This is a genomic window from Phycicoccus avicenniae, from assembly GCF_050496545.1.
GTDB lineage: Bacteria > Actinomycetota > Actinomycetes > Actinomycetales > Dermatophilaceae > Phycicoccus > Phycicoccus avicenniae_A.
This window is the reverse complement of the sequence record NZ_JBNVZV010000003.1, coordinates 1-55,139: the sequence shown is the minus strand read 5'-3', so window position 1 is coordinate 55,139 and position 55,139 is coordinate 1. Positions and strand designations below refer to the sequence as shown.

Annotated in this window: 55 protein-coding genes, 2 tRNA genes, 1 other RNA gene and 1 pseudogene (1 of these 59 running past the window's edge); 30 read left to right on the top strand and 29 right to left on the bottom strand. The window is 74.1% G+C overall.

Annotated elements, in window-relative coordinates; translation table 11 throughout:
• Window positions 1–273, bottom strand: the 5' portion of a protein-coding gene (locus ACQZ2A_RS03445; protein ID WP_430207172.1) for a MarR family winged helix-turn-helix transcriptional regulator. Its footprint begins 183 nt before the window's first position; the window shows 273 of its 456 coding nt (coding positions 1–273); its start codon is at window positions 271–273; the stop codon falls past the left edge of the window.
• 68 nt (window positions 274–341) lie between these two features.
• On the opposite strand from ACQZ2A_RS03445, the gene ACQZ2A_RS03440 reads away from it, so the two are divergent.
• Window positions 342–1,253 carry a phosphoribosylaminoimidazolesuccinocarboxamide synthase gene (locus ACQZ2A_RS03440; RefSeq protein WP_430207171.1) on the top strand — a complete coding sequence of 304 codons (912 nt, stop codon included), beginning with the start codon at window positions 342–344 and terminating at the stop codon, window positions 1,251–1,253.
• On the opposite strand, the gene ACQZ2A_RS03435 is transcribed toward ACQZ2A_RS03440, so the two are convergent.
• The 4 genes from ACQZ2A_RS03435 to ACQZ2A_RS03420 form a co-directional block, all read right to left on the bottom strand.
• Window positions 1,234–2,004 (bottom strand): NAD(P)H-binding protein, encoded by a 771-nt coding sequence (locus tag ACQZ2A_RS03435; protein WP_430207169.1) that lies wholly within the window; start codon window positions 2,002–2,004, stop codon window positions 1,234–1,236. The two genes, ACQZ2A_RS03440 and ACQZ2A_RS03435, sit on opposite strands and share 20 nt — an antisense overlap.
• On the bottom strand, window positions 2,001–2,561 hold the full coding sequence (locus ACQZ2A_RS03430; RefSeq protein ID WP_430207167.1) for a TetR/AcrR family transcriptional regulator: 561 nt from the start codon (window positions 2,559–2,561) through the stop codon (window positions 2,001–2,003). The genes ACQZ2A_RS03435 and ACQZ2A_RS03430 overlap by 4 nt, the downstream gene beginning before the upstream one ends.
• The gene (locus tag ACQZ2A_RS03425; protein ID WP_430207166.1) at window positions 2,558–2,986 is read right to left on the bottom strand and encodes an SRPBCC family protein; all 429 of its coding nucleotides are present in this window, start codon (window positions 2,984–2,986) and stop codon (window positions 2,558–2,560) included. Before ACQZ2A_RS03425 ends, ACQZ2A_RS03430 begins: the two co-directional genes overlap by 4 nt.
• A gap of 114 nt (window positions 2,987–3,100) precedes the next feature.
• Window positions 3,101–3,484 (bottom strand): VOC family protein, encoded by a 384-nt coding sequence (locus tag ACQZ2A_RS03420; RefSeq protein WP_430207164.1) that lies wholly within the window; start codon window positions 3,482–3,484, stop codon window positions 3,101–3,103.
• A gap of 82 nt (window positions 3,485–3,566) precedes the next feature.
• Here ACQZ2A_RS03420 and ACQZ2A_RS03415 point away from each other — a divergent pair, with 82 nt between their 5' ends.
• From ACQZ2A_RS03415 to ACQZ2A_RS03400, 4 genes are all read left to right on the top strand, one after another.
• Complete coding sequence (locus ACQZ2A_RS03415) at window positions 3,567–4,214, top strand: TetR/AcrR family transcriptional regulator (RefSeq protein WP_430207163.1); 648 nt, start codon at window positions 3,567–3,569, stop codon at window positions 4,212–4,214.
• Between the two features lie 99 nt (window positions 4,215–4,313).
• On the top strand, window positions 4,314–8,219 hold the full coding sequence (purL, locus tag ACQZ2A_RS03410) for a phosphoribosylformylglycinamidine synthase (RefSeq protein ID WP_430207161.1): 3,906 nt from the start codon (window positions 4,314–4,316) through the stop codon (window positions 8,217–8,219).
• Between the two features lie 16 nt (window positions 8,220–8,235).
• Window positions 8,236–8,649 carry a DivIVA domain-containing protein gene (locus ACQZ2A_RS03405; protein ID WP_430207159.1) on the top strand — a complete coding sequence of 138 codons (414 nt, stop codon included), beginning with the start codon at window positions 8,236–8,238 and terminating at the stop codon, window positions 8,647–8,649.
• Window positions 8,646–9,758, top strand: a complete 1,113-nt coding sequence (locus ACQZ2A_RS03400; protein ID WP_430207157.1) for a winged helix DNA-binding domain-containing protein — start codon at window positions 8,646–8,648, stop codon at window positions 9,756–9,758. The genes ACQZ2A_RS03405 and ACQZ2A_RS03400 overlap by 4 nt, the downstream gene beginning before the upstream one ends.
• A 2-nt stretch (window positions 9,759–9,760) precedes the next feature.
• Here ACQZ2A_RS03400 and ACQZ2A_RS03395 read toward each other — a convergent pair whose 3' ends face one another.
• Complete coding sequence (locus ACQZ2A_RS03395) at window positions 9,761–10,564, bottom strand: spermidine synthase (RefSeq protein WP_430207155.1); 804 nt, start codon at window positions 10,562–10,564, stop codon at window positions 9,761–9,763.
• A gap of 52 nt (window positions 10,565–10,616) precedes the next feature.
• Here ACQZ2A_RS03395 and ACQZ2A_RS03390 point away from each other — a divergent pair, with 52 nt between their 5' ends.
• Both ACQZ2A_RS03390 and ACQZ2A_RS03385 read left to right on the top strand, forming a co-directional pair.
• On the top strand, window positions 10,617–10,994 hold the full coding sequence (locus ACQZ2A_RS03390) for a sterol carrier family protein (protein WP_430207154.1): 378 nt from the start codon (window positions 10,617–10,619) through the stop codon (window positions 10,992–10,994).
• Window positions 10,991–11,863 carry an LLM class flavin-dependent oxidoreductase gene (locus ACQZ2A_RS03385; protein ID WP_430207152.1) on the top strand — a complete coding sequence of 291 codons (873 nt, stop codon included), beginning with the start codon at window positions 10,991–10,993 and terminating at the stop codon, window positions 11,861–11,863. Before ACQZ2A_RS03390 ends, ACQZ2A_RS03385 begins: the two co-directional genes overlap by 4 nt.
• A 21-nt stretch (window positions 11,864–11,884) precedes the next feature.
• On the opposite strand, the gene ACQZ2A_RS03380 is transcribed toward ACQZ2A_RS03385, so the two are convergent.
• The 4 genes from ACQZ2A_RS03380 to ACQZ2A_RS03365 form a co-directional block, all read right to left on the bottom strand.
• A complete protein-coding gene (locus ACQZ2A_RS03380) occupies window positions 11,885–12,670 on the bottom strand; it encodes an anti-sigma factor (RefSeq protein ID WP_430207151.1) in 786 nt (261 codons plus the stop codon).
• On the bottom strand, window positions 12,667–13,278 hold the full coding sequence (sigK, locus tag ACQZ2A_RS03375) for an ECF RNA polymerase sigma factor SigK (protein WP_430207149.1): 612 nt from the start codon (window positions 13,276–13,278) through the stop codon (window positions 12,667–12,669). The genes ACQZ2A_RS03380 and sigK overlap by 4 nt, the downstream gene beginning before the upstream one ends.
• Window positions 13,279–13,291: 13 nt before the next feature.
• Window positions 13,292–13,933 (bottom strand): fasciclin domain-containing protein, encoded by a 642-nt coding sequence (locus ACQZ2A_RS03370; protein ID WP_430207147.1) that lies wholly within the window; start codon window positions 13,931–13,933, stop codon window positions 13,292–13,294.
• Window positions 13,934–14,132: 199 nt separating this feature from the next.
• Window positions 14,133–15,713, bottom strand: a complete 1,581-nt coding sequence (locus tag ACQZ2A_RS03365; protein ID WP_430207145.1) for a molybdopterin-dependent oxidoreductase — start codon at window positions 15,711–15,713, stop codon at window positions 14,133–14,135.
• A gap of 122 nt (window positions 15,714–15,835) precedes the next feature.
• On the opposite strand from ACQZ2A_RS03365, the gene ACQZ2A_RS03360 reads away from it, so the two are divergent.
• Window positions 15,836–16,078 carry a hypothetical protein gene (locus ACQZ2A_RS03360; RefSeq protein WP_430207144.1) on the top strand — a complete coding sequence of 81 codons (243 nt, stop codon included), beginning with the start codon at window positions 15,836–15,838 and terminating at the stop codon, window positions 16,076–16,078.
• 25 nt (window positions 16,079–16,103) lie between these two features.
• The gene (gene purF / locus ACQZ2A_RS03355) at window positions 16,104–17,720 is read left to right on the top strand and encodes an amidophosphoribosyltransferase (RefSeq protein ID WP_430207143.1); all 1,617 of its coding nucleotides are present in this window, start codon (window positions 16,104–16,106) and stop codon (window positions 17,718–17,720) included.
• Window positions 17,721–17,932: 212 nt separating this feature from the next.
• On the opposite strand, the gene ACQZ2A_RS03350 is transcribed toward purF, so the two are convergent.
• The 5 genes from ACQZ2A_RS03350 to upp form a co-directional block, all read right to left on the bottom strand.
• Window positions 17,933–18,169 (bottom strand): hypothetical protein, encoded by a 237-nt coding sequence (locus ACQZ2A_RS03350; protein WP_430207141.1) that lies wholly within the window; start codon window positions 18,167–18,169, stop codon window positions 17,933–17,935.
• A gap of 701 nt (window positions 18,170–18,870) precedes the next feature.
• A complete protein-coding gene (locus tag ACQZ2A_RS03345; protein ID WP_430207140.1) occupies window positions 18,871–20,385 on the bottom strand; it encodes an amino acid permease in 1,515 nt (504 codons plus the stop codon).
• A gap of 119 nt (window positions 20,386–20,504) precedes the next feature.
• A complete protein-coding gene (locus tag ACQZ2A_RS03340; RefSeq protein WP_430207139.1) occupies window positions 20,505–21,422 on the bottom strand; it encodes a PH domain-containing protein in 918 nt (305 codons plus the stop codon).
• 3 nt (window positions 21,423–21,425) lie between these two features.
• A complete protein-coding gene (locus tag ACQZ2A_RS03335; RefSeq protein WP_430207137.1) occupies window positions 21,426–21,635 on the bottom strand; it encodes a hypothetical protein in 210 nt (69 codons plus the stop codon).
• Window positions 21,636–21,725: 90 nt separating this feature from the next.
• Window positions 21,726–22,367, bottom strand: a complete 642-nt coding sequence (gene upp / locus ACQZ2A_RS03330; protein WP_430207135.1) for a uracil phosphoribosyltransferase — start codon at window positions 22,365–22,367, stop codon at window positions 21,726–21,728.
• Between the two features lie 52 nt (window positions 22,368–22,419).
• On the opposite strand from upp, the gene ACQZ2A_RS03325 reads away from it, so the two are divergent.
• From ACQZ2A_RS03325 to ACQZ2A_RS03310, 4 genes are all read left to right on the top strand, one after another.
• A complete protein-coding gene (locus ACQZ2A_RS03325; protein WP_430207526.1) occupies window positions 22,420–22,851 on the top strand; it encodes a nucleoside deaminase in 432 nt (143 codons plus the stop codon).
• A gap of 126 nt (window positions 22,852–22,977) precedes the next feature.
• The gene (locus tag ACQZ2A_RS03320; protein ID WP_430207133.1) at window positions 22,978–23,232 is read left to right on the top strand and encodes a GlsB/YeaQ/YmgE family stress response membrane protein; all 255 of its coding nucleotides are present in this window, start codon (window positions 22,978–22,980) and stop codon (window positions 23,230–23,232) included.
• Window positions 23,233–23,365: 133 nt separating this feature from the next.
• Window positions 23,366–23,455 (top strand) — tRNA-Ser (locus ACQZ2A_RS03315).
• A gap of 349 nt (window positions 23,456–23,804) precedes the next feature.
• Window positions 23,805–24,422, top strand: coding sequence for a DedA family protein (locus ACQZ2A_RS03310; protein WP_430207131.1), 618 nt, complete (start codon window positions 23,805–23,807; stop codon window positions 24,420–24,422).
• Window positions 24,423–24,426: 4 nt separating this feature from the next.
• On the opposite strand, the gene ACQZ2A_RS03305 is transcribed toward ACQZ2A_RS03310, so the two are convergent.
• Together ACQZ2A_RS03305 and ACQZ2A_RS03300 are read right to left on the bottom strand one after the other, a co-directional pair.
• Window positions 24,427–24,978, bottom strand: a complete 552-nt coding sequence (locus ACQZ2A_RS03305) for a LytR C-terminal domain-containing protein (RefSeq protein WP_430207129.1) — start codon at window positions 24,976–24,978, stop codon at window positions 24,427–24,429.
• Window positions 24,979–24,985: 7 nt separating this feature from the next.
• Entirely contained in the window at window positions 24,986–25,276 is a 291-nt protein-coding gene (locus ACQZ2A_RS03300; RefSeq protein ID WP_430207127.1) for a type II toxin-antitoxin system VapB family antitoxin, read from the bottom strand.
• A 71-nt stretch (window positions 25,277–25,347) separates the two neighbouring features.
• On the opposite strand from ACQZ2A_RS03300, the gene ACQZ2A_RS03295 reads away from it, so the two are divergent.
• On the top strand, window positions 25,348–26,991 hold the full coding sequence (locus ACQZ2A_RS03295) for a helicase HerA-like domain-containing protein (RefSeq protein ID WP_430207126.1): 1,644 nt from the start codon (window positions 25,348–25,350) through the stop codon (window positions 26,989–26,991).
• A gap of 107 nt (window positions 26,992–27,098) precedes the next feature.
• Here the strand turns inward: ACQZ2A_RS03295 and ACQZ2A_RS03290 are convergent, their stop codons facing one another.
• From ACQZ2A_RS03290 to ACQZ2A_RS03270, 5 genes are all read right to left on the bottom strand, one after another.
• Window positions 27,099–27,983 (bottom strand): type IV toxin-antitoxin system AbiEi family antitoxin domain-containing protein, encoded by an 885-nt coding sequence (locus ACQZ2A_RS03290; RefSeq protein WP_430207124.1) that lies wholly within the window; start codon window positions 27,981–27,983, stop codon window positions 27,099–27,101.
• Between the two features lie 161 nt (window positions 27,984–28,144).
• Window positions 28,145–28,549, bottom strand: a complete 405-nt coding sequence (locus ACQZ2A_RS03285) for a hypothetical protein (protein ID WP_430207122.1) — start codon at window positions 28,547–28,549, stop codon at window positions 28,145–28,147.
• A gap of 36 nt (window positions 28,550–28,585) precedes the next feature.
• A complete protein-coding gene (locus ACQZ2A_RS03280; RefSeq protein ID WP_430207121.1) occupies window positions 28,586–29,509 on the bottom strand; it encodes an AEC family transporter in 924 nt (307 codons plus the stop codon).
• A 52-nt stretch (window positions 29,510–29,561) separates the two neighbouring features.
• Window positions 29,562–31,469: a propionyl-CoA synthetase gene (locus tag ACQZ2A_RS03275; RefSeq protein ID WP_430207119.1), complete on the bottom strand. Its 1,908-nt coding sequence runs from the start codon at window positions 31,467–31,469 to the stop codon at window positions 29,562–29,564.
• A 100-nt stretch (window positions 31,470–31,569) separates the two neighbouring features.
• Window positions 31,570–31,941, bottom strand: a complete 372-nt coding sequence (locus ACQZ2A_RS03270; protein ID WP_430207117.1) for a VOC family protein — start codon at window positions 31,939–31,941, stop codon at window positions 31,570–31,572.
• Window positions 31,942–31,995: 54 nt separating this feature from the next.
• Here ACQZ2A_RS03270 and ACQZ2A_RS03265 point away from each other — a divergent pair, with 54 nt between their 5' ends.
• The 12 genes and pseudogenes from ACQZ2A_RS03265 to ACQZ2A_RS03210 all read left to right on the top strand — a co-directional run bounded on the left by ACQZ2A_RS03265 (window position 31,996) and on the right by ACQZ2A_RS03210 (window position 45,080).
• Window positions 31,996–32,835: a helix-turn-helix domain-containing protein gene (locus ACQZ2A_RS03265; protein WP_430207115.1), complete on the top strand. Its 840-nt coding sequence runs from the start codon at window positions 31,996–31,998 to the stop codon at window positions 32,833–32,835.
• A gap of 116 nt (window positions 32,836–32,951) precedes the next feature.
• A pseudogene (locus ACQZ2A_RS03260) lies at window positions 32,952–34,108 on the top strand (glycoside hydrolase family 3 protein); the annotation flags it as partial.
• Window positions 34,109–34,315: 207 nt separating this feature from the next.
• Window positions 34,316–34,807: a glycoside hydrolase family 3 protein gene (locus ACQZ2A_RS03255; RefSeq protein ID WP_430207523.1), complete on the top strand. Its 492-nt coding sequence runs from the start codon at window positions 34,316–34,318 to the stop codon at window positions 34,805–34,807.
• A 31-nt stretch (window positions 34,808–34,838) separates the two neighbouring features.
• Window positions 34,839–36,146: an exo-beta-N-acetylmuramidase NamZ family protein gene (locus ACQZ2A_RS03250; RefSeq protein ID WP_430207113.1), complete on the top strand. Its 1,308-nt coding sequence runs from the start codon at window positions 34,839–34,841 to the stop codon at window positions 36,144–36,146.
• Window positions 36,143–37,891 (top strand): serine hydrolase, encoded by a 1,749-nt coding sequence (locus ACQZ2A_RS03245; protein ID WP_430207111.1) that lies wholly within the window; start codon window positions 36,143–36,145, stop codon window positions 37,889–37,891. The genes ACQZ2A_RS03250 and ACQZ2A_RS03245 overlap by 4 nt, the downstream gene beginning before the upstream one ends.
• 9 nt (window positions 37,892–37,900) lie before the next feature.
• The gene (locus ACQZ2A_RS03240) at window positions 37,901–38,779 is read left to right on the top strand and encodes a MurR/RpiR family transcriptional regulator (RefSeq protein ID WP_430207109.1); all 879 of its coding nucleotides are present in this window, start codon (window positions 37,901–37,903) and stop codon (window positions 38,777–38,779) included.
• Window positions 38,780–38,824: 45 nt separating this feature from the next.
• Window positions 38,825–39,823 carry an N-acetylmuramic acid 6-phosphate etherase gene (locus ACQZ2A_RS03235; protein ID WP_430207107.1) on the top strand — a complete coding sequence of 333 codons (999 nt, stop codon included), beginning with the start codon at window positions 38,825–38,827 and terminating at the stop codon, window positions 39,821–39,823.
• Window positions 39,820–41,109 (top strand): ABC transporter substrate-binding protein, encoded by a 1,290-nt coding sequence (locus ACQZ2A_RS03230; RefSeq protein WP_430207106.1) that lies wholly within the window; start codon window positions 39,820–39,822, stop codon window positions 41,107–41,109. Before ACQZ2A_RS03235 ends, ACQZ2A_RS03230 begins: the two co-directional genes overlap by 4 nt.
• 92 nt (window positions 41,110–41,201) lie before the next feature.
• Complete coding sequence (locus ACQZ2A_RS03225) at window positions 41,202–42,101, top strand: carbohydrate ABC transporter permease (RefSeq protein ID WP_430207104.1); 900 nt, start codon at window positions 41,202–41,204, stop codon at window positions 42,099–42,101.
• Window positions 42,098–43,045 carry a carbohydrate ABC transporter permease gene (locus ACQZ2A_RS03220; protein WP_430207103.1) on the top strand — a complete coding sequence of 316 codons (948 nt, stop codon included), beginning with the start codon at window positions 42,098–42,100 and terminating at the stop codon, window positions 43,043–43,045. The genes ACQZ2A_RS03225 and ACQZ2A_RS03220 overlap by 4 nt, the downstream gene beginning before the upstream one ends.
• Before the next feature lie 13 nt (window positions 43,046–43,058).
• Window positions 43,059–43,997, top strand: a complete 939-nt coding sequence (locus ACQZ2A_RS03215) for a BadF/BadG/BcrA/BcrD ATPase family protein (RefSeq protein ID WP_430207101.1) — start codon at window positions 43,059–43,061, stop codon at window positions 43,995–43,997.
• Between the two features lie 12 nt (window positions 43,998–44,009).
• Window positions 44,010–45,080, top strand: a complete 1,071-nt coding sequence (locus ACQZ2A_RS03210; protein ID WP_430207100.1) for a hypothetical protein — start codon at window positions 44,010–44,012, stop codon at window positions 45,078–45,080.
• Between the two features lie 262 nt (window positions 45,081–45,342).
• Here ACQZ2A_RS03210 and ACQZ2A_RS03205 read toward each other — a convergent pair.
• Window positions 45,343–45,430, bottom strand: a tRNA-Ser gene (locus tag ACQZ2A_RS03205).
• Between the two features lie 114 nt (window positions 45,431–45,544).
• Here ACQZ2A_RS03205 and ACQZ2A_RS03200 point away from each other — a divergent pair.
• A complete protein-coding gene (locus tag ACQZ2A_RS03200) occupies window positions 45,545–46,348 on the top strand; it encodes a hypothetical protein (protein WP_430207098.1) in 804 nt (267 codons plus the stop codon).
• Entirely contained in the window at window positions 46,345–47,163 is an 819-nt protein-coding gene (locus ACQZ2A_RS03195; protein ID WP_430207096.1) for a hypothetical protein, read from the top strand. The genes ACQZ2A_RS03200 and ACQZ2A_RS03195 overlap by 4 nt, the downstream gene beginning before the upstream one ends.
• A 22-nt stretch (window positions 47,164–47,185) precedes the next feature.
• Here the strand turns inward: ACQZ2A_RS03195 and ACQZ2A_RS03190 are convergent, their stop codons facing one another.
• From ACQZ2A_RS03190 to ACQZ2A_RS03180, 3 genes are all read right to left on the bottom strand, one after another.
• Window positions 47,186–47,653: a DUF3817 domain-containing protein gene (locus ACQZ2A_RS03190; protein WP_430207094.1), complete on the bottom strand. Its 468-nt coding sequence runs from the start codon at window positions 47,651–47,653 to the stop codon at window positions 47,186–47,188.
• A gap of 121 nt (window positions 47,654–47,774) precedes the next feature.
• Window positions 47,775–48,908 (bottom strand): ScyD/ScyE family protein, encoded by a 1,134-nt coding sequence (locus ACQZ2A_RS03185; protein WP_430207092.1) that lies wholly within the window; start codon window positions 48,906–48,908, stop codon window positions 47,775–47,777.
• Between the two features lie 258 nt (window positions 48,909–49,166).
• Entirely contained in the window at window positions 49,167–50,531 is a 1,365-nt protein-coding gene (locus tag ACQZ2A_RS03180) for an MFS transporter (RefSeq protein ID WP_430207090.1), read from the bottom strand.
• A gap of 242 nt (window positions 50,532–50,773) precedes the next feature.
• On the opposite strand from ACQZ2A_RS03180, the gene ffs reads away from it, so the two are divergent.
• Window positions 50,774–50,870: signal recognition particle sRNA small type (ffs, locus tag ACQZ2A_RS03175), an RNA gene on the top strand.
• 14 nt (window positions 50,871–50,884) lie between these two features.
• On the opposite strand, the gene ACQZ2A_RS03170 is transcribed toward ffs, so the two are convergent.
• From ACQZ2A_RS03170 to ACQZ2A_RS03160, 3 genes are read right to left on the bottom strand one after another with little or no spacing between them, the layout of a single operon-like run.
• Entirely contained in the window at window positions 50,885–51,727 is an 843-nt protein-coding gene (locus ACQZ2A_RS03170) for a DsbA family oxidoreductase (protein WP_430207088.1), read from the bottom strand.
• A 54-nt stretch (window positions 51,728–51,781) separates the two neighbouring features.
• Window positions 51,782–53,218 (bottom strand): hypothetical protein, encoded by a 1,437-nt coding sequence (locus ACQZ2A_RS03165; protein WP_430207087.1) that lies wholly within the window; start codon window positions 53,216–53,218, stop codon window positions 51,782–51,784.
• Window positions 53,215–53,856: an ABC transporter ATP-binding protein gene (locus tag ACQZ2A_RS03160; RefSeq protein WP_430207086.1), complete on the bottom strand. Its 642-nt coding sequence runs from the start codon at window positions 53,854–53,856 to the stop codon at window positions 53,215–53,217. Before ACQZ2A_RS03160 ends, ACQZ2A_RS03165 begins: the two co-directional genes overlap by 4 nt.
• 85 nt (window positions 53,857–53,941) lie before the next feature.
• On the opposite strand from ACQZ2A_RS03160, the gene ACQZ2A_RS03155 reads away from it, so the two are divergent.
• Window positions 53,942–55,139 (top strand): DNA polymerase III subunit gamma and tau (locus ACQZ2A_RS03155; protein ID WP_430207084.1); only part of this gene is annotated, 1,198 nt, incomplete at its 3' end.

Here is a 55,139-nt window from a genome sequence, read left to right as displayed (position 1 = left end):
CAGCGAGACCAGGCTCGCCCGGCCGTCGGCGGGGTCGGGGGTGCGGGTGACCAGGCCCTCGGCCTCGAGCCGCTGCACCTGGGTGGTCATCGTCGGCTGGCTCGTGTCGTCCGCGGCGGCCAGCGCCGTGATGCGGGCGGGGGCGAGCTCCTCGACGAGGGAGAGGACGCGGGCCTGGGCCCACGGCAGCTCCAGGGCCGCGTGCCGGCTCGCCCAGCGGGAGAGGCGGGCGGCCGAGCGCAGCAGGTCGTCGGCGAGGTCGTCGGTGCGCATCCCTCCACTATATATAGATAGCCTATCTATATCAAACCCGGACCCGTCGGACTGGTTGGATGGGTCGCATGGCCGATGCCTCGCCGCCCTCGCCCGACGCCGCCCTCGTCCTGGACGGCTACGCGCACGTCTACTCGGGCAAGGTCCGCGACCTCTACGCCCCGCTCGACGCCGCCGGCGCCCCGTGCGAGGACCTGCTGCTGCTCGTCGCCTCGGACCGCATCTCCGCCTTCGACTTCGTCCTCGAGACGCCCGTGCCCGACAAGGGCGAGGTGCTGACGCAGATGTCGCTCTGGTGGTTCGAGCAGCTCGCCGACCTCGTGCCGAACCACGTCGTCTCCACCGACGTCCCGGATGCCGTGCGCGGCCGGGCGGTGCTCGTGCGCCGGCTCTCGATGCTGCCCGTCGAGTGCGTGGCCCGCGCCTACCTGACCGGCGGTGGCCTGCGGGAGTACCGCACCGACGGCACCGTGAGCGGGCTGCGCCTGCCCGAGGGGCTCACCGACGGGTCGCGCTTCCCCGAGCCGCTCTTCACCCCGTCGACCAAGGCCCCCGAGGGGCAGCACGACGAGCCGATGTCCTACGCGGAGGTCGAGGCCCTCGTCGGCCCCGACCTCGCCGCGCGCGCCCGCGACCTCACCACTCGGATCCTGGCCCGCGGCAACGAGATCGCGCAGGAGCGCGGCATCATCGTGGCCGACACCAAGGTGGAGTACGGCGTCGTCGACGGCGACCTGGTCCTCGCCGACGAGGTGCTCACCCCCGACTCCTCGCGCTTCTGGCCGGCCGACCAGTGGGAGCCCGGCCACCCGCAGCCGAGCTTCGACAAGGAGTTCGTCCGGGAGTGGCTGCTCTCGCCGGCCAGCGGCTGGGATAAGGCGTCCGGTGAGGCGCCGCCGCCGTTGCCGGACGACGTGCTCGAGCGCACCCGCGCCAAGTACGTCGAGGCCTACGAGCGGCTCACCGGCCGGAGTCTCTGAGCCAGTCCGCGAACCGGCGGTCGTCCCGCGGCACGTCGCCGGCGGGGAGCAGACCGGTGCGGATGCCCGGCACCGGCACCGGGGGCCCGACCACCCGTACCCGACCGCCGTCCCGCCGCGCAACGGCCCGGGCCATCGCGGCGGAGCCCAGCTCCTCGGGCCCGGCGAGCGAGCGCACGGCCACCCCGTCGGTCGCGGCCGGCCCGGACGTGGGGCCCGCCTCGACGACGTCGGTCACCAGCTCGGCCACGGCGTCCGGGTGCACCGGCCGCAGCCGGACACCGGGCACGAGCGCGAACCGGCCGACGCGCAGCTGGGCGAGGAAGGTCTCGGCGAGCGTGAACCAGGCGGTGGTGCGCACGACCGTCACGGGCACGCGCGCCGCCGCGTACTCCGCCTCCTGCGCGGCCTTGCCCGCGTAGTAGCCGGTGGAGCGGGACACCTCCGGCGCGGTGGCGTTGACGATCGACACCACCACCACGTGCGCCACCCCGGCGGCCGCGGCGCCGGCCGACACCGCGCGGGCCGCCCCTCCGAAGAAGGCGACGGCCCGGCGCCGGGACGTGGTGGTGAGGTTGAGGCAGTCCACGACGCAGTCGGCGCCGCGCAGCACCTCGACGAGGCGGCCGGGCTCGGTGACGTCGACCCCGGTCGACCGGGCGGCCCGCACCACCTCGTGACCGTCGCCCTCGAGCCGCGTCGCGACGCGCGCGCCCATCCCTCCGGTCCCTCCGAGCACCACGACCTTCACGACGCCTCCTCGAGCTCGCGCCGGACCATCGCCGTCCAGCCGTCCATCGCCGCGTCCGCGGCCGCGCGGTCGCCCGTGACGGCGACCTCGAAGAGGAGGCCCCGGGCCATCGCGAGCGACTGGAGCGCGAGGGTAGCGGCGCGGTCGCCGTCCACCCCCAGCCGACGGTAGGCGTCCGAGAGTGCGTCGGACCAGCCCTCGGCGAACCATGCGCGCAGCGGCTCCGCGTGCGGCTCGGCGCGCATCGCGTGGGTCGCGAGCTCGAAGAAGAGCGGGGCGAACACGGCGGCCCGGTCGGCGACGTGCTGCCAGAACAGCGCTCCGGCCTCGAACGGGTCGGCGTGGGTGGCGGCCAGCCCGAGGAGGGTCTCGCGCTCGGCTCGTTCGACGGCCTCGACGACCGCACCGAGCAGCCCTGCACGAGAACCGAAGTGGTAGTTGAGCATCCGGTGGCTCGTGCCGATGCCGGCCGCCAGGGTGCGCAGGCTGGTGTCGCCCACGCCGTGCTCGGTGAACCAGACCACGGCGCGGCCCAGCAGGTCCTCGCGCGGTGTCACCGGGCGGCGCGCTCGCGGGCGGTGGCCTCGAGCGCCTCGGCCTCGCGGGTGACGTACGCGAGGCCGCGCCGCCCGTAGACCGCCCGCACGAGGCCGGCGAGCGGGCCGGACCACGTGATGCCGAGCCGGATGCTCGCGCCGTCCGGTCCGGGGACCAGCTCGTGGGTGCCGGTGGTCCGCACGCCCGGGCCGCGGGACTCCCACGTGAAGGAGGTGCCGGGCCGCCAGTCGGTGACCGTCCAGGTGGCCTTCGGGAGCCCCGGCTGGACCACGACGTACGAGGCCCCCACCTCGTCCGGCCGGTCCGGCTCGGTCGGGGTGACGGAGTCCACCGTCGGCAGCCAGGACCCCCAGTCGCGGACGGCCGACATCACCGGCCACAGGGCCTCGGCGGGCAGAGCGGTGGAGCGGCTCACGTCGATCATGTACCAAATGGTACATCCGAGGTCGGGGACGGGGAAGGGGCCGCGACACCAGGTGATCTGCGGGCGGTCGGGCGGGACCCCTGCGGGTCACCTGATGTCGGGGCTGGAGGCGGATCAGCCGCGGCGGATCTCCTGGAGGGACCAGCCGTTGCCGTCGGGGTCCTCGAAGAAGGCGAAGCGGCTGCCCGGCTGGCCCTCGGGCCCGAGCTGCTGCACCGGGCTGATCTCCACGCCGCGGCCGGCCAGCTCGGCCCGCGCGGTGTCGATGTCCTCGACGACGAGCTGCATCCCGCGGGTGGACCCGGGCTCGCCGAGCGGCAGGCCCCTGCCGAAGACCACCGACGCGGGCGACCCCGGGGGCGTCAGCTGGACGACCCGCATGCCCGGTCCGGGCGCGATGTCGTGGTCGAGGTGGAAGCCGACCCGCTCGGTGTAGAAGGCGAGGGAGGCGTCGACGTCCGAGACGCTCAGCCCGACGACCTCGAGGCGCATGTCCATGGTGTCTCCTTGAGTAGCGGAATGTTCCGTTCCGTCAATGTAGCAGAACGGAACGATTCGTTCCAGGGGTAGGCTGGTCGGCGTGAGCGAGCATCCTGCGACCGACCCGCCGCGGACCGACGGCCGTCGCCGGGAGGCGGCCCGCAACGACGACCGCATCCTCGAGGCGGCCCGCGCGGTCTTCCTCGCCGACCCGTCCGCCCCCATCGCCGACGTCGCCCGCCGGGCCGGCGTCGGCATCAGCGCGCTCTACCGCCGTCATCCCAGCAAGGAGGCGCTGCTGCGGGAGCTCACCCGCGACGGCCTCGAGCGGTTCGCCGCCGCGCTGGAGGCCGGGCTCGCCGACGAGGGCGACCCGTGGACCGCCTACGCCGCCGCGCTCGCGGCCGTGGTCGAGGGCGGCAGCCAGGCGCTGGCCCAGCGGCTGGCCGGCAGCTTCGCCCCCGATGACGCGCTGACCGCGCTCGCGGGCCGTGCCGACGACCTCTACCGAGCCCTCGACCGGCGGGCCCGGGAGGCCGGCGTCCTGCGCGAGGACGTCAGCGCGGCCGACGTCATCCTCCTGCTCGAGGTCGTCATGCTCGTCGACCTGCCCGACCCGGCCCGCATCGGCGAGCTCCGGCAGCGCTACCTGGCCCTCGTCCTGCAGTCGCTCCGGGCACCGGCCGCCGGGCCGCTGCCCGGGGCGCCGGCCGACGGTGCCGAGCTCGCAGCCCGGTGGCGGGGCTGAGGCCGCCGCCCGGACGCGGCCGTCGCCCGGCCGCGCCGCGCCGGTAGCCTGAGCACCGGCACCACGCCCCTCGCGCCGCACCCCTCGGGAGACCGCACCATGGCCTCGTCGCACGACCTCGTGCTGACCACCGTCCCCGGGGGCGCCGCCCTCTCGTCCTTCCGTGCGGTGGGGGTCCTCGCTCGGCTCCGGGTGATCGCGCCGTCGGTCACGGCCGTCGCCGCGCAGCACGTCCACTGGGTCGCGAGCGCCGGGGCCCTGGACGACGCCACCACCGGGACCGTGGGCCGGCTGCTCACCTACGGCGACCCGTTCGTGCCGGCCGAGCCCTCCGGGCCGCACGCCGCGCTCGTCGTCGTGGCCCCGCGCCTCGGTACCCTCTCGCCGTGGGCCTCCAAGGCCACCGACATCGCGCACAGCTGCGGGGTCGCCGTGCGTCGCGTCGAGCGGGTCACCGAGTACCACGTCGTCTCCGACGAGCCGCTCACCGACGAGCAGTGGGCCGCCTGCGCCGACCTCCTCCACGACCGGATGACCGAGTCGGCGCTGCCCACCCACGAGGCCGCCGCCCACCTCTTCGACGCGCGCGAGGCCGAGCCGATGGCCCACGTCGACGTCCTCGGTCGGGGACGGGAGGCGATCGAGGAGGCCGACCGCACCTTCGGACTGGCCCTCTCGGACGACGAGGTCGACTACCTCGCCGAAGCCTTCACCGGGTTGCGTCGCAACCCCACCGACGTCGAGCTGATGATGTTCGCGCAGGCCAACTCCGAGCACTGCCGGCACAAGATCTTCAACGCCGACTTCGTCGTCGACGGCGAGGCGATGCCCCACTCCCTCTTCGGGATGATCCGGCACACCGAGGAGGTCGCGGGGGCCGGCACGGTCGTCGCCTACTCCGACAACGCCTCCGTCATGGAGGGCGGCCGCCGGGTGCGCTGGCTCCCGGAGGAGGCCGACGGGCCGAGCGCGTACCGGGGGCGTGAGGACGACGTCCACGTCCTCATGAAGGTCGAGACCCACAACCACCCGACCGCCATCAGCCCGTTCCCGGGTGCGGCCACGGGTGCGGGCGGCGAGATCCGGGACGAGGGCGCGACCGGCCGCGGGTCGCAGCCGAAGGCCGGGCTCACCGGCTTCGCGGTCTCCAACCTCCACCTGCCGGGTCTCGAGGAGGCCTGGGAGAGTGAGGAGTACGGCGCACCGAAGCACATCGCGAGCCCGCTGGAGATCATGCTCGACGGCCCGATCGGCGCCGCCGCGTTCAACAACGAGTTCGGCCGGCCGGGTCTCGGCGGCTTCTTCCGCGTCTACGAGCAGACCGTCGACGCGGTCCGCCGCGGCTTCCACAAGCCGATCATGTCGGCGGGCGGCCTCGGCACGATCAGCGCCGACCTGACGCAGAAGGTCGTCTTCCCCGCCGGCACCCTCCTCGTGCAGCTCGGCGGGCCGGGCATGCGCATCGGGATGGGTGGGGGCGCGGCCTCCTCGATGGCCGCCGGCGCCAACGCCGCCGACCTCGACTTCGACTCCGTCCAGCGCGGCAACCCCGAGATCGAGCGACGCGCGCAGGAGGTCATCAACCACTGCTGGAGCCTCGGCCCGGAGGAGAACCCGGTCCTCGCGATCCACGACGTCGGTGCCGGCGGTCTGTCCAACGCCTTCCCCGAGCTCGTCGACGGCGCCGGGCTGGGTGCCCGCTTCGACCTCTCGGCGGTGCCGCTCGAGGAGTCGGGCCTGGCGCCGAAGGAGGCCTGGTGCAACGAGTCCCAGGAGCGCTACGTCGTGGCCATCGCCCCCGAGTCGCTGCCGCGCTTCGCCGCGCTCTGCGAGCGCGAGCGGTGCCCGTACGCGGTGGTCGGGGTGGCGCGCGACGACGGGCAGCTCGTCCTCGCCGACGGCCCGGACGACGCCCCGGGGGAGGACCGGCCCATCGACATGCCGATGGAGACCCTGCTCGGCAAGCCTCCCCGGATGACGCGGGACGTGAGCCGGGTCGAGCGCCACGGTGACGACCTCGACCCCGACGCGCTCGACCTGCGCGCGGCCGCCTACGCGGTGCTGCGCCACCCGACGGTCGCCAGCAAGCGGTTCCTCGTGACCATCGCCGACCGCACCGTCGGCGGTCTCACCCACCGCGACCAGATGGTCGGGCCGTGGCAGGTGCCCGTCGCCGACGTCGCCGTCACCCTCGCCGACCACGTCGGGTTCGCCGGTGAGGCGATGGCGAGCGGTGAGCGCATGCCGCTGGCGTCGGTCGACGCGCCGGCCTCCGGGCGGATGGCGGTCGGCGAGGCGCTGACCAACCTGCTCGCGGCGCCGGTGGCCGACCTGTCGCGGGTCAAGCTGTCCTGCAACTGGATGGCCGCCTGCGGCGAGGACGGCGAGGACGCCGCGCTCTACGACACCGTGCACGCCGTCGGCATGGAGCTGTGCCCCGCCCTCGGTATCTCGGTCCCGGTCGGCAAGGACTCCCTCTCGATGCGCACCCGCTGGGCCGACCCGGTCACCGGCGACCCGAAGCAGGTCACCTCGCCGGTGTCGCTCGTCGTCACGGCCTTCGCCTCGTTGCCCGACGTGCGCGGCACCTGGACCCCGCAGCTGCGCGCGGGCGACCAGCTGCTCCTCGTCGACCTCGGTGCGGGCCGCGACCGGCTCGGCGGGTCGATGCTGGCCCAGGTCTCCGGCGCCTTCGGCCGCGACGTCCCCGACCTCGACGACCCGCAGCGGCTCGTGTCGCTCGCCGCGGCCCTGCGCGAGGTCCGTTCGCGCGGAGTCGAGCTCGCGTACCACGACCGCTCCGACGGGGGCCTCTGGGCAGCCGTGTGCGAGATGGCCTTCGCCGGTGGCACGGGCCTCGACGTCGAGGTCCCGTCGGTCGCCGCCCTCTTCGCCGAGGAGCTCGGCGCCGTCCTCGGTGTCGCGCGGGCGGACGTGCCGGCCGTCCGGGAGGTGCTCGCGGCGCACGGCCTCGACGACCTCGTGTCGGAGGTCGGCCGCACGGCCGGGGGCCGCCGCGTGCAGGTGTCCGTGGCCGGGGTGGCCGTCCTCGACGAGACCGTCCGCGACCTCGCCCAGGCCTGGGACGAGGTCTCGTGGCGGATCAGCGTGCTGCGCGACAACCCCGGCAGCGCCGACGAGGAGCACGCGGCCGTCGGGTCGGACGACGACCCCGGGCTCACCGTCGCGCCGTCCTTCGACCCCACCGACGACGTCGCCCTGCCGTACATCGCGACCGGGGTGCGGCCGCGGGTGGCCGTGCTCCGTGAGCAGGGCGTCAACAGCCACGTGGAGACCGCGTTCATGCTCGACCGGGCCGGGTTCGACGCCTGGGACGTGCACATGACCGACCTGCAGTCCGGCCGGGTCGACCTCGCCGACGTCCAGGGGCTCGTCGCGGCCGGTGGCTTCTCCTACGGCGACACCCTGGGTGCCGGAGAGGGATGGGCACGGTCGGTCCTGTTCTCGGACAGGCTGACCGAGCAGTTCCACGACTTCTTCCACCGCGACGGCACCTTCGGCCTCGGCATCTGCAACGGGTGCCAGATGTTCGCCGCCCTCGCCGACCTGCTCCCCGGTGCAGAGGCCTGGCCGCGCTTCGCGCGCAACCGGTCCGAGCAGTACGAGGCCCGGCTCACGCTCGTCGAGGTCCTCGAGTCGCCCTCGGTGCTCACCACCGGGATGGCCGGCAGCCGGCTGCCGATCGCGGTCGCGCACGGCGAGGGCCGCGCCGACTTCTCGGCACGCGGGGACCGTGCGGCGGTCGCCGCGGTGGCCCGCTACGTCGACCACCACGGGGTGCCGGCGACGTCGCACCCGTTCAACCCCAACGGCTCGCCGGGCGGTCTCACCGCCGTCACGACCACCGACGGCCGGTTCACCGCGATGATGCCCCACCCGGAGCGGGTGTCCCGTAACGTCCAGATGTCGTGGACCTCGGGCGACGTCGAGGACGAGAGCCCCTGGCTGCGGATGTTCCGCAACGCCCGCGTCTTCGTGGGCTGACCGAAGGGGGAGAGCCGTGCTGCGTGCCGACGAGGTGCTGGACGCGAAGTTCACGCAGACCCAGTTCGCCGAGGGCTACGACGAGCGCGAGGTCGACGGCCTCCTCGATGCCGTCGTCACCGCCCTGCGCCACCACGAGAGCGGTTCGGGCGCAGATGGGGTCCTGACGTCTGCTGCCGTCCGTGGCGCGACGTTCACCCCGACCCGGATGCGCCGTGGGTACGCCGCCGCCGACGTCGACGCGCTCCTCGAGCGGGCCGCCGACGCGCTCGCCGCCCATGAGGGTGCAGGCGGCGAGGCCGCCGAGCCGGCACCGGCGCGGGTGGACGCCGGTGGCCCGGGCCCGGAGCGCGTCCCCGCCGCCGGTGGCTCCCGCGAGGGGGTCGGGGCCCGCCTGCTCCGGCTCCTGCGGGGCGAGACGGGGCGATGAGCGGCCGCGGGGTCGACGACCGCGCGATCGCGCGCTGGCGCTTCCGCACCCTGCTCCTCGACGGCGCGTCCGCACCGGACGCCCCCGCAGCGGTCCGCTCGCTGCTCGCCGTCCAGGCCGAGAACCTCGACCAGACCGGATGGGCGCTGGCCTCCCGCTCCGCCGTCGGCCTCGCCCTCGCCGAGCTCGTCGGGTTGCTCGCCGACGGGATGCTCGTGCGCACGCACGTCCTGCGGCCGACGTGGCACCTCGTGCACCGGGAGGACCTGCGCTGGCTGCTCGAGCTGACCGGGCCGCGGGTCCGCGCCCAGGTGGCCCGACAGCTCGAGCGGGACCTCGGTCTCGACGCCGCGGCGGTGGCCGCCTGCACGGACGTCGTCCTCGGGACGCTGGCCGAGCGCCCCGACCGCACCCGCGAGGAGCTCGGTGAGGCTCTCGTGGCCGCCGGGCACGTCCTGGACGGGATGCGGCTCATGGTGGTGCTCGCGCACGCCGAGATGGGCCTGCTCCTCGGCAGCGGAGCGCCGCGCCCGGACGGCGGCACCGGCACCCAGACCTACCGGCTGCTCGAGGACCTGCCGCCGGACCCCCATGCGGACCGTGACGAGGCGCTCGGTGCCCTGGTGCGCCGGTACGTGCTCGGGCACGGCCCGGCGACCGAGCGCGACCTCGCGTACTGGGCGACCCTGACGCTGACCGACGTGCGGCGCGGCTTCTCCACCGCCGCAGCCGATCTCGAGTCCTTTGAGCACGACGGGCGGACCTTCTGGCACGCGCCGGGGGAGTCGCCCCCTCCCCGGTCGCGCACCCCGCGCGTCCACCTCATCCACCTGCTCGACGAGTGGTACCGCGGGTACCAGGACTCCCGCCGGGTCGTCGACGCCGCCGGGCTGCACCCCGTCGGCCGCGAGCCCTCCATCGGGTTGCTCGTGGTCGACGGCCAGATCGCCGGCGCCGTCCGCCGCACGGTGCGCCCGTCGGTGGTGACCTTCGAGGTCACGCACTACCGCCCCCTCACCGCGGCCGAGCGGCGCGCCCTCGATGCCGAGGCCCGGGCCTACGGCGCCCACCTCGACCGCGAGGCCCGGGTCACCCTCGCCGGTCCCTGAGGTCAGCGCCGGCGCCACGTCCCCGGGTCGGGTGGCTCCGGGGACTCCGCCTCGTCGCTGCCGGCCGGGAAGGGGCGGGCGGCGGGCACCTTGCGCAGCACGTCGGCCCCGGGCAGCACACCGGTGGGCAGTGCGGCCGATGCCGCCGCCCGCCGCAGGGTGTAGAGGTCGAGCGGTGACCCCGAGGCGACGAGGACCAGGTTCCCGAAGCGGCGGCCCTTGAGGACCTCGTGCAGGCCCACGAGGGCGGTGTGCCCGAACGCTTCCCGTGCCCCGGCGAGCACGCGCGCGACGTATCGCATCCCCCGTTCGTCGGTGACGTTGGCGAGGAGCAGACCCCGGTCACCGAGGACCCGCCGGACGTCGAGCAGCCACTCCAGCGTCGTCAGCCCGGCCGGCACCCGGCCGGCGGCGAAGGCATCCAGGACGACGACGTCCGCGCTCGCGTCGGCCAGCGCGCCGACCCCCTCCTCGCCCCGGACCGGTCGGACCCGGATGCGGTGGCCGCGCGGCAGCGGCAGCTCGCGCCGCACGGCGTCGGTGAGCGCGACGTCCGGCTCCATGACCACCTGCGGCGAGCCCGGCCGCGTGTGGTGGACCCACCGCGGCAGGGTCAGCGCGCCACCCCCGACGTGGGTGACGCGCAGCCGCCCGGCGGGCGCGAGGGCATCGACCGCGAGCGCGAGGTGCTGCACGTACTCGAAGTGCAGGACACCGGGGTCGGCGAGGTCCACCGCGGACTGCGGGAACCCGTCGAGCAGCACGGTGACGGCACCCCCGTCCTCCTCGAAGCGCACGTCGACCACGGTCAGGAGGCTACGGGCAGCACCGTCGGCCCCCGCGGGTAGCGTCGGCGCCATGCCTCCCCGTCGCCGCACCGATCCCGCCGCGGGCAGCGCCGCCCTGCGCGCCTGGCACGCCGACCCCGAGGGCACCGACCGCGCCACCCGCGCCACCGCCGTCCGGCACACCCTCGACGAGCTGGCGGCCCGCGCCCCGGGCAACAGTGTCGAGGTGCGGGTGCCGCCCTTCGGGGTCGTCCAGTGCGTCGAGGGTCCCCGTCACACACGCGGCACCCCGCCGAACGTCGTCGAGACCGACGCCGAGACGTGGCTGCGGCTCGCGTGCGGCACCGCCACCTGGGCCGAGGCCCTCGCCGAGGGCGTCCTGCGCGTCAGCGGCACCCGCGCCGACCTGTCCCCCCTGCTGCCGCTGACCCGTGAGGACGTCCGATGAGCACCGAGACCGCCCGCGTGCGCCACGGCGTCGTCCTGCTCACCGACGAGCCCTGGCGCGACATGGCTCCCCGGTGGCGGGCCGCCGAGGAGATGGGCTTCGACCACGCCTGGACCTACGACCACCTGGTCTGGGGCGGCCTGCCCGACAGCCCGTGGTTCAGCGCCCTGCCCACGCTGGCCGCGGCGGCCGGCGTCACCGAGCGCATCGGCCTCGGCACCTTCGTCTCCTCGCCGAACCAGCACCACCCCTACACCTACGCCCGCGACGTCATCACCCTCGACGACCTCACCGGCGGGCGGTTCCTCTGCGGCCTCGGCACCGGCGGCGACCTGGACTCCCGCCTGCTCGGCGCCGACCTCGCGCTCCGCGAGCGGGTGCAGCGCTTCCACGAGTTCGTGCCGCTCGTGGACCGGTTGCTGCGCGAGGACCACGTCAGCCACGACGGCGAGTGGTTCACCACCCGTGACGCCCGCACCCTCCCCGGCCCGGTCCGGCACCGGGTGCCGCTCCTCGTCGCCGCGAACGGCCCCCGCTCGATCCGGCTGGCCGCCGAGCACGCCGACGGCTGGATCACCTACGGGGGCAAGGGCGACACCCTCGACGAGTGGTTCGCCCACCTCCGTGACCTCGTCGCCCGGTTCGACGACGCCGTCGCGGAGGCCGGTCGCGGCCCCCTCGACCGCTACCTCTCCCTCGACTCCTCGCCCCGGTTCTCCCTCGAGTCCGCCGCCCTCCACGCCGAGATGACCGGCCGCGCCGTCGAGCTGGGCTTCACCGACGTCGTCGTGCACTGGCCGCGCGCCGAGGGCCCGTACGCGGGCGACCCCGCCGTCCTCGAGGAGGTGGCGGGGTCGCTCGGCGGCTGATGCCGGGTCGGTGGGAGGTCGTCAGGCGACGGCCATCACCATGATCGGTGCGCTCGTCGGGGCGGAGGAGCCTCCGCTCGGCTCGACCGTGACGCCGACGGCGGCGGCACCGTCGATCGCTCCCTCGAGCACCGCCTCGCCGTGGCCGTCCTGGCCGGCCGTGAGGAACCCGGCGGAGCGGGCGACCTCGTCCGAGCCCACGTACCAGAGCTGGTAGGTCTTGCCGTCCGGCGCGGGCGGCAGGCCCGTGACGGTGATGGCCGAGCGGCCCATGTCCCGGCTGTAGGCGAGCGTGGCGGTGGTGCTGCCCTTGTGGCTCGTCACCGTCGCGGCGTCCTGGGCCCGCTCGACCTGCTGGACGGCGCTCAGCGTCGGCTGGTCCGCGGCCCAGGGGCTCCAGACGATGCCGGCCCCGGCGAGGACCACGGCGGCCGCGGCGGCGGCCAGCCAGGTGCTCGTGCGGCGGAACAGCGGGATGACGCGGGCGCCCTGCGTGGCGGCGGCGGCCTCCCCGGCTCCCGGCGTGATCGCGCCCGAGAGCACCGGCTCGCCGGGCGCGGCGTCGGTGACGACGAGCGGCGGGAGGGGACGGACCTGCGCGATGCCGGCGAGGACGGAGGCGCGCAGCGAGTCGGGGGGCGTCATCTCGCTGAGGGTGCCGAGCGAGTGGGCGGCGTCCGACAGCTCGGACACCTCCGCGCGGCAGGACCCGCAGGCCGCGAGGTGCTGCTCGAAGGCCGATCGCTCAGCGGGGTCGAGGGCGTCGACCGCGTATGCACCGCTGAGGTGGTGCAGATCGGGGCTCATGCCGGTACTCCCAACGTGTCCCGGAGACGGATGAGTCCGTCCCGGATCCTGGTCTTTGCGGTGCCGAGGGGCAGTCCGAGGAGCTTCGCGACCTCGGTGTGCGTGTAGCCGCCGAGGTAGGCGAGCTCCACGGCGCTGCGCTGGGCCTCGGTGAGGGTGAGCAGGGCCTTGCGGACCCGCTGTGCCTCGAGCGAGCTCTGGACCGCCTCGGCGGTCTCGTCGAACTCGACGGCCTGGGTGGCCGCGGCGTGGGCGTCGTCGCGGCGGCGGGAGGCCTCGCTCGAACGGACCCGGTCGACGGCCGCCCGGTGGGCGATGGTCATCAGCCACGAGAGGGCGCTGCCCCGCGCGGCGTCGAAGCGTGCGCTCGTCCGCCAGACGTCGAGGTAGACCTCCTGCGTGACCTCCTCGGACATCGCGTGGTCCCTGACGATCCGCACGACCAGTCCGAAGATGCGGCGCGAGGTGGCGTCGTACAGCTCGGCGAACGCCGCCTCGTCGCCGCGGGCCGACCGGCGGAGGAGCTCCGCGAGGTCGGCCGGGGAGGCAGCCGCCCCCCCGGAGACGGAGGTCCGTGGTCCGGGGGAGGCGGCTGTCATGTCATCCATCATCGCTGATCGGTCACATCGCCGGGACGAGAACCTTGTCGATGATGTAGACGGTGGCGTTCGCGGTCTGCACGTTGCCGCAGACGACGGTGGCGTCACCGGGGGTCACGGTGAAGTCCTCGCCGGAGCCGGCGACCGTGATCGACTTGCCCGAGAGGGTCTTGTGCTCACCGGCGAGCTGGTCCGGGGAGAGCCGGCCCTCGACCACGTGGTTCGTGAGGACGGTGGTCAGCAGGCCCTTCGGGTCCTTCATCGCGGCGTCGAGCGTGGCCTTCGGGAGGGCCGCGAACGCGTCGTCGGTCGGCGCGAAGACGGTGATGTCCTTGGCCGAGTTGAGCGTGTCGCCGAGGCCGGCCTCGCCGACAGCGGTGACGAGGGTCTTCAGGGCCGGGTTGTTGCTCGCCGCGGTGGCGACCGGGTCCTTGGCCATGCCGTCGAACGAACCGGCGCCGTCGGCCGGGACGCCGGCGCAGGCCGGGCCGAAGGGCTTGTCCATGGACGAGCTCATCGACTCGGACGGGCTGGCCGAGGGGGCGGCCGAGGTCGTGGTGTCGCTCGAACCCGAGGCCGACGTGGTGTCGTCGGAACCGCAGGCGGCGAGGGTCAGGGGGAGGGCCAGCGCCAGGGCGGCGACCGTCAGGCGGGTGGAACGCATGTGAGGTGCTCCTCGGTGATTGTTGTGCTGCTTCGTACACGTGTGGTTCGGGACTGCTCGGCACCCGGATTGGGTCCTGCTGCACCTTTTTTCACCGAGTCCGGTCACGGTTCGGTCACGGCCCGGCTGTTCGGCCGGTCCACGACGACGACGCGCCCCGGCAGCGGGGCTGCCGGGGCGCGTCAGGAGCAGGGGCACCTCACTCGACGGTGACGACCACCGAGTGCCAGCCCGTGGCGCCCTTGGGGAAGGGCGTCTGCCGCTTGTCGGTCTGGACCTCGCCGGTCTCGTCGGTCGCCCGGACCTCCAGGGTGTGGCGCCCCGGCAGGGCATCCCAGGGCAGGTACCACTGGCGCCAGTAGTCGATGCCGCCGTCCGGGCCGAGCTTGGTCTCCATCCAGCGGCCGCCGTCGACGCGCACCTCGACCTTGGCGATGCCGCGCTGCTGCGCCCAGGCCACGCCGCCGATGGTCACCCGGCCGGTCTTCACGGTGGAGAGCGGCTTCGGGGTGTCGATGCGGCTCTCGGTGTAGATCGGTCCCTCGGTCGCCCACTCGCGCTCGGTCCAGTAGGCGACGTCCTTGGCGTAGGTGGTCGCGGTGAGCTGGGTCAGCCACTTGGTGCACCCGACGAACCCGTAGAGGCCGGGGGTGACCAGCCGCGCCGGGAAGCCGTGCGTGGCCGGCAGGGGCTCGCCGTTCATCCCGACGGCGACCATCGCGTCGCGGTCGTCGAGCATCGCCTGGAGGGGGGTGGAGATGGTCATGCCGTCGGTGGAGCGGCTGAAGATCTGGTCCACACCGCCCTGCACGCCGGCCCGCTCGAGGAGGTCACGCACCCGGACACCGAGCCAGCGCGCGCCGCCGACGTAGGCACCGCCGACCTCGTTGGAGACGCACGTGAGCGTGACGTCCTTCTCGATCATCGGGAGCTTGAGCAGCTCGTCGTAGGTGAGGGTGAAGGGGTTGTCGACCTGGCCGTCGACCGTCAGCTCCCAGGAGGAGGCGTTGACCCGGGGGACGACGAGGGCGGTGTCGATCCGGTAGAAGTCGGTGTTCGGCGTGCGAAACGAGGACACACCACGCACCATCTCCTCCAGCCCCTGGGGGAGCGGCTCGATGGGGGTGGCGGGCGAGGGGAGCACGACGTCGGCGGAGGAGCCGCGGCCGGCGAGGGCCTGGCCGACGCCACCACCGGTGGCCGCGACGGCACCGAGGCCGGCGGCCGCGACGAGCACCGTGCGGCGCCCGCTCGTGCCGTCTCCGGCCGCGGTGCGGTCGGGACCGGCGCCGGAGGCCGGGTCCGCATCGGCGGCGCCCCATCGGTCGAGCGCGCCGAGGAGCCAGGAGGCCCCGAGCACGCCCGTCACGGCGGTGAGCAGGCCGGGCAGCAGGTCGACGGGCTGGGCGGTGGGGCGCAGGACGGCGGCGGCCACCGCGAGGAGGGCCAGGACGCCGAGCAGGGCCAGGCCCAGGGTGCGGCGGCGGCGGGCCACGAGCCCGATCGCGCCGGCCACGAGCAGGGTGACGACCGTGACCGACCCGATGAGGATCGGCTTGTCGTTGGTGCCGAAGGTCGAGACCGCCCACTCCTTGACGGGGGTCGGGGTCGCGTCGATGACGGTCGACCCGACCGCCAGCACGGGGGAGGCCTCGGGCGAGACGAGCCCGGCGACGAGGTGGCCGACGCCCGCGCCCGCCGCGGTGGCCAGCAGGGCGCCGGCTGCGTACCAGCCCCTGCGGGGTCGGCGGCCCGGTGCGGTCGGCGTCGTGGAAGTCATGCCCGGTGTTCGGAACGGCGGCCCGTGCCGGATGGTGCCGGGCGGGCGGAGAGAGGAGTCACCCGTCCAGTGTCGACCGGCCGGGGCCCGCACGGGAGGGCCCGGCCCGTACCGTAAGGAGCGTGAAACCTGTCCGGCGTCCCCGCTTCCTGCCCTTCATCCTCACCGGTGCGGTCATCGGGTTCGTGGTCGGCGCGGCGATCGCCGACTTCGGCTGGCTCGAGGACACGAGCTCGGCGCTGGCGCAGAACCAGTACTCGCCCACGGCGGCCATCGGCTACCTCGGCCTCCTGGGTGCGGGGCTGTTCGCGCTGCTCGCCGCCGTGGTGGCGCTGCTCGTCGAGCGGTCGTCCCGCCGGTCCTGACCGGCACCGTGAGAGGATGGGGCACGTGCCACGCGGAGACGGACGCCTCAGCCACGACCTGATTCCCGGTGAGAAGGGCCCGCAGGACGCCTGCGGGGTCTTCGGGGTCTGGGCCCCCGGCGAGGACGTCGCCAAGCTCACCTACTACGGCCTCTACGCCCTCCAGCACCGCGGCCAGGAGTCGGCGGGCATCGCCACCTCCGACGGCAAGCGCCTCCTCGTCTACAAGGACATGGGCCTGGTCTCGCAGGTCTTCGACGAGCGCTCGCTGGCCTCGCTGCGCGGGCACCTGGCCGTCGGGCACTGCCGCTACTCCACCACCGGCGGCTCGACGTGGGAGAACGCGCAGCCGACGCTCGACGGGCACGCCGGCTCGACCGTCGCCCTGGCCCACAACGGCAACCTCACGAACTCCGCCGAGCTGCGCGACCTCGTGATGGGCCGGCGGGTCGAGGGCCACCGCGGCGAGATGGCGCGCGGCAACACCACCGACACCGCCCTGGTCACCGCCCTGCTCGCCGACGACCCCGACCGCACCGTCGAGGCCGCCGCCCTCGAGGTGCTGCCGCTGCTGCGCGGCGCCTTCTGCTTCGTCTTCATGGACGAGCACACGCTGTACGCCGCGCGGGACCCCCAGGGCATCCGGCCGCTCGTCATCGGGCGGCTGGAGCGGGGGTGGGTCGTCGCCTCCGAGACGGCGGCCCTCGACATCGTCGGTGCCTCGTTCGTGCGCGAGGTCGAGCCCGGCGAGATGGTGGCCATCGACGAGGACGGCCTGCGCTCGCAGCGCTTCGCCGAGGCCTCGCCGAAGGGCTGCGTGTTCGAGTACGTGTACCTCGCGCGGCCGGACACCACCATCGCCGGGCGCGTGGTGCACGAGTCGCGGGTCGAGATGGGGCGGGCGCTCGCGCGCGAGCACCCCGTCGAGGCCGACCTCGTCATGCCGACGCCCGAGTCGGGGACGCCGGCCGCCATCGGGTACGCGCAGGAGTCGGGCATCCCGTACGGACAGGGGCTCGTCAAGAACTCGTACGTGGGGCGGACGTTCATCGCGCCCTCGCAGACCATCCGCCAGCTCGGTATCCGGTTGAAGCTCAACCCTCTTCGCGACGTCATCAAGGGCAAGCGGCTCGTGGTCGTCGACGACTCCATCGTGCGCGGGAACACCCAGCGGGCGTTGGTGCGGATGCTCCGCGAGGCCGGGGCCGCCGAGGTGCACGTGCGGATCTCGTCGCCGCCGGTGCGCTGGCCGTGCTTCTACGGCATCGACTTCGCGACGCGCGCCGAGCTCATCGCCACCGGGCTCGGGGTCGACGAGGTGTGCAACTCGATCGGCGCCGACTCGCTGGGGTACATCTCCGAGGAGGGGATGATCGCCGCCACCGACCAGCCCCGCGAGCGGCTGTGCACGGCGTGCTTCACCGGTGTCTACCCGGTGGCGCTGCCCGAGGACGGGCGCATCGGCAAGGGCGTGCTCGAGCTCGAGCTGCCGCTCGACGACGGTGCGCGCGGCGAGGAGCGGGTCACCGGCCAGCGCCACCCGCAGCGCCAGACGCCGCTCGTGGACGTGCCGGTGCTCGACGTCGACGGTGTGCCGACCTCCGCCGGCGGCGGCGCCTCCGAGGCGGTCCTCCGCCCCTGACCCCCAGCCGGGTCGAGTCGGACTCGTTCGAGGTATTCGACTGACGCCTGGGAGTGGCCGGACACCTCGAACCACTGCCGCGGTCGTCCACAGATCGGCTCCGCCCCCTGGTCGTCGCGGCGGCCAGGCCCGACGCTGGCGGGATGGGGGAGGGCACAGCATCCCGGCGTCGGCGAGCGGAGGGCGCCGCCGTCGAGTACGGCGGCGTGCTCTCACGCGCCCTGCTGCGGGGCTTCGGGGTCGACGACGCGATGGTCCGGCGCGAGGTGGCAGCCGACCGATGGGCGCTGCACGGTGCGCGGACGGTCGCGATGACGCGGGGAGACCTGGTGCCCCTGGCTCGACGGTGGCGGGCCGTGTGGGAGGTCGGCACGCGGATCGCGGTCGTCGACGGGGTCTCCGCCCTCCAGCACGCCGGCCTGACGGGGTTCGACGAGGAGGGCGTGCACGTGTCCATCCCTCACACGGCGTCCGCGCGCCGGCACGACGGCGTCACCCTGCACAAGGTCGGCCGCCGCCGGTCCTCGGACGTGGTGGGTGCCGGCCTGCCGCGGGCCCGGGTGCCGGTGGCCGCCCTGCGGTCAGCCCACTGGGCCGTCAGCGACCGCCAGGCGGCGCTCGTCCTCTGCCTCGTCGCCCAGCAACGGCTCTGCACCGGAGGTCAGCTGTCCGCGGCGGCGGTCCTCGTCCGCGGCCGGACCCGCAGAGCGTTCGTCGAGTCGGTCGTCCGCGACATCGCGGCCGGGGCGCAGTCGCTCGGCGAGCTGGACGTCGTCGCCGCGTGCCGGCGACGAGGCCTGCCGGCACCCGACCTGCAGGAGACCCGTCGGCTGCCGTCGGGACGTGTGTACCTCGACCTCCGGTGGCGCAGAGCGCGGCTCGTCGTGGAGGTCGACGGGATCGGGCACTCCTGGGGACTGGCCCCGGTGGACGACGCGCTGCGCCAGAACCGGGGTGGTCCTCGGCGACGACCTGGTCCCGCGGGTGCCCGTCCTCGGGTGGCGCCTGACGCCGGATGCCTACCTCGACCAGATCGTCACCGCGTACGCCCAGCGCTCCGCCTGAGCCCTGCGGTTCGAGGTATCCGGGCGCCGTGGGGCGACGGCCGGATACCTCGAACCAAGAGCCGGGCGGGTGGCGGGCTGCGGGGTCAGCGGGGGTCGGCGGGCTGCGGCGTCGGCTCGGGGGCGTCGCCGGCGGGGTGGTTGTCGTCGTTGCCCAGCGCGAGCCGGCTGCGACGCACCCCGTAGGTGAAGTAGATGACGAAGCCGAGCGCCATCCAGATGAGGAAGCGCAGCCAGGTCTCCACCGACAGGTTGAGCATCAGGTAGAGGCTGATGAGCGCCGCGAGGATCGGCAGCACCGGCGAGAACGGCACCTTGAAGGACCGCTTCAGGTCGGGGCGGCGCGAGCGCAGCACGGGCACGGCCAGCGACACCAGCGCGAACGCCGACAGCGTGCCGATGTTGACCATCTCCTCGAGCTTGCCGATCGGCGTCAGCGAGGCGATGAGCGCGACCGCCGCGCCGATGATGAGGGTCAGCCGCACTGGCGTACCGGTCTTCGGGTTGGTGCGGGCCAGGCTCCGCGGCAGCAGCCAGTCGCGGGCCATCGCGAACGTCACGCGGGTGGCGCCGATGATGAGCGTCATCACGACCGTCATCAGGCCGGCGACGGCCCCGCCGGCGATGAGGGTGGCGTACCCCGGTTTGCCGACGGACTCGAAGGCCGAGGCCAGCGCGGCGTCGGGGTCGATCTTGTCGTACTTGACCATCCCCGTGATGACGAGCGTCGTCGCCACGTAGAGGACGGTGCAGATGACCAGCGAGGCGATGATGCCGATCGGCAGGTCGCGCTGCGGGTTCTTCGCCTCCTCGGCGGTGGTCGCGACGACGTCGAACCCGATGTAGGCGAAGAAGACGATCGAGGCGCCGGAGACGATGCCGAGCACGCCGTACGTCGTCGGCTCGAGCCCGAACAGCACCTGGATGAGCGGGGCCGTGATGCCGGAGACATCCTCACCGGCCTGCGCCGGCGGGACGAACGGGCTGTAGTTCGAGGCGCTGATGAACGCGATGCCCGCGAAGATCACGAAGAGGACGATGAAGAGCTTGACCGCGACGAGCACGAGGTTGACCCGCAGCGACTCCTTGATGCCGATCGCGATGAGCGCGGTGAGCACCGCGACGAGGACGAACGCGGGTAGGTCGAAGTGCGAGCCCGGGGCAACCGCCTCGGGCACGACGAAGCCGATCTTCTCGAGGAAGAGCGTCGCGTACTGCGACCAGCCCTGGGCCACGACGCTGGCGCCGAGCATCAGCTCCAGGAGCAGGTCCCAGCCGATGATCCACGCGACCAGCTCGCCGAGCGAGGCGTAGGAGAACGTGTACGCCGAACCGGAAACGGGCACGGTGGAGGCGAACTCGGCGTAGCAAAGGGCCGCGAGGCCGCAGCAGACCGCGGCGAGCACGAAGGAGATGGCGATCGAGGGGCCGGCGTAGTCGGCGGCCGCGCGGCCGGTCAGGGTGAAGATGCCGGCGCCGATGATGACGCCGATGCCGAAGACCGTGAGGTCGAGGGCGGTCAGCTTCTTCTTGAGCTGGAACTCCGGTTCGTCGGTCTCGCGGATGGACTGCTCGATCGACTTGGTGCGCATGACGCCCACGTCGTTCCTCCTCGCCTCGAAGGTGCCGGTCGACGGACGACGCTAGCGAACTCTCGGGGCGGGAGAGGCGGCTGGTGCAGACGGTTTCTCCCACGGCTGCGGGCCCGCCGGCGGTGCGGTCAGCGCTGCTCGTCGACCCAGTCGCGCGGCGGGTACAGCGGGATGGCGCGGACGTCGTCGTCGCGCACGGCCTCGGCGCGCGCGACGGGGATCTCGCCGGTGTCGCCGAGCATCCGGGGCGGGACGAGGTTCGAGCTGCGGTACCAGGTCTCCGGCTGCGAGACGGGCATCGGCGGGTGGCCGGCCGGGGAGACCTCGACACCACCACCCGGCGAGGTGGGGCCGCTCCCCTCGGGCCCGGGGCCCCGCCCGCGCGGGGGCCCGCCGCCGTCGTCACCGTCGTCCGGGTCGTCGTCGCGGCGCCGCGGGCGGCGGGGCAGCTTCGGCCAGGACCGCCCTCCGCCGGAACGACGTTCGCGCGGCTTCTCGCCGAAGATCTCGGAGTTGAGCGCGGCGTTGACGTGGTCCGGCTCGGGGATGAAGGTGAGCTCGCGGATGGCCTGCTGCTGGCCGGCGCTCTCGATGATGATCGTGCCGAACCCCAGCAGCTCGCCGAGCAGGGTGCGCCGGTACGTCATGTCGGTGACCTTGGTGAGGCGCATCATCGGCACGCTGACGTCGAGCACCCCCTCGTGCTTGAGGATGCGCTTGTTCGTGACGACGATCCACCGGTAGCGGCGCTGCAGCTCGGCCCACCCGAGCCGGACGAGGCCGACCAGCAGCACGATGCCGGTGAGCCGCAGGACCTGCTCCGCGACGTGCAGCCCGGTGTCGAACCAGAGGTAGACCACGAGCGCCGCGACCGGCCACAGGGCCTTGCGGACCAGCACGGCCGGGTGCTGGCGGGTGCGGATGACGATGCGCTCGCCCTCGGCGAGCTGGCGCTCGAGGCTGCGGGCGACCCGCCCCGGCATCGCCTCGAGGTCGACCTCGACGCTGTCCGGGGTCCCGTCCGTGACGGAGTGGGCCCGGCGCACCGGTCAGCCTCTCAGCAGGCTGTCGAAGAAGCGGCCGATGTTGCTCACGCCCCCGGCGATCACGTCCCACGCCGAGCCGAAGATGTTCGCGGCCGAGTCGGGGGAGGTGAGGATGGCGTAGAGCAGGAAGACGACGACGAGCCACATCACGATCTTCTTGACCGGGGGCATGGCGAGGTCCTCCTGCGTGCGGGCGCGCCCTGTGCACGCCACGCCGACGATGGTCCCAGATGTGACTCGTGTGACGGATGAGGCCCGCGGACCGGGCGTGTCGGGGGGTGGGGGCGGCGGGCGCCCCAGCGGCTACTGCGCGACGCCGTAGAGCCGGTCGCCGGCGTCGCCGAGGCCCGGGACGATGTACCCGACCTCGTTGAGCTTCTCGTCGATGGCTCCCGTGACGAGGGTGACCGGCGCGCTGAGGTCGGCGACCGACTCCTCGAGGTGGGCGATGCCCTCCGGAGCGGCGAGCAGCGTGACCGCGGTGATGTCGTCGGCGCCGCGCTCGACGAGGTAGCGGATGGCGTCGGCCATCGAGCCGCCGGTGGCGAGCATCGGGTCCAGGACGTAGACCTGCCGGCCGGAGAGGTCGTCGGGGAGGCGGTTGGCGTAGGTGACGGCCTCGAGGGTCTCCTCGTCGCGCTGCATCCCGAGGAAGCCGACCTCGGCGCTCGGCAGCAGCCGCACCATCCCCTCGAGCATGCCCAGCCCGGCGCGCAGGATCGGCACGATGAGCGGCTTGGGGTTGGAGAGCTTGATGCCCGTCGTCGGCGCGACCGGGGTCTCGATCTCGAACGGCTCGATGCGCACCTCGCGGGTCGCCTCGTAGGCGAGGAGGGTCATCAGCTCCTCGGCGAGGCGCCGGAAGGTGGGGGAGTCGGTGCGCTTGTCCCGGAGGTAGGTCAGCTTGTGGGCGATGAGCCGGTGGTCCGGGTTGATGACGCGCATGGGTGAAACTTAGCGCGTGACGCCGCCGCCCGACCCTGCCGACCTGGTGCTGATGCGCCGGGCGCTGGCGCTCGCGGAACGGGCCCTGGACTCCGGTGACGTGCCCGTCGGGGCGCTGGTGGTCGGGCCGTCCGGCGAGGTGCTCGGGGAGGGCTGGAACGTCCGCGAGGCCGAGGGCGACCCGACCGGTCACGCCGAGGTCGTCGCGCTGCGGGCTGCCGCCCGCGCGCTGGGGTCATGGCGGCTCGAGGGCTGCTCGCTCGTCGTGACGATGGAGCCGTGCCCGATGTGCGCCGGCGCGCTCGTGCTGGCACGGGTGGCGCGGGTGGTCCTCGGTGCCTGGGACCCCAAGCTCGGCGCCTGCGGGTCGGTCTGGGACGTGCCGCGCGACCGGCGGGTGACGCACCGTGTCGAGGTCGTCGGCGGGGTGCTCGAGGAAGAGTGCGGGGCGCTCGTGCGCGCCTTCTTCGCAGGTCACCGCTGACGTCGTCGTAGGAGCGCCGACAATTCGCGTGCACCTGTGTCGAAACTCTGTCGAACCTTGCGCTACGGTCGGTGACGCACCGGCCCCGGACCGTGGGTCGGTCTCTCGACGAAAGGGCTCACCCCCATGGGCATCATCGGCTGGATCATCATCGGCGGCCTCGCCGGCTGGATCGCGAGCAAGATCATGAACACCGACGCGCAGCAGGGCATCATCCTCAACATCGTCGTCGGCATCATCGGCGCTCTCCTCGGTGGCTTCCTCCTCGGCGTCTTCGGGGTGGACATGGCCGGGTCGGGGCTCATCGCGAGCTTCCTCACGGCACTCGTCGGAGCATGCATCCTGCTGTTCGTCGTCAAGGCCGTCACGAAGCGCGCCTGACGCCCGACCAGCCGCCGGTGCTCCACCGGCCGTGCCGACGCCGCCCCGCTGCCACGGGGCGGCGTCGTCGCGTGCGGGGTCCGCGTCCCACCCGATTTCGGGCCGTCGCCGCCGCTCGGGTAGCCTCTCCGGCGGTGGCGTGTCCGAGCGGCCTAAGGAGCACGCCTCGAAAGCGTGTGAGGGTGCAAGCCCTCCGTGGGTTCAAATCCCACCGCCACCGCCAACGGAAACCCGGGAGCTCGCTCCCGGGTTTTTCCGTTGGCGGATGGCGGTGAGATGCCGGCGGGTCCCACGTTCTGCGTGGGCGCGGCAACGCACGCGGGCGACGAAGGAGCCCCGCGGGTGACCGCGGAGTCCCACCACCACCGCCACCTCGCGCGGAGTCCCACCGCCACCACCCGGCCGGTCGAGGTCGTCCGACCTGCGGATGGATGGCCCGGCGCATCGGCATGTCGCGCGACCTCGAGTCGCCGAAGTCAGGGCCACGACGCCGGCGGGCATCCATCCAGTGCACAGCCCTCGCCCGGCGCGCGTCCAGCCGCCGCACAGCCGGGAGGCGGCAGGATGGCCCCGTGCTCTCCAGCCTCCTCGAGCAGATCCTCGGCCAGCCCGCGTGGGTCGTCTACCTCGTCGTCGGGGCGCTCGTCTTCGTCGAGGACGCGCTCTTCGTCGGCTTCGTGGTCCCCGGTGAGACGGCGGCCATCCTCGGCGGGGTGACGGCGGCCATCGGCCACACCTCGCTGACCTGGGTCGCGGTCATCGTCGTCGCGGCGGCCGTCGTCGGGGACTCGGTCGGCTACGAGGTCGGCCGCGTGCTCGGCCCGCGGCTCGTCGAGCTCCGCCCGCTGCGCAAGGCCCGGCCGCGGGTCGAGGCGGCGCAGGCCTTCCTCGTGCGGCGCGGCGCGGCCTCGGTCTTCCTGGCCCGCTGGACCGCCTTCCTGCGGGCGGTCGTGCCGGCGCTCGCCGGCTCCTCGCGGCTGCCGTACCCGACCTTCCTCGTGTGGAACGCGCTCGGCGGCCTGGCCTGGGGCCTGACCTGCGTCGTCGGGGGCTACCTCGCGGGCCGTTCCTACCAGCGGCTGGAGTCGTGGCTGGGCACCGGCGCCCTCGTGGTGGTCGGGGTGGTCGTGCTCGGGGCGGTCGTCGTGCACCTGCGCCGCCGCCGGGCGGAGCGCACGAGCGCCGCCTGACCCGTCAGGAGGCGGTGGCCGAGGGGGCCGGGCACATCGGGAGCACCGAGGTGTCGGTGGTGACCGGCTTGAGGGTCTTGAACGTGCGGCCGAGCGCGACGTCGACGGTGGCGTCCTTGCGCTTGTCGGCGACGACCTTGGTGCCGTTCGGCATCGAGGACGCGACGAGCTTCGCGGCGGCCGAACCCTTCGGCCCGTGGCGGACCTCGGCGACGGCCGGGACCTTGCGGCTCGTGGGGTCGTTGGCGATCTTCCCGACGACGAAGCCGCGGTCGCCGATGAGCTTGGCGGTGCTGCCGGCGAGGCCGCTGCGGTCGGTGGCGTTGTAGACGTTGACCGTGACCTCGTCCGGGGTGACCTCGTTCGGGTCGAAGGGGCGGCAGGTGGGCGCCGGCGGCCGGGCGGCGCGCGCCTTGGCGTCCTCCTGGTAGTAGGAGAGGCCGTACCAGAAGGCGAAGAAGAGGCCGAGCAGGACGACGCCGAGCGTCATCAGTGACCGGCGGCGGCGCTGGCGCGCGGCCACCGAGGCGGGCGACTCCGTCGTGTACTCGCTCATGGGCGTCCTAGAGCGTGAGCACCCGGGCGTGGAGGGTGGGGCGCTGGTGCAGGGCCGCCCGCAGCGCGCGGTGCAGGCCGTCCTCGAGGTAGAGCGTGCCCTCCCACTCGACGACGTGGGCGAAGAGGTCGCCGTAGAAGGTGGAGTCCTCGGCGAGCAGCTGCTGCAGGTCGAGCTCGCGCTTGGTGGTGACCAGCTCGTCGAGGCGGACGAGCCGTGGGGGCACGCCGGACCACTGCCGCCCCGAGTACCCGTGGTCCGGGTAGGGGCGGGAGTCGCCGACGGCCTTGAAGATCACGCCACCACTGTAGGGCGACCCCCCGGCGGGACCACGGTGCGAAACCCCGGGCGCGCACTAGATTGGCGATCGTGAGCGACAGCAGCAGCCTCATCGACGAGATCCGCGCCGGCTACGGGTTCGAGGGCCCGGCGCTCGAGTTCGGGGCGGCGGTCATCGACGGCACCGCCCATCCGGACGCGCCGGTGCGCATCCCGATGGCCGCGATGAACCGGCACGGCCTGGTCGCCGGCGCCACGGGAACCGGCAAGACCAAGACCCTCCAGCTGATGGCCGAGCAGCTGCTCGAGCAGGGGGTGCCGGTCTTCCTCGCCGACATCAAGGGAGACCTCTCGGGGATGGCCAGCCCGGGCGTGCCCAACGACAAGGTCGCCGCCCGCGCCCAGGACGTCGGGATGGCGTGGGAGGCCACCGCGTACCCCGTCGAGTTCTACTCGCTGGGCGGGCAGGGCAAGGGGGTGCCGATCCGGGCGTCGGTCTCGACCTTCGGCCCGACGCTGCTCTCGAAGGTGCTGGGGCTCAACGCGACCCAGGAGTCCAGCCTCGGCCTCGTCTTCCACTACGCGGATGCGCGCGGCCTCTGGCTCGACACGATCGCCGACCTGCGCGCCGTCGTGCAGCACCTCACCTCCGACGAGGGCAAGGCCGACCTCAAGGAGCTGGGGGGCCTGTCGTCGGCGACGGCGGGCGTCATCCTCCGCGAGCTGATCACCTTCTCCGACCAGGGGGCCGACGCGTTCTTCGGGCTGCCGGAGTTCGACACGGCTGCGCTGCTGCGCACGGCGGCCGATGGTCGCGGTCTGGCCTCGATGCTCGAGCTGCCGGCCGTGCAGGACCGCCCGCAGCTGTTCTCGACCTTCCTCATGTGGCTGCTCGCCGACCTCTTCCACGACCTGCCCGAGGTCGGCGACCTCGACAAGCCCAAGCTCGTCTTCTTCTTCGACGAGGCGCACCTGCTGTTCAACGACGCCTCGAAGGACTTCCTCGACGCCATCCAGCAGACCGTGCGGCTCATCCGGTCCAAGGGGGTCGGCGTCTTCTTCGTGACCCAGTCGCCGAAGGACGTGCCCGCGGACGTGCTCGCCCAGCTCGGCAACCGGGTGCAGCACGCGCTGCGCGCCTTCACCCCCGACGACGCCGCGGCGCTCAAGGCCGCCGTGAAGACCTACCCGAGGACCGGGTACGACCTCGAGGAGCTGCTCACCCAGCTCGGCACCGGCGAGGCGGTCGTCACCGTGCTGTCCGAGAAGGGTGCGCCGACCCCGGTGGCGTGGACCCGGATGCGCGCGCCGGAGTCGCTGATGGCGCCCTCGCCGGACGCCCTCATCGACTCCACGGTGGCCGCCTCGCCGCTCTCGGCGCAGTACCGGGACGCCGTGGAGCGCGAGTCGGCGGCCGAGATGCTCGGCAGGGCGACGCAGGACAAGGCGGCAGCGGATGCCGCGGCGGCGGCGGCCGCCGAGAAGGCCAAGACCGATGCGGCGGCGGCCGCCGAGGCCGAGAAGGCCCGGGTCGCCGCGGAGAGGGCGGCCGAGAAGGAGCGCGCGGCGGCCGAGAAGGCGCGGGCGGCGGAGGAGCGCAAGCGGGCCGCCGAACCGGGGATGGTCGAGCAGGTCGTGAAGTCCTCGGCGTTCCGCTCGATGCTGCGCTCGGCCGGCACCGCGCTCGGCCGCGAGATCACTCGCTCGATCTTCGGCACCTCCCGCAAGCGCTGACCCGCTGGTCCGGCCCCTGCGGCGACCGGCCGACGACACGATGCGCGCTCCGTGGCCGGCGCGCCGCACGCGTGACGTCCTCTCCGACGCTGCGTGTCGTCCGTCGGTCAGGCGGCGAAGCAACCGGTGCACCGGGACCTCGACGCCACGGCACGCACGAGGAGCCGGTGCAGGCGGTCGGGTTCGCTCATCGCCATCCGCCAGGGCACCCGGACGACGAGCCACCCGTCGACGCTGAGGCGTGAGTAGCGCTCGCAGTCGCGCGCGAAGTCCGCAGCACCGGAATGGAACTCGCTGCTGTCGGCCTCGATGACGATGCGCAGCCGTTCGTCGGCGAGGTCCACCCGCCCGACGAACCCGTCGACGTCCCGGATGGCGACCTGGGGACGGACGTGCAGTCCGGGCACGCCGAGCGCGACCGCGCGCACGACCGACTCGAAGGGCCCGTGGGCGAGCTCGGACCCCGCGTCGAGCACGGCCCCGACGCGTCGGCGCAACCGACCCGGCACGTCGTCGAGGTCGTGCAGCCCGCGCAGGTCCGTGTCGTGGTCCCGCAGTGCCGAGTCGACGACGCACAGGGCCTCGTCGAAGGGCAGCAGGGCGCAGCAGTCGTGCACCGTGCGGACCGGTGACGTCACCCACCCGTCGACCCGGTGGTGCGCGGGGACGTCCCGCCACCGCACGTCGTGGAGGGCGCGTGCCTCGTCGGGCACCTTCCGGCCGCGGGGGACGGCCACCTGTGGGAGCTCGGGAGGTGCCTTGAGGGCCCAACCCCAGTGCGCCGCCGCGCTGAGCAGCATCGCCGTGCCGGTGAGCTGCTGCGCCGCCGCCCGGGCCGGCGCCGTGACCGGCAGGGCGTAGCGGCCCCGTGCCACGCGGACGAGGGACCCGTCCGCCACCGCGCGGTGCAGCGCCGAGCGCCCGACGACGTCGACCACCTCGTGACGGCCGGCGATGCCGCCGAGACGCCGCACGACGTCCGCTGGGTCCATCCGGCGAGTGTGCCCGGACCGGGCATCCCCACCGCCGGGTTACCCACAGCCGTCGGACGGACGACACGATGTGCCCGCGAGGTGGCCGGTGCAGCACACTGCTCACCAACGACGGGCGCTTCGTGTCGTCGGCCGGTCCGGTGTGGGGCGGCCGCGACGGGTCAGGGGGTCGGGGTGAGGGTGAGGACGGCGCGGGCGTAGGCGCACTCGAGGTCGGCGTCGGTGACGCTCTGCACGTACCCCGGCCGCACCGCGTAGGTGACCTCCCAGCCGCCCTCGGTGCGGCGCACCGCCTCGAGCCGGTCCCCGAGCAGCCCGCGCAGCTGGTCCTCGCGGGGCAGCCAGAGCGCCTGGTCGAGGGTGACGGAGTCCAGCGCCCACTCCGTCGTGCCGTTGAAGCCGAGCAGCGAGCGCCCGCCGTAGGAGTGCACCTCGACGGTGAGGTCCGAGATCCAGAAGACGTCGCCGGTCAGCAGCTCGGCGTCGATGACGAAGCGGTCGCCCGGGGCCGGCTCCCAGAGCACGCCGGAGCCGACGAGGTCGCGGGCCAGCTCGATGGAGATCACGGCTCCATCCTCACCCACGGACGCCGCGGGCGGGGCTCAGCCGAGCAGGGCGGTCAGGCCGACGATGATCGGCACGCAGCCGACCGTCGTGACGAGGATGGTGTCGCGTGCCAGCGTCGTGGCCCGCTGGTAGCGCGTCGCGTGGACGAAGATGTTCTGGGCCGTCGGCAGCGCCGAGCAGACGACGACGGCGAGCAGCGGGTGCCCGTCGAGCCCAAGCGCCAGGTGGGCCACCGCCCAGACCACGAGCGGCTGGACGGCGAGCTTGAGGACCGACGCCAGCCCGACCTCGCCGAGCGGCACCCCACCGCCGAACCCCGGCCCGAGCCGCAGCGCCACCCCGTAGGCCAGCAGCATCGCCGGCACGGCCATCGCCCCCACGAGCTCGACGGGCGAGGCGACGAGCAGAGGCAGCTGCCATCCCGTGACCGACAGGACGACGCCCACGAGCGTGCCGATGGTGAGCGGGTTGGTCAGCGGCCGCCGCAGCAGCAGCCCGATCGATGGCCGCCGGCCGCGTACGTCGGCGTCGAGGAGGGCGAGCGCCAGCGGCTGCAGGACGAGGAGCTGGAGGAGCAGCGTCGGTGCGACGAAGGCGGCGTCGCCGAGCATGTAGGCCGCGACGGGCAGCCCGAGGTTGCCGGCGTTGACGTAGGACGATGCCAGCGCCCCCACGACCAGCTCGCCGCTGCCGCGCCGCCACCGCCGACGGGCCACCAGGGCGTACAGCGCAGCGGCCGCCACCACCCCCGCAGCCGTCGCAACGAGGTTGCGGGACAGCACGTCGTGGACGTCGGTGCGCGCCAGTGTCGTGACGAGCAGCGCCGGCGAGGCCACGAAGAAGGCGACCTTGCTGAGCACCATCTGGGCCTCGATGCCGACCACCCCGAGGTGTGCGACGAGGGCGCCGAGCCCGATGACGGCGGCGATGGTGACGAATCCGAGGAGGACGCCCTGCACGCCGCCATGCTGCCCTCCGGACCGGTGCGCCGCAGGCGGGTCCGTCAGCCGGTCAGCCCGGTGGGCGCAGCACGCCGGCCAGCGCGTCGAGGACGGAGGCGTCCTCGATGGTGCCGGGGACGTTCGGCGTCTTCCCGTCGGCCATCTCGCGCATCGTCTTGCGCAGGATCTTCCCCGAGCGGGTCTTCGGCAGCGCCGCGACGATGTCGACCTGCTTGAGGCTGGCGACCGCGCCGACCTCGTCGCGCACCCGCTGGACGAGCTCGGCCCGGATGCGCTCGCCGTCGGTCTCGGCGTCGACGCCGCCCTTGACCACCACGAGCCCTCGCGGCACCTGACCCTTGAAGTCGTCGGCGACCCCGATGACGGCGCACTCGGCGACGGCCGGATGGCCGGCGAGTGCGGCCTCGATGGAGCCGGTCGACAGCCGGTGACCGGCGACGTTGAGCACGTCGTCGGTGCGGCCCATGACGTACACGTAGCCGTCCTCGTCGACCATCCCGCCGTCACCGGTGAGGTAGTAGCCGTCGTAGACCGACAGGTAGCTCGCGACGTAGCGCTCGTCGTCCTGCCAGAGCGTCGGCAGCGTGCCGGGCGGCAGCGGGAGCCGGATGGCGATGGCGCCCTCGGTGCCGGGGGGCACCTCGCGCGCCGACTCGTCGAGCACCCGCACGTCGTAGCCGGGTACCGGTACGGACGGCGAGCCGGCCTTGATCGGAAGGGGTTCCAGGCCACGGAGGTTCGCGGCGACGGGCCATCCGGTCTCGGTCTGCCACCAGTTGTCGACGACCGGCACGCCGAGCACGGACGATGCCCACTCGTAGGTGTCGGGGTCGAGCCGCTCGCCGGCGAGGAAGACGGTCTCGAGCGAGGAGCGGTCGTGCTCCTTCACCCGTTCACCGGACGGGTCCTCGCGCTTGATGGCGCGGTAGGCCGTGGGTGCGGTGAACATCGCCTTGCACCGGTACTGCGAGACGACCCGCCAGAACGCGCTCGCGTCCGGCGTGCCGACCGGCTTCCCCTCGTAGAGAACGGTGGTCGCGCCGGTGAGCAGCGGGGCGTAGACGATGTAGGAGTGGCCGACGACCCACCCGACGTCGGACGCGGTGAACCAGACGTCCCCCGGGCCGATGTCGTAGACGTTCTCCATCGACCACCGCAGCGCGACGGCGTGGCCGCCGTTGTCGCGGACGATGCCCTTGGGCCGGCCGGTCGTGCCTGACGTGTAGAGGACGTACAGCGGGTCGGTGGCCTCGACGGGCACCCAGTCGGCCGGCTCGGCGTCGGCGTCGACCTCGTCCCAGGTCATCTCCTCCCATTCCGTGTCCCGCACACCGACGTCGGCGAGCGCCTGCTCGCGCTGCAGGACGATGACCGCCTCGGGCTTGTGGCTGCTGCGGTCGAGGGCGCCGTCGAGCATCGGCTTGTACGGCACGACGCGCGAGGGCTCGATGCCGCAGGACGCCGACACGATGACCTTGGGCTGCGCGTCCTCGATGCGGGCCGCGAGCTCGGCGGGCGCGAAGCCTCCGAACACGACCGAGTGGACGGCGCCGATGCGGGCGCAGGCGAGCATCGCGACGACCGCCTCGGGGACCATCGGCATGTAGACGACGACCCGGTCGCCCTTGTCCACGCCGAGCGAGGCCAGCGCGCCGGCGAAGCGGGCGACGCGCTCGAGCAGCTCGGCGTAGGTGAACGTCGCCGAGGTGCCGGTGACGGGGGAGTCGTAGTGCAGCGCGGCCTGGTCGCCGCGCCCGTCGCGCACGTGCCGGTCGAGGGCGTTGAAGCAGGTGTTGAGGGTGCCGCCGCGGAACCACCGGTAGAACGGCGGGTTCGAGTCGTCGAGGACGGTGGTGGGCTCGGTGACCCACTCGATGCCGGAGGCGGCCGCGCCCCAGAAGGCGGTGGGGTCGGTGATCGACTGCTGGTGGGCCGCTGCGTAGGCGCCGGTGCTCATGGCGTCATCGTCGCGCCGGCGCGGGTGGGCCGTCCACGGCTCGTGACCGACGTCTCCGTGGACGGCTCCCCGCGTGCGCCGAGCGGGGGAGCGGTGCCGCTCAGCCCCAGTTCTCGGCCTTGGTCAGGCAGAACGGGTGGCCGCTGGGGTCGAGGAGGACGCGCCAGGTCTCTCCCGGCTGCTCGTCCGGCAGCGTGCCGCCGAGCCCGACGACCTCCTGCGCCGCGGCGTCGAGGTCGTCGACCGCGAGGTCGAGGTGGAACTGCTTGCTGCCGTGCTCGTTCGGCCAGCCCGGCGCCACGTGTCCCTCGACGAGCCCGAGCCCGAGGGCGATGCCTCCGGGGCCGCTGAGCATCGCGTACTCGTCCTGCTCGTGCGCGACGTCCCAGCCGAGCACGCCGGCCCAGAAGGCGCAGTCGCGGCGGACGTCGGAGCTGTCGAGCGTGAGCATCTTGAGGGTGGCGGTCGCCATCGTCGGGTCCTCTCGTCGGGTCGGTGTGTCACCCATCCTGCCTAGGCTGGCGCCGTGCCGGATAGGACAAACGCGACGGCCTCGACGGCCGGGGTGCTGCGCCCCGACGAGTTCGCTCGGCACGTCACCCTCGAGCGGTCCGCGGCGGGGTCCGCCGTGGCCCCGTGGGTCGAGAACCACTGGGGCCTGCGCTGGGCGCTGCCCGAGGGCCGCTGGTTCGTCAGCGAGGTGCTGCCCCACCCCACGTGCTCGCTCACCGTCGAGGTCGGCCACCGCCGGGCCGGGATGCCCGACGGCGAGAGCGTCGTCGTGACGGGTGTGTGCACGCGCCGCTTCGACGTCGAGATCCGCGGCGAGGGCGTGGTCCACGGGGTGCGGTTCCGGCCCGGCGGGCTGACGGCCCTGACCGGGCGCGCGGCGTCGGGATGGGTGGACCGCTCGGTGCCGGCCCGCGGCCTGCTGCCCGACGACCTCGTCGACCGGCTCGCCGACCCCGGGCTCGTGGCCGACCCCGCGGCCTGGCGGGCGACCGCCGAGGAGGGGCTCGCGGCGTGCGCGCCGGCGCCCGACCCGCGCCACGCGGAGCTGCTCGCGCTCGTCTCCGACCTGCTCGAGGACCGCACGCTGCTCACCGTCGCCGATGTCGCCGCGCGACACGCGACGACGCCGCGCAGCCTTCAGCGGCTCTTCACGCACTACGTCGGGGTGGGGCCGAAGTGGGTGCTCGCGCGGTACCGGATGCACGACGTCGTCAGCGCCCTCGACGACGGCTATGACGGCACGCTGACCGACCTTGCCCACCGGTTCGGGTGGTACGACCAGGCCCACTTCACCCGCGACTTCACCGCGCTCGTCGGCGTCACGCCGGGCCGCTACCGCGACGCACGCGCCTGAGCGAGGTCGGCCGGGTCGAGGTGATGCCGTCGCCTCGGGTGGTCCGGTCCCACCGCGAACCGCCGGATGCCGGGCGCTCCCGTTGCCGGATCGCCGAAGCGTGACTAAGTTACGTCATGTTGCACGACGACGTGAACAAGTTACGCACTGGAGGAACCGTGACCTCGACCCTCTCCCGCCGCGCCGCCCTGACCGGCACGATGGCCATCGCCCTCGCCGGAGCCGGCGCCCCGATCGCTGAGGCCGGTGGCCGCGGCCCGGGCCACGGCCATCACGGCCACCACGGCTGGGTCGCCTCGACCCTGGCCCGGATGACGTTGCGCGAGAAGGTGGGTCAGCTCTTCGTCCAGCAGGTGTACGGCAGCACCGCGACGACCGCGCGCACCGAGAACACCGCTCTCTACGGGGTCGCCACACCGGCCGAGGTCGTCCAGAAGTACGCGCTCGGCGGCGTCATCTACTTCGCCTGGACCGACAGCGTGCAGAACCCGGACCAGATCACCGCCCTGAGCAACGGCGTGCAGCACGCCGCCCTGACCCGTCGCTCGAAGGTCCGCGTCCCGCTGACCGTCGGCATCGACCAGGAGCAGGGCGTCGTCACCCGCATCGGCCCGCCGGCCACCCAGTTCCCCGGCTCGATGGCCCTCGGTGCCGGCCGCAGCACGAAGGACGCGCGCACGGCCGCCGCCATCACCGGCGAGGAGCTGCGCGCGATGGGCATCACGACGAACTTCGCGCCCGACGCCGACACCAACGTCAACCCGCTCAACCCGGTCATCGGCACCCGCTCGTTCTCCTCCGACCCGGCGCTCGCCTCGCAGATGGTCGCCGCGCAGGTCGTCGGCTACCAGCGCGACGGCGGGGTCATGGCGGCCGCCAAGCACTTCCCGGGCCACGGCGACACCGCCACCGACAGCCACGTCGCCTTCCCGGTCATCACCCACACCCGCGAGCAGTGGGAGACCATCGACGCCCCGCCGTTCCGTGCGGCGATCGAGGCCGGCATCGACATGGTGATGACCGCGCACCTCGCCTTCCCGGCGCTCGACGACAGCGGCGACCCCGCCACGCTGAGCAAGCCCATCCTCACCGGCCTGCTCCGCGAGGAGCTCGGCTTCGAGGGCGTCATCATCACCGACTCCCTCGAGATGCAGGGCGTGCGCGACAAGTACGCGACGAGGAGGTCGCCGTCCGGGCCCTCGAGGCCGGGGTCGACCAGCTGCTCATGAGCCCGGCGCTGCCGAAGGCCTTCGAGGCCGTCGTCGCCGCGGTCGAGTCCGGCCGGATCAGCAAGCGCGACCTCGACGCCAAGGTCCGCCGCGTCCTCACCCTCAAGGCCGAGCGCGGTGTCGTGCGGCGCCCGTGGTCCGACCCCCGGAAGGTCGACGACGTCGTCGGCACCGCCGCGCACCTGGCCGTCGCCGACGCGGTCTCGAACCGCACGACGACGCTCGTCCGCAACGACGACGGCGTCCTGCCGATGAAGGTGTCCGGCAAGAACCTCCTGGTCACCGGCTACGGCGAGACGACGACCAAGACCCTCGCCGACGGCCTCGCCGCCCAGGGCGCGAAGCCCACCGTCCTCGTCACCGGCACCTCGCCCACGGACGCCAAGATCGCCGAGTCGGTCGCCGCGGCAGCCGGCAAGGACGCCGTGGTCGTCACGACGATGAAGGCCTGGGACACCGCCGTCACCGACAAGACCCGCGGCCAGCAGAAGCTCGTGGCGGCGCTGCGGCAGACCGGGATCCCCGTCGTCGTCGTCGCCACCCGTGACCCGTACGACATCGCCTACCTGGGCGACACCGAGACCTACCTCGCGACGTACAGCTACAGCCCGGTGGCGCTCCAGGCCGCGGCGCGCGTCATCGCCGGTGCGGTGCAGCCCACCGGGAAGCTGCCCGTCGACATCCCCGCCGCGGGCGACCCCGACACCGTCCTGTACCCGTTCGGCTTCGGCCTCGGCTACTGACGCCGCCCACCCCGAGACCAGGAGAGACCGCATGACCTCGCTGGACCGCCGCACCCTCTTCGCGGCCACCGCTCTCGGCGCCACCGCCGCCACGGTGGGGGCCGCCGCCCCCGCCTCCGCCACCCCCGGCCGGGGCCACGGGAAGGGCGTCCTCCCCGGCGCCGACCGCGCCGCCGCCGACCGTTGGAAGGTCCTGCGCGGCCGGAAGGTCGGGGTCGTCACCAACCCGACCGGCGTCCTGAAGAACCTGCACAGCATCGTCGACGAGATGCACGCCTCGGGCGCCGTCGACCTCAAGGCCGTCTTCGGCCCCGAGCACGGGTTCCGCGGCACCGCGCAGGCCGGCGAGGCCGAGGAGACGCACACCGACCCGCGCACCGGTGTCACCGTCTACGACGCCTACGGCGCGACGGCCGACTCGCTCACCCGCATGGTCCGCGAGGCCGGCGTCGACACCCTCGTCTTCGACATCCAGGACGTCGGCGCACGCTTCTACACCTACATCTGGACGATGTACACGGCGATGCGCGCGGCCCTGCGCGCCGGCGCCGAGTTCGTCGTCCTCGACCGCCCGAACCCGATCGGCGGCACCGCCCGCGGCCCGATGATGACGACCGCGTTCACGACCGGCGTCGGCGCCAAGGAGATCGTCCAGGCCCACGGCATGACCGTCGGCGAGCTGGCCCGGTTCTTCGACGGCGAGTTCCTCGAGGCCGAGGAGGGGAAGACCTTCGGCGAGCGGCTGCACGTCGTCGAGGTGTCCGGCTGGACCCGCGACACGGTCTTCGCCGACACCGGCCTGACCTGGGTGCTCCCGAGCCCGAACATGCCGACGCCCGACACCGCGTCGGTCTACACCGGGACCTGCCTGTTCGAGGGCACGAACCTCTCCGAGGGGCGCGGCACCACCGCGCCGTTCCAGCTGGTCGGCGCGCCGTTCGTCGACAACCGCTGGGCCGAGCGGCTGGAGGCGCGCGGCGTCCCCGGCGTCGCCTTCCGCGAGGCCTATTTCAACCCGGTCGTCAACAAGTTCGTCGGCCAGGTCTGCGGCGGCGTGCAGGTGCACGTCACCGACCCCGGTCGCCTCGACGGACCCCGCCTCGGCGCCGAGATGCTCGTCGCCGCCAAGGCGCTCTACGCCGACTTCGCCTGGCGCAAGGACAGCTACGATCCGGCGCGCCCGTACTGGATCGACAAGCTGACCGGCTCGCCGCGGCTGCGCGAGATGGTCGACGCCGGCGCCTCCGCCGACGAGGTCGTCGGCGCGTGGAAGGCCGAGCTCGCCGCCTTCGACCGCCGCCGGAAGCAGTACCTCCTCTACCGCGGCGGCCGACGGTGAGCCGCGCCACGGCTCGCGGCACGCGCCGCCGGGCCTGGGCCGTCGTCGCGACCTCCGGGGTGCTGGCCGCCTCGGTCGCGACGGCCGCACCCGCGACCGCGAACGACTTCGACCGACCCGAGAAGGGGTTCATGCCCGCCAGCACCGTCCTGCGCGACCGCGCCCCGCAGCAGGTCGGCCTCGACCCGGCACCCATCGCCGAGGCCGAGCGCCTCATCGCCTCCCACGAGGAGGCGCCGGCACCGGACGGACACCCGATGTACGCCGGCGCGGTCGGTGTCCTGGGTCACGACGGGGCCGTCGTCGCCCGGCACGCCAGCGGCTGGGCATCGCGCTGGAAGGACGCCACGACCGAACTGCCCCGCGACCAGTGGGAGCCGATGCGGCGGGACACCGTCTTCGACCTCGCCTCGGTCAGCAAGCTCTTCACCTCGCTCGTCACCGTGCAGCTCATCGAGCAGGGGAAGGTCTCGCTCGACGCCCCGGTCGCCACCTACCTGCCCGAGTTCGCGGCGAACGGCAAGGAGTCCGTCACCGTCCGCCAGCTGCTGACGCACACCTCGGGCTTCACGTCCTGGCTGCCGCTGTGGTCGAAGTACCCCGACGAGGCCTCGCGGATCAAGGCCGTCATGGACCAGCCGCCGACCAACGCGCCCGGCTCGACCTACCTCTACAGCGACCTCAACCTCATCACCCTCGGCGTGATGGCCGAGCGGCTGACCGGCGAGCCCCTCGACCGGCTCGTCCACGAGCGCATCACCGCGCCCCTCGGGATGCGCGACACCGGGTACAACCCGACCGACCCCTCCCGCACCGCCGCCACCGAGTACCAGACGGCGCCGCCGCGCGGGATGGTCCGGGGCGAGGTGCACGACGAGAACGCGTGGTCCCTCGGCGGTGTCGCCGGGCACGCCGGCGTCTTCTCGACCGCCGACGACCTCGCGGTCCTCGCCCAGACCCTGCTCAACGGCGGCACCTACCGCGGGCACCGCATCCTCGACCGGAAGAGCGTCGAGCTCCTCGTCACCGACTTCAACGGTGCCTTCCCCGGCGACGCGCACGGCCTCGGCTTCGAGCTGGACCAGCGCTGGTACATGGACGGGCTCTCGGGCCCGCGCACGGCCGGCCACACCGGCTACACGGGCACCTCGATCGTCATCGACTTCGACAGCCGCTCCTTCGCGATCCTCCTGACCAACCGGGTCCACCCCTCGCGCAGCTGGGGCAGCAACAACCCGGCGCGCCAGGAGTGGGCCCGCGGGCTCGCGCAGGCGATGCCGGTCGAGCCGCGGCACGGGCGCACCGCCTGGTCCGCCGGCGGCACCAACGCGACCACGGCCACGCTGACGGCGCCGGTCGAGGTGCCGGCCGGCGGCGCGCGCCTCGGCTTCGACCTCTTCGTCGACACCGAGGAGACCGACGTCCTCACCCTGGAGACCTCGGCCGACGGCGGAACGACCTGGGCGCCGCTGCCCTTCACGCTGCGCGAGCGGGGTCCGGCGCGCACGACCGACGGCACCGTCTCCGGCTACCACGAGCGCCGCTGGATGCAGGCCCGCGCCGAGCTCGCGCCCGGTGCCGGGCTGGTGCGCTGGCGGATGACGACCGACGCGGTCTACCTCGGCCGCGGCGTGCTCGTCGACGGCGTGCGCGCGACGGCGGGGCACCGCGTGCTGCTCGACGGCGAGCGCCGCCCGTCCGCGTTCGACCCCCGCGGGTGGAGCGTCGTGCACCGCGGGTCCTAGGTTGTGCCCATGGCCAGCCAGCCCCTCGACGGTGCACCCTCCCTCCTCGTCCGGCTCCGCGGCGTCCGGCCCTCGCTCTCCCCGGCCGAGGACCGCGTCGCGGAGCAGGTCCTCGCCGACCCGCGCGCGGCCGCCGGTCTGACGATCAGCGAGCTCGCGGTGGCGGCCTCGACCTCGGAGACGACCGTCCTGCGCTTCTGCAAGCGGCTCGGCCTGCGCGGCTACCCGCAGCTGCGCATCGCGCTCGCCGAGGCGTCCACGGGCGGACGCCCCACCACGGCGCCGACGAGCGACATCAGCGACGAGGACAGCGTCGACGACGTCATCGCCAAGGTCGCGCACGCCGACGCGAGCGCGGTCGACGAGACGGCGCAGACCATCGACCGCGAGGCGCTGACGGCGGCGGCCGAGGCCATCGCGCGGGCGACGCGCGTCGACGTCTACGGCATCGGGGCCAGTGCCCTCGTCGGGATGGACCTCCAGCAGAAGCTGCACCGCATCGGCTCGATGGTGTTCTGCTGGAACGACCCCCACATCGCCCTGACCAGCGCCACGCTGCTCGGCCCGGGCGACGTCGCCATCGGGGTGTCGCACTCGGGCACGACCACCGAGACCGTCGAGGCCCTCGAGCTGGCGCGCTCACGGGGGGCGACGACGGTCGCGATCACCAACTTCCCGGTGTCCCGACTCGCCGAGGTGGCCGACCACGTGCTCGCGACCGCGGCCCGCGAGTCGAGCCTGCGCTCGGGTGCCACGGCCAGCCGGATCGCGGCGCTGACCGTCGTCGACTGCCTCTACATCACGGTCGCCCAGCGCGACCTGGCCCGGGCCCGCTCGGCGGTCGAGCAGACCCGCCGCGCCGTCGCCGGGCACCACGTCCGTTACTGATTCACGGCGTTGACGTCCAGCGCGGAGGAAAGTAACATCGGCCGGGTGAGCACCGAGGCCACCGTCATCGCCCCCACCGAGGAGCGGCACCCCGGCACCGTGGGCATCGACGCCCTCGGCACCCTCGACGTGCTCCGGCTCGTCAACGCCGAGGACGCGCTCGTCGCGCCGGCGGTCGCGGAGGTGCTGCCCGCGCTGGCCGCCCTCGTCGACGCCACCGTCGACGCGCTGCGGGCCGGCGGGACCGTCCACTACGTCGGCGCGGGGACCTCGGGTCGCCTGGCCGTCCTCGACGCCGCCGAGCTGCTCCCCACCTTCAACGCCCCGCCCGGGCTGTTCGTCGCGCACCACGCCGGTGGGCCCGAGGCGCTGCTGCGCGCGGTCGAGAACGTCGAGGACGACGCGGACCGGGGGAGGGCCGACCTCGATGTCGTCGGCGGGGGCGACGTCGTGGTCGGCCTCACCGCCTCCGGGCGCACGCCCTTCGTCGGTGGTGCGCTCGCGATGGCCCGTGAGCGCGGCGCCGTGACGGCCCTCATCACCGCGAACCCGCACCCCGAGCTGGCCGTGCTCGCCGACCACCTCCTCGCCGTCGACACCGGCCCCGAGGTGATCACCGGGTCCACGCGCCTCAAGGCCGGGACCGCTCAGAAGCTCGTGCTGAACGCGTTCTCCACCGCCGTGATGATCCGCCTCGGCCGCACCTGGTCCAACCTGATGGTCGACGTCGTCGCGACGAACGCCAAGCTGCGCGGGCGCGTCGTGCGCATCCTGCGCGAGGCCAGCGGCGCCGACGAGACCGAGGCGCGCGCGGCCCTCGAGGCCACCGGCGGTGAGCTCAAGCCCGCGCTCGTCCTCCTCCTCGCGGGGGTCGACGCCGCCACCGCGCGGGCCGCCCTCGCCGCGCAGGACGGCTCGGTCGCCCGCGCCCTCACCGCCGTCGGCGGCGTCCCCGCGGCGCCCGCCTCGGCGGCGGCCAGCGCTGCCGCCGCCTCCCGAACCATCCGGCCCCTCGCCCACGTCCCGACAGGAGATCTCGCATGACCACCCGTTCCTCCCGGAGCCGCCTCGCGCTCGCGCTCGGCGCCGGCGTCCTGGCCCTCGCCGCCTGTGCCCCCTCGTCCTCCTCGGGCGGTGACGGCGACGGTGACGGCACGACGCTGTCCGTGTGGTCCTGGCGGGTCGAGGACAAGGCCGCCTACGACAAGATCTTCGACGTCTACGAGAAGGCCCACCCGGGCGTCACCGTCGACTTCAAGCCGTTCAAGGCCACCGAGTACAACAAGATCCTCGCCACCGGCCTCGCCGGCTCCGACGGCCCGGACGTGCCGCAGGTGCGCTCGTACGGCCAGCTCCAGGGCACCGTCGCCTCGGGCTCGCTGGTGCCGCTCGACGACGTCGTCGACCTCTCCTCGTGGGACGAGAACGTCGTCGCCAGCGCCAAGGGCAAGGAGGACGGCAAGATCTACTCCGTCCCGCTCGCGCGCCAGGCCACGGTGCTCTTCTACGACAAGAAGCTGTTCTCCGACAACGGCATCCAGCCGCCCACCACGTGGGACCAGTTCATCGCGGCGAACGAGACCTTCCTGGAGAAGGGCATCACCCCGCTGGCCGTCGGCGCCAAGGACGACTGGACCCTGCCGATCGTCCACGAGGTGCTGGGGGGTGCCCGCTTCGGCGGCACCGACTTCCAGAAGGCCGTCACGTCGGGCCAGAAGGACTTCACCGACCCCGACTTCGTCGCCTCCGTCGAGGTGCTCAAGCAGCTCGAGAAGTACATGCCCAAGAGCGTCACCGGGGTCGCCGTCACCGACGCGATGACCCTCTTCACCTCCGGCAAGGCCGCGATGTACCCCGGTGGCTCCTACGACCTCGCCACCCTCCAGAAGGGCAACCCGGAGATGGAGATCGGCGTCATGCAGGTCCCGCCGCCCACCGGCGCCCCCGCCGGCGCCACGGCCACGACGGCCGGCTGGGCCGACGGCAACTTCGCGGTCAACAGCAAGTCGCCGAACAAGGCGGCCGCCACCGAGCTCGTGAAGTGGATGGCCACGCCCGAGTTCGGCCAGCTCGTCGCCGACGAGGTCAAGCAGATCTCCGCGGTCCCCGGCGTCACGTACTCCGACCCGGTGCTCAAGCAGGTGTCCGACGACTACGACAAGACCGGGTCGCCGTACCTCCTGCTCACCGACTTCCGCTACGGCAGCCCCAGCGGCACCGACCTGCTCGGCAAGGGCGCCCAGGAGCTCTTCCTCGGCAGCAAGGACGCCAAGACCGTCAGCACCGAGCTGAACTCCGGTGTGATGACCTGGTTCACGCCGACCAGCTGAACCACCCCGGACCACCCCGGCGGCCGGAGCCCACGAGGCCCGGCCGCCGGGTGAGCCGGGTCCGCCCCACCCCCTCCCACCCCCCGGAAGCCATGAACCGACGCACCGGACTCCTCTTCGTCACCCCGGCCCTCGCGCTGTTCGGGGTCTTCGTCCTCTACCCGATGGTCACCGCGTTCTCCTACGCGTTCTACGAGTGGCAGGGGACGGCCCGCGGCGGCTTCGCCGGGCTGGAGAACTTCACCGCCCTCTTCACCCGTGCGCCGTTCACGACCGACCTGCCGCGCGCCCTCCTGCACAACGTCCTCTTCTTCGTCGGGACGATGCTCGTGCAGAACACGATCGGGCTCAGCGTCGCCTTCCTCCTGCACCGCCGGGCCCGCACCCGGCGTGCGCTGCAGACGCTCTACGCGATGCCCTACCTCGTCAGCCCGATCGTCATCGGCTACCTCTGGACGCTGCTGCTCTCGCCGACCTTCGGCCCGGTCAACACCCTGCTCACCAAGGTCGGGCTGGAGTCGTGGGCGCTGCCGTGGCTCGGCGACCCCAGCACCGCGCTCTGGGTCGTCATCCTCGTCAGCGTCTGGCAGTGGATCGGGTTCCCGGTGCTGCTGTACGGCGCGGCGCTCGGCGGGGTCCCCGAGGAGCTGAGCGAGGCCGCGCGCGTCGACGGCGCCTCGAACCTGCAGACCTTCCGCCGGGTCACCTTCCCGCTGCTCGTGCCGGCGGTCGGCACGGTGAGCGTGCTGACGTTCATCTTCGCGATGGAGGCCTTCGCGCTGCCGTACGCCTTCGGCGGCTCGACCGGCAACCCCGCCGGGTCGACCGACTTCCTGTCGCTGCTCTTCTACCGGACGGCCTTCGACTCCGGCGCGACCGACGCCATCGGCACCTCGTCGGCGCTGGCCACGCTGCTCTTCGTCCTGATCTTCGGCGGCGCCTACGCCGCGACCGCCGTCCTGCGGCGCCACGAGCGGAGGATCACCTCATGAGCGTCGTCCCCGCGGGCATCGGCACCGCCGACGAGCCGGCCGTCGACGCCGACCCCACCCTCGCCGGCTCCGGCGGACCGGGGTCCGGCTCGGGTTCCTCGCGCCGTGGCGGCACCCGGGGCCGGGCCACGCCGGTCGGCGGCCGCACGGCCAGCGTGCTGCTCTGGGTCTACGCGGCCTTCGCGCTCATCCCGCTGCTGCTGATGCTCAGCAGCTCCTTCCGCAGCAACGGCGACCTCATCTCGAACCCTCTCGGGGCGCCGTGGCCGCTGTCGTTCGACGCCTACCGCGAGGCCTGGACCGCCGGGAACTTCGCGACGTACTTCGGCAACAGCCTGCTCGTCACCATCGGCGCCGTGGTGCTCTCGACCGTCGTCTCGACGATGGCCGCGTACGCGCTGGCCCGTTCTCGCGGACGGCTGTTCCGCTGGCTGGAGTCCCTGTTCCTCTCCGGTCTGATGCTGCCGATCCACCTCGCCATCCTGCCGATCTTCTACCTCTTCGACGGCGTCGGCCTCGTCGACTCCCGGCTCGGCCTGGCGATGCTCTACGGCGCCTCGGGCGTGCCGTTCTCGATCTTCGTCCTCACCACGTTCTTCCGGCAGCTGCCCGAGGAGCTCGAGGAGGCGGCCACCCTCGACGGCGCCAGCCCGTGGCAGACGTTCTGGCGGATCATGGTGCCGCTCGTGCGGCCGGCCCTGGCCACCGTCGCGGTCTTCCGCTTCGTGCCGATCTGGAACGACTTCCTCTTCCCGCTCGTGCTCCTGCGCGACGACGCCAAGTACACGCTGCCCGTGGGCCTCACGCAGTTCTTCGGCGAGAACGCGACGAACTACTCGGCGGTGTTCGCGGGGCTGGTCATCACCACGTTGCCGCTCATCGTGCTGTTCCTCGTCGCGACCAAGCAGATCGTCGCGGGCTTGACCGCCGGCATGTCGAAGTGATCGGCTCGCGGCCGTGAGCACGCTCGTGGCCGTCGACGTCGGGGGGAGCGGCTTGCGCCTGCTCGTGTGCCGCGACGGCGTGGTGTCGGCGCCGCGGCGGGCGGACGGCGCACGGGTCGGGGCCGGTGGCCTCGACGTCCCGGCGCTGGCCGCCGACGCCCGGATGCTCCTGGAGGCCGAGGGCGTCCGCGACGTCGACGCCGTCTGCTGGTCGAGCCGGGGCCTGCTCTTCCTGGCCGAGCCGGCCGAGGTGCTCGCCGCCGTCGGGGCCGCGGTGGGGGCGCGGCGGACGGCCGTCGTCAGCGACGCCGTGGCCAACCTCGTCGGGGCGCTCGGGGAGGTCGTGCCGGGCGCGGTCGTCGCCGCCGGCACCGGGGCGGTGGCCTTCGGGTCGGACTTCGCCGCGCACTGGACGCGGGTCGACGGCTGGGGGCACGTCCTCGGCGATCGCGGGTCGGCGGCGGGCGTGGGCCTCGAGGGGCTGCGGGCGGCGCTGCGTGCGGCCGACGGCGTGGGCGGGGGCTCGGACGGGCTGCTCGAGGCCGCTGAACGCCTGCTCGGCCCGCGCCGGACCTGGCCGCGGCGGGTGATGACCGCCGCCGACGCCCCCGAGGCGCTGGCCTCGGTCGCCCCGCTCGTGACGGCGGCCGCGGGCGCGGGGGACGACGTCGCGGCCGGCATCTGCGCGGCGGCCGGGCGTTCGCTCGGGGAGTCCCTCCTCGCGGCGGCGCACGGCCTGGAGCGGCCGCGGCTCGCCCTCACGGGAGGCCTGCTGGCGGCCGACGCAGTGCGCCGGCCGCTGGTCGAGCTGGTGCGGGAGGCGGGGCACGAGGTGGCGGGCTCGGTGGGCGGGGCGCTCGACGGCGCGCTGCTGCTGGCCCGCCGCCTCGAGGAGACCGGTGACCTCCCGCGGCACGACGAGTACGTGCACGTCGCGCACTCTCCGGCCTGACAGACTCCGCGGATGGAGTTCCCTCAGCACTGGGTGAAGGTCGACGGCACGAGCCCGCACCTCGGGCGGCGCGGCGGCACGATCTCGGTGTGGGGCTGGTCGGACGAGTCCGACGAGGAGGCCCGGCGGGTCGGTGAGCAGCGGCTCGCCGAGACGTTGGCCCGCATCGAGCGGGAGGGGCGCCTGCCGGCCGGGCACGGGTACTACCCGCGCACGCCGCTGCGCGAGCCGGTCCTCGAGGCGGTGGAGACCGACGACGGCCGGCGGCTCGGCGTGTACACCCGGAACCGGATGGGGTGCGAGGTGCTGTGCACCGACGTGCTGTTCGTCGCCGACGTCGACGTGCCGGCACTCGCCGACGAGGTGGCCGTGCCGGCCGAGACGGCGTCGACCTCCTCGGGCGCGCGGCGCTCCAGCGGCGTCGGCTCGTTCCTGCGCCGGGTCTTCCTCGGCCGACCCGACCTCACGCCGATGGCCCCCGGCGGCGAGGACGCGGCCGGCCTGGACGCGCCCACGGCACCGACGCCCGCGCCGGCGCCGGACACCGGCTACGAGGCCTACCCCGCCGACCCGACCGACCCGTCGGGGGTGCGGGTGGCCGCGACCGGCCCGGAGACGCCGTCGGTCGCGGAGTGCCTTGCGGCCGAACCGGTCTGGGAGTTCGGCCGGCGCCACCCGGAGCTGGGGGTGCGGGTCTACCGGACGGCCGCCGGGCTGCGCGTGCTCGTCACCGGGGCCGACGCGCCGCCGTCGTCGGACCGGGCGCGGATGCTGCTCGCCGAGCTCGGCAGCGACCCGTTGTACGTCGAGCTCTGCGCCACGCACGACAGCTACCGGGCGCGCCTGACGCCCAAGCCGTACCGGGTCGGGTTGCGGGCCCTCGACGCACGCTGGCCGTGCGCCGACGAGGCCGAGGAGCGCCGGTACATGCGGTGGGTGGACGAGTACGAGTCGCACGTGGGGGAGTACGCGACCTGCCGGCTCATCAGCGCCTCCGGGCCGGTGCCCGGGCCGGAGGAGCAGCTCCTCGTCGAGCTGCACGACGAGGCGACCCGGGTCGGCCACCGCCTGCCGCTCGCCTGACGCCGGCGGAGGGCATCCGGCTCTCGGGGTCTGGTTGCCCAGCCGGGGCCCAGTTGGTCCGCCGGGGTCCGGTTGCCCTGCCGGGGTGTCATGGGGCACCGGCTCGGCAGGCTCGCCCTGAAGCGCCAGGCTCTCCCCGGCGGAGGATGGGGGACTCCGAGGGGCGCGCGACCTCGTCCCTCGGTCCCGCACACCCTCTCCCGGCATCCCCCACTCCGGCACATGACAGCGCCCCCTCGCGGAGCGAGGGGGCGCTGTCATGTGGCGGAGGATGGGGGATTTGAACCCCCGAGGGTTTTATCCCAACACGATTTCCAATCGTGCGCACTAGGCCACTATGCGAATCCTCCGCCGAGGAGGCTACCCGAGCCGGACGCCTCACCCGAAATCGGGCCGGCGACCGGCGCCTGCGGGTTCCCGCAGCAGTGCTCGACAGCCGGCGCCCGTGCTGCCACGATGCGCGCATGGTGGAGCAGCAGCCGGGGGGCGTCGTGACGCGGGCCGTCGCGACGGGGTCACCGCGGAGCCGCACGGGGGCCCTGCGAGCGGGGGCGCAGCAGTGGCAGCGGGCCGTCGGGGTCGTCCTGGTCCTCGGGTGGGTGGTGTGGCTGGCCTGCGCCCTGCTCGCCCTGCCGCGCCCGGTCAGCGCCGGGACCCTCGAGCAGGACCTCGCCGCCGGACGCGTCGCGAGCTGGCACCCCGTCCTCCTCGACCGGCACGAGGAGTCGCTCTTCCAGTGGGTCGACCGGCGCGAGCCCTCCCCGGTCGCCCCGGGCTCCGAGGTCGCCCCGCCGGAGCGTCGTACCGTCGGCTACCTGGTCGACGGGGTCGTCGGCCGCTACCGGGTCGTCGACGTCACCGGCGTCGGCGACGAGCTGGCCCAGCGGATGCGTGACGCGGGCGTGCCCCTCGTCCTGCCGCTCCGGGGCGACCCGGGCACCGTCGTCCCTCCCGACGTCGAGCGCTGGGGAGCGGTGGCCCTCGGGTTCGCCGGCTTCCTGCTGGTCGTCAGCGGTCCGCGCCCGACGCGTGGGACGCGGTGGTTCTGGTTCTGGCTGCTCGGCCTGCCGGCGGGCCTCGGCGTGCTCGCCTACGCCGTGCTCGAGGTGCTCCGCCCGCTGCCGCCCCACGTCCCCTGGGCGGTGCCGCAGGGGCGGATGGGCGGCTGGCGCGGGTTCCTGGTGCTCGTCCTCGGCGGGATCCTGCTGGCCGGGGGGCTGGACGCCCTCGGCTCGTGGCTCGGCCCCGCATGGACCCTGCCCCGATGACCGCCTCGTCCCCGGGCGGAGCAGCCACCGGCGCGGCGCCGGCGCCGCCCCGCAGCGGGTGGCGGCTGCTGCGACCCGAGGCCTGGCCCGAGCACACCGGGCGCCGGCTGTTCGGCGCCGTCCTCGTCGCGCTCTGGGTCACCTTCGTCGTCCTGGCGGCCGCCAACCAGCTGCGCCTCGTCACCCCGGACCGGTTCGCCGACGACCTCGCCCAGAGTCGGGTCGTGACGTGGCGGATCATCACGCTGGCGGGCTCCGACGACACCCGGGGCTGGGCCGCCACGCCCCAGTACGGCGTGCCGGCGGCCCTGCCGAACGGGGACCTGGACCGCGAGCAGCCGCCGCTCGGTGGCCGGGAGGCGCTCGCCTACTTCGTGGACTCCTCGCTGTCCCGGATGCGCGTCGTCGACCCCGACCGCGGTGACCCCGGTCTGCTGGTGGCCCGGCTCCGGGAGGCCGGCGTCCCCGCGGCCCTCTCCCGGCCCGCGCTCGACGAGCTGACGGCCCCGCCGAGCGACGTCGCCGCCCTCCCGGCCCTCGGGCTCGGGGGGCTCTTCCTCGCCGGGATCCTGGTCGGGCCGGCGCCGCGCCGGGGCACCCGCTGGTTCTGGTTCTGGCAGGCGTGGGTCACCCTCGGGGTCGGCGTGCTGGCCTACGCCGTGCTCGAGCTGCTGCGGCCGGCCGCGGTGGGCTCGGTGACGCGGCAGCGCGGGTGGGTCGGGTTCGTCGCGGCGGTCGGGGCCTCCCTCGTGCTCGCGGCCGCCCTCACCGGGCTCGCCGACGCCACGCACTGGCTGTGGGTGGTCCGTCCCTGAGGCACCCGGTGACGGACGGGCCTCAGGCGCCCGATCCGGGCGGGGTCGGCGGTCCGACGACGAGCAGGGCCACGGTCGCGAGGAGGACGAGCGCGCCGCCGACGACCGCTGCCGCCACCGGCCGGGCCAGCGCCCGGGCGAGGACGCGCTCGCCGGCGTGCCCGGGAGCCTCGCCGCCGGGCGCGAGGCGCCAGCGCGTCGCGAGCCGCCCGCGGCGCTCGACGCGCCGCTCGACCCAGATCGTCGCGAACGGCGGGAGCGCGGCGAGCAGGGCCACGAGCCCGAGCCGCCACGACCAGCGCTGGTCGACCCACACGAGCAGCGTCACGAGGACGTAGGCGAGGAAGACCACGCCGTGGACCAGCCCGAACACCGCGACCCCGAGCTCGGTCGTGCGCGTGACGTACTTGAGCACCATCCCGAGGAGGAGCAGCGCCCACGTCACCGCCTCGGCGCGGGCGAGGGCGGGGAACAGCGTGCGCGGGGTCATCGGGGCCTTCCGGGAGGTGCGGGGCCATCCATCATCGGCGACCACCCCGGCCGGCACCGAATCGGGCGTGCGGGAGGGCGCGGTCCCTGCCGGCCGCGCCCTCCCGGTCCTGCGTCGTGCGTCAGCGCCGGATGGTGCCCTCGTGGTGCATCCGGCCGTCCCGGATCCGCACGATGGTCCCCGGTGCCGGCGGGTCCTCGTTGCCGAGCGTGGCCGCCCAGAGGTCCCCGTCCTTCGAGGACTCCACGGCGACGACGCCGGGGAGGTCGAGCCAGGGCCTGGCCATGCCGTGGCGCACCGTCGAGATGCGGCCGGCGAAGAGCTCGGCGACGTAGACCTCGCCGTGCTTGCCGAGGGCCAGGTTGGTCGCGCCGAGGAAGCCGCCGGCCACCTTGCGGACCATCCCGTTCGCCGGGTTGACCTTGTAGACCGACCCGCGGGCCCCGAGCACCCGCGACTCCGGGCCGCCCGGCAGCAGCGTGACGTACAGCCAGCCGTCCTTGCCGACCTCGACGTCGGTGGGCACCGGCTCGAAGGCGTAGGTGACCCCTGCGACGCAGTCGGGGAGCCCGAGGGCCGCGACCATGTCGGCGGTGAGCGTCACCGGCTGCGGGGGCAGCACGGCGAGGGTCCGGATGCTGCCGTCGTTCCCGACCCGGAAGAGCGCGTTGGCCCCGGCGTCGGCGACGACCCAGGCGTCGCGGTACGCCGCCACCGAGTAGGCGTGCGAGTCGACCGCCCCGTCGTAGTCGTTCGGGAACCCGGCCGCGGCGAACGCGTCGGCGACGCACTGGCTCGGGTTGCTCACGCCGTAGTGGTTGACGGCGTCGGGGTTCTTCGCGACCTCGAAGGCGTGCGTGTCGGCCTGGACGGTGCGGCCCCCGAAGCGCTTGATGGTCAGGCCGCTCTCCGCGTTCTCGAAGGTGTCGGGGTCGGTGACGGTCGTCGTCCAGGCGACCCGTTTGCCGTCGCGCGAGCGGGCCACGCCCGAGGCGCCGGGCTGGTCGGTGGCGACCGGGGTGATGGCGCCGCCACGGCCGAGCCAGCCCACGAGCCCGAGGCCGCCGTCCGCCACGAGGACCGAGTCCTTGTAGAGGTCGAGGTTGAACGGTGCGGCCAGCTGGCTGGAGCGGACGACGGGCTTCGGCGTGGGGGCCGGGTGCCCCCGGTGGGCCGACGCGCCGACGGGTGGGACGAGGAGGAGGAGCGCGGTGGCGCCGCCGAGGGCGGCGAGCATCCGGGGTGGTCGTGTCATGAGATCTCCCTGCCGTGCGCGACCGCGGCCGCGCGACCTGTCATGAAGCGGTGACGCGGTCGGTGGCGACCGCGTCACCGGGATGTGACCTGGGTCACGGTGACGTGCGCGAGCCATGCTGGCGACGGCGTTTCCGCACGTCAATGGCCCGATCGGGCCCCCTGGTGTCACATCGCGGCAGGTGGGGCAGGGGGCCGGGACGGCGAGGACCCGGCCCGAGCGATGGCTCGGACCGGGTCCTCGGCGGGGTGGGGCGGGTCAGTCGTGGGCGTTCGGCAGCACCCGGTCGTGGCGCAGGGAGGTGGCCCGGGTCTCCTTGGCCAGGAGCACCGACACGACGGTGATGACGGCCGCGACGGCCAGGTACCAGCCAACGGCCGTGGTGTTCTTCGTGTCGACGTCTCCGAGGAGCTTGACGGCGATGATGGGGGCCAGCGCGCCGGCGAAGATCGAGGCCAGCTGGTAGCCGACCGAGGCGCCGGTGTACCGCACCGAGGTGCCGAACAGCTCGGAGAAGAAGGCGGCCTGCGGCGAGTACATCAGCGCGTGGAAGAAGAGGCCCACGAGGGTGGCGAGCATGATCTTCGGGCCGCTCAGGCTGTCGACGAGCGGGAAGAACACGAAGCCCCACACCCCGACCCCGACCGCGCCGACGAGGTAGAGCGGGCGCCGGCCGACCCGGTCGGAGAGCGCGCCGATGAGCGGGATGAGCACCGACTGCATGGCCGCACCGGCGAGCAGCGCGCCGAGCACGACGCCCTTGTTCGCGTCGAGGTAGGTCGTGACGTAGGTGATGACGACGATCGTGAAGATGTAGTAGGAGATGTTCTCCGCCATCCGCATGCCCATCGCGAGGAAGACCTCCTTGGGGTAGCGCTTGACCACCTCGAGGATCGGGAGGTGCGTCGAGCCGGAGGCCTCGAGCTCGGCCTTGGTCTCGGCGAAGACGGGGGAGTCCTCGAGGCTGTAGCGGACCCAGAGGCCGATGAGGACCATGACCGCGGACAGCAGGAACGGGATGCGCCAGCCCCAGGCGTTGAACGCCTCGTCGGACTGGAAGAGCGCGAGCAGCCAGAGCACGCCCGTGGCCAGCAGGTTGCCGAAGGGGACGCCGGCCTGGGGCCAGCTGGACCAGAAGCCGCGGTGCTCGTCCTTGCCGTGCTCGGCGACCATGAGGACGGCACCGCCCCACTCGCCGCCGACCGCGAAGCCCTGGAGGAGGCGGCAGACGAGCAGCAGGATCGGCGCGGCGACGCCGATGGTGGCGTAGGTCGGCAGCAGGCCGATGGCCACCGTCGCGCCACCCATCATCAGGAGCGAGACGAAGAGCATCTTCTTGCGCCCGACCTTGTCGCCGTAGTGGCCGAAGACCACCCCGCCGAGCGGGCGGGCGACGAAGCCGAGGGCGTAGGTGCCGAAGGCGAGGAGCGTGGCGGTCAACGGCTCGGACTCGGGGAAGAACAGGGTCCCGAAGACGAGGGCGGCCGCGGAGCCGTAGAGGAAGAAGTCGTACCACTCGACGGCGGTGCCGACGACGCTGGCGAAGACGATCTTGACGATGTTCGACCGGGACGGCGCGGAGGGCGCGGTGCCGGGGCTCTGGCTGACGACGGTGTCGGACATGGGACGCGACGGTAGGGGTGCGCGGGGCCGAGGGGGGTGTTCGGTGCACCCACAGATCGGTGGAGGTGGTGGCGTGGGCGCCCATCCGCCGTGCTGGGGGCGGGTCGCGGGGCGCCGCCGGAGTCCGTGCGACCTGCGCGCGTCCGGGTGCGCTCGCGTGCGGAGCCCCGCACATCGCCCGGAGCCGGGGGGCGGCGGGACGGGAGATTTCCGTGGGGGCGCGTCCAGCCCGTAGCATCGTGCCCGGCACCCCGCGTGGTGGTACCCCACTGAACTCCCCCAGGGCAGGAATGCAGCAAGGGCAGGTGGGCTCTTCCAGGTACGCGGGGTGTCCTCGCGTCCGGGGGGTGCCGTCAGCGGGCGGTGGTGGGCTCCGGCTCGGCGGCGTGGTCGTGCGCGTGCTCGTCGGGGCCGCAGACGCCACCGCAGCCCCCGGCGCCGCACCCGCAGCCGCCGGTCTGCTCCTGCGCCACCGGCTCCTCGGCCCCGCCGGACCCGCAGGCCCCGCCGCAGCAGCCACCACCACAGCCGCCACCGGCGGCGGGCATCTCGGGCTCGGTGCCCTGGAGGTCCCACACCTGGCGGATGGCCTGGAGCAGCGCGTCGACCGGCTGGGCCCCCGTGACGCCGTACTTCTGGTCGAGGACGAACATCGGGACCGAGGTGATGCCGATCTGCCCGGCCAGCGCCTCGTCGGTGCGCACGTCGATGCCGAAGTCGTCGCCGGCGAGCAGGTCGCGGACGGCCTGCTCCTCCAGCCCGCCCTCGACGCCGAGCCGCACGAGCGTCTCGTGGTCGCCGATGGCCGCGCCCTCGGAGTACCAGGCCCGCAGCACGCGCTCGGTCACCGGCTCCTCGAGGTCGAGCGAGCGGGCGAGGTGCCGCATCCGGTGGGCGTCGTAGGAGTTGCCGCCGACGAGCTGCTCCCACCGGAAGTCGAGCCCGACGGCGGCGGCGTCGCGGGCCATCTGCTCGTGCTGGGCGACCATCTGCTCGCGCGGGACGCCGTACTTCTGGGCGATGCGGTCGATCTGCGGGGTGTCGTCGACGGCCGCCGCGTTCCGGTCGAGCTGGAAGCTGTGCCAGACGACCCCGACCTCGTCGGCGTGCTCGAACTGCTCGAGGGCGAGCTCGAGGTGGCGCCGTCCCAGGTGGCAGAACGGGCAGAGGATGTCGGACCAGACGTCGATGCGCACCCCCCGAGGGTACGTCCCGCCGCGGACAGCGGGCGACGGGTCCGCGGGACGGTCTCAGCCGCGGTGCGCCGCGGCGGCCCGGGTGAGCGCGGAGTCGGCCACCGGGAGGAGGACGCCGAGGAGCAGGGCGACGAGCACGACCGACCCGATGCCCGCCTCGCCCGCCCCGAGCCGGGCCAGCCGCACGAGGACGAGCGCGCCGACGGCGACCGAGAGCACGCGTGGCCAGGCCCACCACAGGAGCAGGGTCGTCGGGCCGCCGTTCGGACCGAAGGCGCCCATCGGCGGCTGCCCGCGGAACGCGGCCAGCCACAGCCCGGCGAGCACCACGGCGCCGATGCCGAGGACCGCGATGACCGCCGCGCCCGCCGCGACCGGCCCGGCGAGCGCGCCGGCGCTGACGGCGGCGACCGGCGCGCCGAGTAGGAGCAGGAGGAGGGCGGGCGCGCCGGAGTGGGCGAGCGCCTGCCCCCGCACCGACCCGCCCAGCAGGCGCGGCGCCCCGAGCGCGTCGCCGTGCTGGCGCAGCCCCTCGGCGACGAGCCCGGCCCCGAGCTGGAGGCCGAAGACGCCGAGTACCGCGACGAGGGCGGGCGCGTCGCCGGCGACCACCCATCCCGCGGCGAGGGCGCCGGGCAGGACGAGCAGGGCACCGCCGACGGGTAGCAGCGGCTGGCGGCGCAGACCGAGCAGGTCGCGGCGCAGGAGGGTCCGCACCCGGCCACCCGGGTGCAGGCGCCACCGCCGCCCGCGGCTGACCGGTGCGGCGACCTCGAGCCGGAGGGAGCGGGTGTCGGCGGTGAAGGTGGCCCCGCCGATGCGTGCGGCCCGCAGGCTGTGCGCGCGCAGGCCGTCGACCCCGAGCCCCCGCAGCGCCGTCCGCATCCGCAGGGCCGAACCGAGGGAGGCGCCGATGCCCCGGCGCGACGGACCCGAGGGATCTGCCCGGACCTGGCCCGAGAGCCACGAGAGCGCCAGCGCCCCGCCGACGAGCAGCCCGCCCCCGAGGCCTACGGGCAGGGCCACCGGACCCGTCGCGCCCCCGCCGACGAGCGCGGCCCCGCCGACCCCGCCCAGCAGCCCGCCGGCCACGAGGAGGGTCAGCCCCGGGAGGAGCCAGGACTCGCGCAGGGTCAGCCATCGGTCGACCGACGAGGCGACGACGAGGTCGACCCACGCCGGGTCGGGCGTCACCGGTCCGCGCCGCCGCCCGGCGAGGTGGGCGAGGACGAGCAGCACGACGACGAGGACCGCACCGCCGGCCGCCACCGGCAGGACGGCCCCCGCTGCGCGCCACGACTGGCCGTACCGCTCGACGACGGCCCGGGTCACGGTGAACCCGTAGAGGCCGGAGAGCAGCGCGACCACGTAGAGGGCGTAGAGCACCTGGCGCCACGCCGCCGACCCCGCCGGCCCGTGGAGGACGTGCGAGGCGTCCTCGAACCGCTCGCGGTCGGGGACCGGCTCGGTCTCGAAGGCCGCCTCGCTCACGTCGCGTCCGGCAGGTCGACGACGGTGTCGGCGGCGGCTGCGGTGACGTCCGGGTCGTGGCAGGCCATGACGACCGTCGTCCCCTCGGCGCACCGCTCGCGGACGAGGCGGGCCAGCAGGGCGCGGCGGGAGTCGTCGAGGCGCTGCTCGGGCTCGTCGAGGACGAGCAGGCGCGCGGGCCGGAACCACGTGAGGGCGAGGTGGAAGAGGTGGGCCTGGCCGGAGGAGAGCTCGTGGGGGAAGCGCTCGCCGAGGTGCGCGACGCCCCAGCGGTCGAGGGCCTCGTGCACCCGCTCCTCGCAGGTGTGCGGGTCCCGGCCCCAGGTGGCGTCGACCAGCGTCAGGTGGTCGCGCAGCGTGAGGTCGCGGTAGGTGGCCGGCGGCCCGACGAGCGCGGCGACCGCGTGCCGGGTCGCGGCATCGCGCTCGTCGGCCACGTCGCCGTCGAGGGTGACGGTTCCCGAGGAGGGCGCGGCGAGCCCGGCGACGAGCCGCAGCAGGGTGGTCTTCCCGGCGCCGTTCGGTCCCCGCAGCACCACGCAGGTGCCGGCGTCGGCCACGAACGAGGTGGGCGGGAGGAGGACGGCGCCGTCGACGTCCTTGGCGGCCTCGAGGGCCTCGACACGGGTACCGGTCACGCCCGCCACCCTCTCACCCGCCGGCCGTCCACACGCCTCGGGACGGGCATGCCGGGTGTCCGCCACGGCGGCTAGGGTCGGTGAGGTGAGCACCGCCCTCTACCGCCGCTACCGGCCCGAGTCGTACGCCGACGTCATCGGGCAGGAGCACGTCACCGAGCCCCTCATGCAGGCGCTGCGGACGGGGCGGGTCGGGCACGCGTACCTCTTCTCCGGGCCGCGCGGCTGCGGCAAGACCACGAGCGCGCGCATCCTCGCCCGCTGCCTCAACTGCGAGAACGGCCCGACCCCCGAGCCCTGCGGCACCTGCGACTCGTGCGTGGCGCTGGCCCGCGGCGGGGCCGGCACGGTCGACGTCATCGAGATCGACGCCGCGAGCCACGGCGGTGTCGACGACGCCCGCGACCTGCGCGAGCGCGCGTCGTACGGGCCGGCGCAGAGCCGCTACAAGATCTACATCATCGACGAGGCCCACATGGTCACCTCGCAGGGCTTCAACGCCCTGCTGAAGATCGTCGAGGAGCCGCCCGAGCACGTGAAGTTCATCTTCGCCACGACCGAGCCCGAGAAGGTCATCGGCACCATCCGCTCGCGCACGCACCACTACCCCTTCCGGCTCGTCCCCCCGGCCCGGCTCCAGTCCTACATGGAGGAGCTCTGCGCCAAGGAGGGCGTGCCGGTCGCCCCCGGTGTCCTGTCCTTCGTCGTGCGCGCCGGCGGCGGCTCGGTCCGCGACTCGCTCTCGGTCCTGGACCAGCTGATGGCCGGCTCCGGCGAGGACGGCCTCACGTACGAGTCGGCCGCCGCGCTCCTCGGGTTCACCGACGGCGAGCTCCTCGACGCCACCGTCGAGGCCTTCGCGGCCGGTGATGCCGCGGCGGTCTTCCGGGCCATCGACCGCGTCGTCGAGACCGGCCTGGACCCCCGCCGCTTCGTCGAGGACCTCCTCGAGCGGATGCGCGACCTCATCGTCGTCGCCGCGATGCGCGAGGGCGCCGCCCAGGTGCTGCGCCACGTGCCCGAGGACCAGCTCGAGCGGATGCGCCGGCAGGGTGCGGCCTTCGGGGCCGGCGCACTGTCGCGGGCCGCCGACGTCGTCAACGCCGGGCTCACCGAGATGACCGGCGCCACCGCCCCGCGCCTCCAGCTGGAGCTCATCGCGGCCCGCATCCTGCTGCCCGGTGCGGCGGGCGAGGCCGGGTACGCCGCGCGCCTGGACCGGCTCGAGCGCCGGCTCGACGTCGGCGGGGTGCCGACGGCCGCCGTGGCGTCCGCGCCGGCGC

Bases quoted from the DNA above. Each gene is read 5' to 3' on its own strand.
- ACQZ2A_RS03440 (WP_430207171.1), top strand. From the start codon at position 342: ATGGCCGATGCCTCGCCGCCCTCGCCCGACGCCGCCCTCGTCCTGGAC.
- ACQZ2A_RS03425 (WP_430207166.1), bottom strand. From the start codon at position 2,986: ATGATCGACGTGAGCCGCTCCACCGCTCTGCCCGCCGAGGCCCTGTGG.
- ACQZ2A_RS03420 (WP_430207164.1), bottom strand. From the start codon at position 3,484: ATGGACATGCGCCTCGAGGTCGTCGGGCTGAGCGTCTCGGACGTCGAC.
- purL (WP_430207161.1), top strand. From the start codon at position 4,314: ATGGCCTCGTCGCACGACCTCGTGCTGACCACCGTCCCCGGGGGCGCC.
- ACQZ2A_RS03400 (WP_430207157.1), top strand. From the start codon at position 8,646: ATGAGCGGCCGCGGGGTCGACGACCGCGCGATCGCGCGCTGGCGCTTC.
- ACQZ2A_RS03390 (WP_430207154.1), top strand. From the start codon at position 10,617: ATGCCTCCCCGTCGCCGCACCGATCCCGCCGCGGGCAGCGCCGCCCTG.
- ACQZ2A_RS03385 (WP_430207152.1), top strand. From the start codon at position 10,991: ATGAGCACCGAGACCGCCCGCGTGCGCCACGGCGTCGTCCTGCTCACC.
- ACQZ2A_RS03380 (WP_430207151.1), bottom strand. From the start codon at position 12,670: ATGAGCCCCGATCTGCACCACCTCAGCGGTGCATACGCGGTCGACGCC.
- sigK (WP_430207149.1), bottom strand. From the start codon at position 13,278: ATGGATGACATGACAGCCGCCTCCCCCGGACCACGGACCTCCGTCTCC.
- ACQZ2A_RS03370 (WP_430207147.1), bottom strand. From the start codon at position 13,933: ATGCGTTCCACCCGCCTGACGGTCGCCGCCCTGGCGCTGGCCCTCCCC.
- ACQZ2A_RS03365 (WP_430207145.1), bottom strand. From the start codon at position 15,713: ATGACTTCCACGACGCCGACCGCACCGGGCCGCCGACCCCGCAGGGGC.
- upp (WP_430207135.1), bottom strand. From the start codon at position 22,367: ATGCGCGTCATCAACCCGGACCACCGGCTCATCGCCCACAAGCTGACC.
- ACQZ2A_RS03325 (WP_430207526.1), top strand. From the start codon at position 22,420: ATGCGCCGGGCGCTGGCGCTCGCGGAACGGGCCCTGGACTCCGGTGAC.
- ACQZ2A_RS03320 (WP_430207133.1), top strand. From the start codon at position 22,978: ATGGGCATCATCGGCTGGATCATCATCGGCGGCCTCGCCGGCTGGATC.
- ACQZ2A_RS03305 (WP_430207129.1), bottom strand. From the start codon at position 24,978: ATGAGCGAGTACACGACGGAGTCGCCCGCCTCGGTGGCCGCGCGCCAG.
- ACQZ2A_RS03290 (WP_430207124.1), bottom strand. From the start codon at position 27,983: ATGGACCCAGCGGACGTCGTGCGGCGTCTCGGCGGCATCGCCGGCCGT.
- ACQZ2A_RS03275 (WP_430207119.1), bottom strand. From the start codon at position 31,469: ATGAGCACCGGCGCCTACGCAGCGGCCCACCAGCAGTCGATCACCGAC.
- ACQZ2A_RS03270 (WP_430207117.1), bottom strand. From the start codon at position 31,941: ATGGCGACCGCCACCCTCAAGATGCTCACGCTCGACAGCTCCGACGTC.
- ACQZ2A_RS03255 (WP_430207523.1), top strand. From the start codon at position 34,316: ATGAAGGTGTCCGGCAAGAACCTCCTGGTCACCGGCTACGGCGAGACG.
- ACQZ2A_RS03250 (WP_430207113.1), top strand. From the start codon at position 34,839: ATGACCTCGCTGGACCGCCGCACCCTCTTCGCGGCCACCGCTCTCGGC.
- ACQZ2A_RS03240 (WP_430207109.1), top strand. From the start codon at position 37,901: ATGGCCAGCCAGCCCCTCGACGGTGCACCCTCCCTCCTCGTCCGGCTC.
- ACQZ2A_RS03230 (WP_430207106.1), top strand. From the start codon at position 39,820: ATGACCACCCGTTCCTCCCGGAGCCGCCTCGCGCTCGCGCTCGGCGCC.
- ACQZ2A_RS03225 (WP_430207104.1), top strand. From the start codon at position 41,202: ATGAACCGACGCACCGGACTCCTCTTCGTCACCCCGGCCCTCGCGCTG.
- ACQZ2A_RS03220 (WP_430207103.1), top strand. From the start codon at position 42,098: ATGAGCGTCGTCCCCGCGGGCATCGGCACCGCCGACGAGCCGGCCGTC.
- ACQZ2A_RS03210 (WP_430207100.1), top strand. From the start codon at position 44,010: ATGGAGTTCCCTCAGCACTGGGTGAAGGTCGACGGCACGAGCCCGCAC.
- ACQZ2A_RS03200 (WP_430207098.1), top strand. From the start codon at position 45,545: ATGGTGGAGCAGCAGCCGGGGGGCGTCGTGACGCGGGCCGTCGCGACG.
- ACQZ2A_RS03195 (WP_430207096.1), top strand. From the start codon at position 46,345: ATGACCGCCTCGTCCCCGGGCGGAGCAGCCACCGGCGCGGCGCCGGCG.
- ACQZ2A_RS03190 (WP_430207094.1), bottom strand. From the start codon at position 47,653: ATGACCCCGCGCACGCTGTTCCCCGCCCTCGCCCGCGCCGAGGCGGTG.
- ACQZ2A_RS03185 (WP_430207092.1), bottom strand. From the start codon at position 48,908: ATGACACGACCACCCCGGATGCTCGCCGCCCTCGGCGGCGCCACCGCG.
- ACQZ2A_RS03180 (WP_430207090.1), bottom strand. From the start codon at position 50,531: ATGTCCGACACCGTCGTCAGCCAGAGCCCCGGCACCGCGCCCTCCGCG.